The 56359-nt window shown below is 40.6% G+C and carries 64 protein-coding genes and 1 pseudogene (2 of these 65 cut by a window edge); 32 read left to right on the top strand and 33 right to left on the bottom strand.

Annotated elements, in window-relative coordinates:
• Together ACWIUD_RS03420 and ACWIUD_RS03415 are read right to left on the bottom strand one after the other, a co-directional pair.
• Positions 1 to 195, bottom strand: the 5' portion of a protein-coding gene (locus ACWIUD_RS03420) for a flagellar biosynthesis anti-sigma factor FlgM (RefSeq protein ID WP_454146719.1). The gene continues 33 nt to the left of window position 1, outside the view; the window shows 195 of its 228 coding nt (coding positions 1-195); it begins with the start codon at positions 193 to 195; its stop codon lies off the left edge, out of view.
• 53 nt (positions 196 to 248) lie between these two features.
• Positions 249 to 428 carry a hypothetical protein gene (locus ACWIUD_RS03415; protein WP_454136020.1) on the bottom strand — a complete coding sequence of 60 codons (180 nt, stop codon included), beginning with the start codon at positions 426 to 428 and terminating at the stop codon, positions 249 to 251.
• Positions 429 to 502: 74 nt separating this feature from the next.
• On the opposite strand from ACWIUD_RS03415, the gene ACWIUD_RS03410 reads away from it, so the two are divergent.
• From ACWIUD_RS03410 to ACWIUD_RS03380, 7 genes are read left to right on the top strand one after another with little or no spacing between them, the layout of a single operon-like run.
• Positions 503 to 1651 (top strand): peptidoglycan DD-metalloendopeptidase family protein, encoded by a 1149-nt coding sequence (locus tag ACWIUD_RS03410; protein ID WP_454136019.1) that lies wholly within the window; start codon positions 503 to 505, stop codon positions 1649 to 1651.
• Positions 1648 to 2202 carry an NUDIX domain-containing protein gene (locus ACWIUD_RS03405; protein WP_454146717.1) on the top strand — a complete coding sequence of 185 codons (555 nt, stop codon included), beginning with the start codon at positions 1648 to 1650 and terminating at the stop codon, positions 2200 to 2202. Before ACWIUD_RS03410 ends, ACWIUD_RS03405 begins: the two co-directional genes overlap by 4 nt.
• A complete protein-coding gene (locus ACWIUD_RS03400) occupies positions 2199 to 2699 on the top strand; it encodes a TlpA family protein disulfide reductase (protein WP_454146715.1) in 501 nt (166 codons plus the stop codon). The genes ACWIUD_RS03405 and ACWIUD_RS03400 overlap by 4 nt, the downstream gene beginning before the upstream one ends.
• Entirely contained in the window at positions 2699 to 3589 is an 891-nt protein-coding gene (ftsY, locus tag ACWIUD_RS03395) for a signal recognition particle-docking protein FtsY (protein ID WP_454146713.1), read from the top strand. The genes ACWIUD_RS03400 and ftsY overlap by 1 nt, the downstream gene beginning before the upstream one ends.
• A gap of 5 nt (positions 3590 to 3594) precedes the next feature.
• Positions 3595 to 4932: a DNA repair protein RadA gene (gene radA / locus ACWIUD_RS03390; RefSeq protein ID WP_454146711.1), complete on the top strand. Its 1338-nt coding sequence runs from the start codon at positions 3595 to 3597 to the stop codon at positions 4930 to 4932.
• Complete coding sequence (locus ACWIUD_RS03385; protein WP_454146709.1) at positions 4932 to 5846, top strand: hypothetical protein; 915 nt, start codon at positions 4932 to 4934, stop codon at positions 5844 to 5846. The genes radA and ACWIUD_RS03385 overlap by 1 nt, the downstream gene beginning before the upstream one ends.
• Positions 5830 to 6000, top strand: a complete 171-nt coding sequence (locus tag ACWIUD_RS03380; protein ID WP_454146707.1) for a hypothetical protein — start codon at positions 5830 to 5832, stop codon at positions 5998 to 6000. Before ACWIUD_RS03385 ends, ACWIUD_RS03380 begins: the two co-directional genes overlap by 17 nt.
• Before the next feature lie 228 nt (positions 6001 to 6228).
• Here ACWIUD_RS03380 and ACWIUD_RS03375 read toward each other — a convergent pair whose 3' ends face one another.
• The 3 genes from ACWIUD_RS03375 to ACWIUD_RS03365 are packed head-to-tail and all read right to left on the bottom strand — an operon-like array spanning position 6229 to position 10268.
• Positions 6229 to 6492 carry a hypothetical protein gene (locus ACWIUD_RS03375; protein ID WP_454146705.1) on the bottom strand — a complete coding sequence of 88 codons (264 nt, stop codon included), beginning with the start codon at positions 6490 to 6492 and terminating at the stop codon, positions 6229 to 6231.
• Between the two features lie 51 nt (positions 6493 to 6543).
• Entirely contained in the window at positions 6544 to 10122 is a 3579-nt protein-coding gene (locus ACWIUD_RS03370; RefSeq protein ID WP_454146703.1) for a type ISP restriction/modification enzyme, read from the bottom strand.
• The gene (locus ACWIUD_RS03365; RefSeq protein WP_454146701.1) at positions 10110 to 10268 is read right to left on the bottom strand and encodes a hypothetical protein; all 159 of its coding nucleotides are present in this window, start codon (positions 10266 to 10268) and stop codon (positions 10110 to 10112) included. The genes ACWIUD_RS03370 and ACWIUD_RS03365 overlap by 13 nt, the downstream gene beginning before the upstream one ends.
• Here ACWIUD_RS03365 and ACWIUD_RS03360 point away from each other — a divergent pair.
• Positions 10257 to 10589: a hypothetical protein gene (locus tag ACWIUD_RS03360; RefSeq protein ID WP_454146699.1), complete on the top strand. Its 333-nt coding sequence runs from the start codon at positions 10257 to 10259 to the stop codon at positions 10587 to 10589. The genes ACWIUD_RS03365 and ACWIUD_RS03360 overlap by 12 nt on opposite strands.
• 113 nt (positions 10590 to 10702) lie before the next feature.
• Here ACWIUD_RS03360 and ACWIUD_RS03355 read toward each other — a convergent pair whose 3' ends face one another.
• The 3 genes from ACWIUD_RS03355 to ACWIUD_RS03345 are packed head-to-tail and all read right to left on the bottom strand — an operon-like array spanning position 10703 to position 14548.
• Positions 10703 to 11698, bottom strand: a complete 996-nt coding sequence (locus ACWIUD_RS03355; protein WP_454146697.1) for an asparaginase — start codon at positions 11696 to 11698, stop codon at positions 10703 to 10705.
• Positions 11658 to 12251 carry a guanylate kinase gene (gmk, locus tag ACWIUD_RS03350; protein WP_454146695.1) on the bottom strand — a complete coding sequence of 198 codons (594 nt, stop codon included), beginning with the start codon at positions 12249 to 12251 and terminating at the stop codon, positions 11658 to 11660. Before gmk ends, ACWIUD_RS03355 begins: the two co-directional genes overlap by 41 nt.
• Positions 12248 to 14548, bottom strand: a complete 2301-nt coding sequence (locus ACWIUD_RS03345; RefSeq protein ID WP_454146693.1) for a hypothetical protein — start codon at positions 14546 to 14548, stop codon at positions 12248 to 12250. The genes gmk and ACWIUD_RS03345 overlap by 4 nt, the downstream gene beginning before the upstream one ends.
• 83 nt (positions 14549 to 14631) lie before the next feature.
• Here ACWIUD_RS03345 and ACWIUD_RS03340 point away from each other — a divergent pair, with 83 nt between their 5' ends.
• Entirely contained in the window at positions 14632 to 15144 is a 513-nt protein-coding gene (locus ACWIUD_RS03340; RefSeq protein ID WP_454146691.1) for a phospholipase D-like domain-containing protein, read from the top strand.
• An 11-nt stretch (positions 15145 to 15155) separates the two neighbouring features.
• Entirely contained in the window at positions 15156 to 16037 is an 882-nt protein-coding gene (locus ACWIUD_RS03335; protein WP_454146689.1) for a hypothetical protein, read from the top strand.
• 58 nt (positions 16038 to 16095) lie between these two features.
• Here the strand turns inward: ACWIUD_RS03335 and ACWIUD_RS03330 are convergent, their stop codons facing one another.
• Entirely contained in the window at positions 16096 to 16239 is a 144-nt protein-coding gene (locus ACWIUD_RS03330) for a hypothetical protein (RefSeq protein ID WP_454146687.1), read from the bottom strand.
• 41 nt (positions 16240 to 16280) lie between these two features.
• Here ACWIUD_RS03330 and ACWIUD_RS03325 point away from each other — a divergent pair, with 41 nt between their 5' ends.
• Complete coding sequence (locus ACWIUD_RS03325; RefSeq protein ID WP_454146685.1) at positions 16281 to 16424, top strand: hypothetical protein; 144 nt, start codon at positions 16281 to 16283, stop codon at positions 16422 to 16424.
• 136 nt (positions 16425 to 16560) lie between these two features.
• Here ACWIUD_RS03325 and ACWIUD_RS03320 read toward each other — a convergent pair whose 3' ends face one another.
• Positions 16561 to 17388, bottom strand: coding sequence for a prephenate dehydrogenase (locus ACWIUD_RS03320; RefSeq protein ID WP_454146683.1), 828 nt, complete (start codon positions 17386 to 17388; stop codon positions 16561 to 16563).
• A gap of 19 nt (positions 17389 to 17407) precedes the next feature.
• Here ACWIUD_RS03320 and ACWIUD_RS03315 point away from each other — a divergent pair, with 19 nt between their 5' ends.
• The 3 genes from ACWIUD_RS03315 (at position 17408) to ACWIUD_RS03305 (ending at position 22625) form a co-directional block, all read left to right on the top strand.
• Complete coding sequence (locus ACWIUD_RS03315) at positions 17408 to 17680, top strand: hypothetical protein (protein WP_454146681.1); 273 nt, start codon at positions 17408 to 17410, stop codon at positions 17678 to 17680.
• A 119-nt stretch (positions 17681 to 17799) separates the two neighbouring features.
• Positions 17800 to 20130: an outer membrane protein assembly factor BamA gene (gene bamA / locus ACWIUD_RS03310; RefSeq protein WP_454146679.1), complete on the top strand. Its 2331-nt coding sequence runs from the start codon at positions 17800 to 17802 to the stop codon at positions 20128 to 20130.
• A 2-nt stretch (positions 20131 to 20132) separates the two neighbouring features.
• Complete coding sequence (locus ACWIUD_RS03305) at positions 20133 to 22625, top strand: hypothetical protein (protein WP_454146677.1); 2493 nt, start codon at positions 20133 to 20135, stop codon at positions 22623 to 22625.
• A 43-nt stretch (positions 22626 to 22668) separates the two neighbouring features.
• Here the strand turns inward: ACWIUD_RS03305 and ACWIUD_RS03300 are convergent, their stop codons facing one another.
• The 4 genes and pseudogenes from ACWIUD_RS03300 to ACWIUD_RS03285 form a co-directional block, all read right to left on the bottom strand.
• Positions 22669 to 23220, bottom strand: coding sequence for a methylated-DNA--[protein]-cysteine S-methyltransferase (locus tag ACWIUD_RS03300; RefSeq protein ID WP_454146675.1), 552 nt, complete (start codon positions 23218 to 23220; stop codon positions 22669 to 22671).
• A gap of 74 nt (positions 23221 to 23294) precedes the next feature.
• On the bottom strand, positions 23295 to 25061 hold the full coding sequence (locus ACWIUD_RS03295; protein WP_454146673.1) for a BspA family leucine-rich repeat surface protein: 1767 nt from the start codon (positions 25059 to 25061) through the stop codon (positions 23295 to 23297).
• Complete coding sequence (locus tag ACWIUD_RS03290) at positions 25062 to 25286, bottom strand: hypothetical protein (RefSeq protein ID WP_454135997.1); 225 nt, start codon at positions 25284 to 25286, stop codon at positions 25062 to 25064. It abuts the gene before it with no gap.
• 149 nt (positions 25287 to 25435) lie between these two features.
• Positions 25436 to 26130: pseudogene (locus ACWIUD_RS03285) on the bottom strand (IS1595 family transposase).
• Positions 26131 to 26339: 209 nt separating this feature from the next.
• Between ACWIUD_RS03285 and ACWIUD_RS03280 the strand changes: the two are divergent.
• The 5 genes from ACWIUD_RS03280 to ACWIUD_RS03260 all read left to right on the top strand — a co-directional run bounded on the left by ACWIUD_RS03280 (position 26340) and on the right by ACWIUD_RS03260 (position 33387).
• Positions 26340 to 27386: a dehypoxanthine futalosine cyclase gene (locus tag ACWIUD_RS03280; protein WP_454146671.1), complete on the top strand. Its 1047-nt coding sequence runs from the start codon at positions 26340 to 26342 to the stop codon at positions 27384 to 27386.
• A gap of 75 nt (positions 27387 to 27461) precedes the next feature.
• Positions 27462 to 28760 carry a M16 family metallopeptidase gene (locus ACWIUD_RS03275; protein WP_454146669.1) on the top strand — a complete coding sequence of 433 codons (1299 nt, stop codon included), beginning with the start codon at positions 27462 to 27464 and terminating at the stop codon, positions 28758 to 28760.
• Between the two features lie 8 nt (positions 28761 to 28768).
• Positions 28769 to 31087 (top strand): ATP-dependent DNA helicase RecG, encoded by a 2319-nt coding sequence (gene recG, locus ACWIUD_RS03270; RefSeq protein WP_454146667.1) that lies wholly within the window; start codon positions 28769 to 28771, stop codon positions 31085 to 31087.
• On the top strand, positions 31078 to 32619 hold the full coding sequence (locus tag ACWIUD_RS03265) for a glucosyltransferase domain-containing protein (protein WP_454146665.1): 1542 nt from the start codon (positions 31078 to 31080) through the stop codon (positions 32617 to 32619). Before recG ends, ACWIUD_RS03265 begins: the two co-directional genes overlap by 10 nt.
• 171 nt (positions 32620 to 32790) lie before the next feature.
• On the top strand, positions 32791 to 33387 hold the full coding sequence (locus tag ACWIUD_RS03260) for a redoxin domain-containing protein (protein WP_454146663.1): 597 nt from the start codon (positions 32791 to 32793) through the stop codon (positions 33385 to 33387).
• A 108-nt stretch (positions 33388 to 33495) separates the two neighbouring features.
• Here ACWIUD_RS03260 and ACWIUD_RS03255 read toward each other — a convergent pair whose 3' ends face one another.
• The 7 genes from ACWIUD_RS03255 to ACWIUD_RS03225 all read right to left on the bottom strand — a co-directional run bounded on the left by ACWIUD_RS03255 (position 33496) and on the right by ACWIUD_RS03225 (position 39173).
• The gene (locus tag ACWIUD_RS03255; RefSeq protein WP_454134998.1) at positions 33496 to 33684 is read right to left on the bottom strand and encodes a hypothetical protein; all 189 of its coding nucleotides are present in this window, start codon (positions 33682 to 33684) and stop codon (positions 33496 to 33498) included.
• 14 nt (positions 33685 to 33698) lie between these two features.
• Entirely contained in the window at positions 33699 to 35840 is a 2142-nt protein-coding gene (locus ACWIUD_RS03250) for a sulfatase-like hydrolase/transferase (RefSeq protein WP_454146661.1), read from the bottom strand.
• A 124-nt stretch (positions 35841 to 35964) separates the two neighbouring features.
• Positions 35965 to 36528, bottom strand: coding sequence for a hypothetical protein (locus ACWIUD_RS03245; protein WP_454146659.1), 564 nt, complete (start codon positions 36526 to 36528; stop codon positions 35965 to 35967).
• Positions 36529 to 36700: 172 nt separating this feature from the next.
• Positions 36701 to 37279: a sulfatase-like hydrolase/transferase gene (locus tag ACWIUD_RS03240; protein WP_454146851.1), complete on the bottom strand. Its 579-nt coding sequence runs from the start codon at positions 37277 to 37279 to the stop codon at positions 36701 to 36703.
• A 2-nt stretch (positions 37280 to 37281) separates the two neighbouring features.
• A complete protein-coding gene (locus ACWIUD_RS03235; RefSeq protein ID WP_454146849.1) occupies positions 37282 to 37542 on the bottom strand; it encodes a hypothetical protein in 261 nt (86 codons plus the stop codon).
• A gap of 23 nt (positions 37543 to 37565) precedes the next feature.
• The gene (locus ACWIUD_RS03230) at positions 37566 to 38411 is read right to left on the bottom strand and encodes a phosphoethanolamine transferase domain-containing protein (protein WP_454146657.1); all 846 of its coding nucleotides are present in this window, start codon (positions 38409 to 38411) and stop codon (positions 37566 to 37568) included.
• A gap of 60 nt (positions 38412 to 38471) precedes the next feature.
• Positions 38472 to 39173 carry a YebC/PmpR family DNA-binding transcriptional regulator gene (locus ACWIUD_RS03225; protein ID WP_454146655.1) on the bottom strand — a complete coding sequence of 234 codons (702 nt, stop codon included), beginning with the start codon at positions 39171 to 39173 and terminating at the stop codon, positions 38472 to 38474.
• Positions 39174 to 39260: 87 nt separating this feature from the next.
• On the opposite strand from ACWIUD_RS03225, the gene ACWIUD_RS03220 reads away from it, so the two are divergent.
• The 13 genes from ACWIUD_RS03220 to ACWIUD_RS03160 are packed head-to-tail and all read left to right on the top strand — an operon-like array spanning position 39261 to position 48550.
• Positions 39261 to 39866 (top strand): hypothetical protein, encoded by a 606-nt coding sequence (locus ACWIUD_RS03220; RefSeq protein ID WP_454146653.1) that lies wholly within the window; start codon positions 39261 to 39263, stop codon positions 39864 to 39866.
• Positions 39867 to 40034, top strand: a complete 168-nt coding sequence (locus ACWIUD_RS03215) for a hypothetical protein (protein ID WP_454146651.1) — start codon at positions 39867 to 39869, stop codon at positions 40032 to 40034.
• Positions 39965 to 41245, top strand: coding sequence for a glycosyltransferase family 61 protein (locus ACWIUD_RS03210; protein ID WP_454146649.1), 1281 nt, complete (start codon positions 39965 to 39967; stop codon positions 41243 to 41245). The genes ACWIUD_RS03215 and ACWIUD_RS03210 overlap by 70 nt, the downstream gene beginning before the upstream one ends.
• A 52-nt stretch (positions 41246 to 41297) precedes the next feature.
• Positions 41298 to 42311, top strand: coding sequence for a glycosyltransferase family 2 protein (locus ACWIUD_RS03205; protein ID WP_454146647.1), 1014 nt, complete (start codon positions 41298 to 41300; stop codon positions 42309 to 42311).
• Between the two features lie 30 nt (positions 42312 to 42341).
• Positions 42342 to 43250 (top strand): NAD-dependent epimerase/dehydratase family protein, encoded by a 909-nt coding sequence (locus tag ACWIUD_RS03200; RefSeq protein WP_454146645.1) that lies wholly within the window; start codon positions 42342 to 42344, stop codon positions 43248 to 43250.
• Positions 43223 to 43573, top strand: a complete 351-nt coding sequence (locus ACWIUD_RS03195; RefSeq protein ID WP_454146643.1) for a hypothetical protein — start codon at positions 43223 to 43225, stop codon at positions 43571 to 43573. Before ACWIUD_RS03200 ends, ACWIUD_RS03195 begins: the two co-directional genes overlap by 28 nt.
• The gene (locus ACWIUD_RS03190) at positions 43570 to 44676 is read left to right on the top strand and encodes an NAD-dependent epimerase/dehydratase family protein (protein ID WP_454146641.1); all 1107 of its coding nucleotides are present in this window, start codon (positions 43570 to 43572) and stop codon (positions 44674 to 44676) included. The genes ACWIUD_RS03195 and ACWIUD_RS03190 overlap by 4 nt, the downstream gene beginning before the upstream one ends.
• The gene (locus ACWIUD_RS03185) at positions 44676 to 45233 is read left to right on the top strand and encodes a dTDP-4-dehydrorhamnose 3,5-epimerase family protein (protein ID WP_454146847.1); all 558 of its coding nucleotides are present in this window, start codon (positions 44676 to 44678) and stop codon (positions 45231 to 45233) included. The genes ACWIUD_RS03190 and ACWIUD_RS03185 overlap by 1 nt, the downstream gene beginning before the upstream one ends.
• Positions 45230 to 46186: an NAD-dependent epimerase/dehydratase family protein gene (locus tag ACWIUD_RS03180; protein WP_454146639.1), complete on the top strand. Its 957-nt coding sequence runs from the start codon at positions 45230 to 45232 to the stop codon at positions 46184 to 46186. Before ACWIUD_RS03185 ends, ACWIUD_RS03180 begins: the two co-directional genes overlap by 4 nt.
• Positions 46187 to 46220: 34 nt before the next feature.
• A complete protein-coding gene (locus ACWIUD_RS03175; protein ID WP_454146637.1) occupies positions 46221 to 46472 on the top strand; it encodes a hypothetical protein in 252 nt (83 codons plus the stop codon).
• Positions 46469 to 47374, top strand: coding sequence for an NAD-dependent epimerase/dehydratase family protein (locus ACWIUD_RS03170; protein WP_454146635.1), 906 nt, complete (start codon positions 46469 to 46471; stop codon positions 47372 to 47374). The genes ACWIUD_RS03175 and ACWIUD_RS03170 overlap by 4 nt, the downstream gene beginning before the upstream one ends.
• Complete coding sequence (locus tag ACWIUD_RS03165) at positions 47371 to 48363, top strand: NAD-dependent epimerase/dehydratase family protein (RefSeq protein WP_454146633.1); 993 nt, start codon at positions 47371 to 47373, stop codon at positions 48361 to 48363. Before ACWIUD_RS03170 ends, ACWIUD_RS03165 begins: the two co-directional genes overlap by 4 nt.
• A complete protein-coding gene (locus tag ACWIUD_RS03160) occupies positions 48332 to 48550 on the top strand; it encodes a hypothetical protein (protein WP_454146631.1) in 219 nt (72 codons plus the stop codon). Before ACWIUD_RS03165 ends, ACWIUD_RS03160 begins: the two co-directional genes overlap by 32 nt.
• Here the strand turns inward: ACWIUD_RS03160 and ACWIUD_RS03155 are convergent.
• The 12 genes from ACWIUD_RS03155 to glmU all read right to left on the bottom strand — a co-directional run.
• Complete coding sequence (locus tag ACWIUD_RS03155) at positions 48502 to 49695, bottom strand: M48 family metallopeptidase (RefSeq protein ID WP_454146629.1); 1194 nt, start codon at positions 49693 to 49695, stop codon at positions 48502 to 48504. The two genes, ACWIUD_RS03160 and ACWIUD_RS03155, sit on opposite strands and share 49 nt — an antisense overlap.
• An 11-nt stretch (positions 49696 to 49706) precedes the next feature.
• A complete protein-coding gene (lgt, locus tag ACWIUD_RS03150) occupies positions 49707 to 50528 on the bottom strand; it encodes a prolipoprotein diacylglyceryl transferase (protein ID WP_454146627.1) in 822 nt (273 codons plus the stop codon).
• Positions 50525 to 50833, bottom strand: coding sequence for a hypothetical protein (locus tag ACWIUD_RS03145; RefSeq protein WP_454146625.1), 309 nt, complete (start codon positions 50831 to 50833; stop codon positions 50525 to 50527). The genes lgt and ACWIUD_RS03145 overlap by 4 nt, the downstream gene beginning before the upstream one ends.
• Positions 50812 to 51543, bottom strand: coding sequence for an RluA family pseudouridine synthase (locus ACWIUD_RS03140; protein ID WP_454146623.1), 732 nt, complete (start codon positions 51541 to 51543; stop codon positions 50812 to 50814). Before ACWIUD_RS03140 ends, ACWIUD_RS03145 begins: the two co-directional genes overlap by 22 nt.
• 9 nt (positions 51544 to 51552) lie before the next feature.
• The gene (waaA, locus tag ACWIUD_RS03135; RefSeq protein ID WP_454146621.1) at positions 51553 to 52761 is read right to left on the bottom strand and encodes a lipid IV(A) 3-deoxy-D-manno-octulosonic acid transferase; all 1209 of its coding nucleotides are present in this window, start codon (positions 52759 to 52761) and stop codon (positions 51553 to 51555) included.
• A gap of 3 nt (positions 52762 to 52764) precedes the next feature.
• The gene (locus ACWIUD_RS03130; protein ID WP_454146619.1) at positions 52765 to 53685 is read right to left on the bottom strand and encodes a zinc ribbon domain-containing protein; all 921 of its coding nucleotides are present in this window, start codon (positions 53683 to 53685) and stop codon (positions 52765 to 52767) included.
• A 16-nt stretch (positions 53686 to 53701) separates the two neighbouring features.
• Positions 53702 to 54430 (bottom strand): Nif3-like dinuclear metal center hexameric protein, encoded by a 729-nt coding sequence (locus ACWIUD_RS03125; protein ID WP_454146617.1) that lies wholly within the window; start codon positions 54428 to 54430, stop codon positions 53702 to 53704.
• A gap of 276 nt (positions 54431 to 54706) precedes the next feature.
• On the bottom strand, positions 54707 to 55039 hold the full coding sequence (gene mazF / locus ACWIUD_RS03120; protein WP_454146615.1) for an endoribonuclease MazF: 333 nt from the start codon (positions 55037 to 55039) through the stop codon (positions 54707 to 54709).
• The gene (locus tag ACWIUD_RS03115) at positions 55039 to 55275 is read right to left on the bottom strand and encodes an AbrB/MazE/SpoVT family DNA-binding domain-containing protein (protein WP_454146613.1); all 237 of its coding nucleotides are present in this window, start codon (positions 55273 to 55275) and stop codon (positions 55039 to 55041) included. The genes mazF and ACWIUD_RS03115 overlap by 1 nt, the downstream gene beginning before the upstream one ends.
• A 124-nt stretch (positions 55276 to 55399) precedes the next feature.
• Positions 55400 to 55543, bottom strand: coding sequence for a hypothetical protein (locus ACWIUD_RS03110; protein WP_454146611.1), 144 nt, complete (start codon positions 55541 to 55543; stop codon positions 55400 to 55402).
• Positions 55540 to 55752, bottom strand: coding sequence for a sulfur carrier protein ThiS (gene thiS / locus ACWIUD_RS03105; protein WP_454146609.1), 213 nt, complete (start codon positions 55750 to 55752; stop codon positions 55540 to 55542). The genes ACWIUD_RS03110 and thiS overlap by 4 nt, the downstream gene beginning before the upstream one ends.
• Positions 55749 to 56359, bottom strand: the 3' portion of a protein-coding gene (gene glmU, locus ACWIUD_RS03100) for a bifunctional UDP-N-acetylglucosamine diphosphorylase/glucosamine-1-phosphate N-acetyltransferase GlmU (RefSeq protein WP_454146607.1). Its footprint extends 751 nt past the window's final position; only the last 611 of its 1362 coding nucleotides appear in the window; the start codon falls outside the window, past its right edge; its stop codon occupies positions 55749 to 55751. The genes thiS and glmU overlap by 4 nt, the downstream gene beginning before the upstream one ends.

Genomic DNA, 56359 nt, shown 5'->3' with positions numbered 1-56359 from the left:
TTGTGCCATTTTATCGGCGGTTTTGTTGATATCGATTTTATACGCGCCGTTTTCTACATCTTTTTTAATATTTGTGACTTTATCATTTTGTGTGTCGGTGCTTTTCGCAGAATCTGCGACTTTTTCATTTTGATTATTTGGTAGATTCTGCGTTTGCATTGAGTGCGATGCAAAAGGGGTATTCCTAACTATCATTGCTTAACTCCAAAAAAATATTTTAGATTTTATAATCGACAAAATATTCGAAGTTATTTAAACGCTTTTGAAATATCCTTTAAAAACTGCCCCACATCGTCATAACTCGCATTTCTCGCGCCATCAAACAAACTCATATCCGCATTTGTATAATTATGCAAATGCGCGATAAGAAATGTCATCCCGTATAGAAACACCACAAATGCGACACTTGGGAATATCCAATCTTTCATTTTGCAACTCCATCTATATTTTTTAAAATTTTTATGTATAATGCCAAATTTTATTTAAAAATAAAGGGGCATTTATGGCAAAAATACTACTTTTTTTATTCACACTTACATTCGCATTTGGCGCGACTAGCACGAATAAAATTTGGGATAAAGGGCAAACTTTCTTGCAGTTTTTAGAAGCACATAATATTCCGTCATCGACATATTGGAATCTCCACGCAGAAGATAAGGAACTAACCGCAGAGATTTACGCCGGAGTGCGATATTACACGCTAAAAAATAATGAGATTCTGCTCCAAGCACTAATCCCGCTAAATGACGAAATGCAAATCCACCTTTACCGCGATGGTGGCGAGTATAAAGTGGATTTTATCCCTGTGAAATACTTTAAATCAAGCGCACAAATCGCCATCTCCATCCAAAAGTCCCCATATCAAGACTTATACGAACTCACAAATGACACAAATTTATCAAATGAATTTGTAAATATCTACAAAAACTCCATAAATTTTTCAAAAAGCGTTTTGAAAAATGACAAACTCGCCTTAATTTATGACTACAAATACCGCTTGGGACGCTCTTTTGGCAGTCCGGATATAAAAGCAGCGTTAATTGAGACAAATCGCAAACCAAACTTTCTTTTCGCCCACACAAATGGCAAATATTACGATGAAAAGGGCAATGAAAAGCAGGGATTTTTGCTAGGACTTCCCGTGCCGGGCGCAAGAGTCTCATCGCCATTTTCGCTAAATCGCAAACACCCCATTTTAAAAGTGCGCCGTCCGCATTATGGTATCGATTACGCTGCGCCCACAGGGACGGCAGTTCGCGCCGCTGCGGGTGGCAAAGTCGTCTATGCCGGGAATAAAAGCGGATATGGCAAAGTTGTCGAAGTGGCGCACGACAACGGATTGAAGACGCTCTATGCACATCTAAAAACTTTTAGCGTAAAAAAAGGACAGAAAGTAAAAAGCGGGCAAAAAATCGCGCAAGTCGGCAGTAGCGGGTTAAGCACGGGACCGCATTTGCATTTTGGACTTTATAAAAATAATCGCCCAATAAACCCTGCTTTGAGTATCAAAACAACAAAAAGCATTTTAAACAAAGATGAAAAAAAGGCATTTTTAGCAAACGCAAAGACGCTTGAAAACAAACTCAAAGTCGCCATTATGGAGAATTTCAGCGGAGAAGCACCAAGTTATTTTGCCAAAGTAGCGCAATGATTGACAAAAACAGCATAGAACTCCGCAAATGCGAGGATTCGCGCTATATTGAAGTCTGCGAAATGCACTACATTGAAAACGGCGTCCCCAAACGCTGGGAGGTTGTAAAAAGTAGCGATAGCGTTGCAATTCTGCTCTACAACACAGATTCTGCGAATCTTATCATCGTCCGCCAATTCCGCCCCGCCGTGTTTTTACGCAATAATGATGGCTATATGTTTGAGCTTTGCGCGGGGCTTGTGGATAAAAAAGGCAAGAGTTTAGAGCAAATCGCAAAAGAAGAGGTGCTTGAAGAGTGCGGATTTGAGGCGCAGAATCTACAAAAAATCGCAGAATTTTACTCATCTGTCGGCACAAGCGGGAGCAAACAAAGCGTTTTTTATGCCGAAGTTTGCAACGCTGATAAGCGCACAAATGGCGGTGGAATCGATGATGAGTTTATCGAAATTATCGAAATCCCGCGAGATTCCGCGCTAAAATTTTTGCAAACGCCAAATATCACGCCATCTTTGGGATTTGCGTTTTTGTGGTTTATAAGGGAGAAGTTATGAAAAAAATACTTTTAGCGATATTTGCGCTATTTTTTAGCGCGTGCAATATCGCAGAATCTACGCCAAAAAACTACTCTTTGATAAGTTTGGGAGGCAAAAAAGTGACATTTTCTCAAAAGGAAAATTTACTAAGCGCAAACGGCAATCGCCCTTATTTGCTTCTCTTTTTGAGCTCTTGGTGCGATTATTGCTTGGGACAGGCACAACACATCGCAAATATAAATGCAGAATTTGGCGAGGCAATCAATGTCTATGGGATTTTTGTGGATAAAGATGAGAGCGAAGAGACGCTTAAAAAATTCGCAAGTGATTCGGGCGCAAAATTTGAGTGGTTTTACAATGGCGATATTGCCAAGCTTGTGGAAAATTACCACATTTCGACATTTCCATTTATGCTACTTTATGACAAAAATGGCAATCTCAAACAAAGCTACGATGGGCTAACGCCCGAAGAAATGATTGCATTTGATATAAAACGCATTTTGGGAGAAAAGTAATGTTTTCGTTTTTTAAAAAAATTATGGGGCGAGATTCTGCGGATTCTGCGAATTTGGCATTAGAAATTATCACAAAAGATTTGCTTGAAGAGCGTTTGATTGAGTGCGACATTGAGTATGAAATCATTGAGGGCATTTTAGATTCAAGCGGGGCGAAAATCAAACGAGGCGATTTAGAGGCAAAATTGCGCGGATTTTTGGGCGAAGTGAAAGCGTTGCGTGAGATTCATACCAAACCGCTTGTGCATTTAATATTGGGCGTAAATGGCGCGGGGAAAACTACCACAATCGCAAAATTAGGGCAGATTTACAAAGCGCAAGGGCAAAAAGTTATCTTTGGCGCGGGGGATACATTTCGCGCTGCCGCTGTGGAGCAACTTTGCGCGTGGGGCAAACGACTAGAAATTCAGTGCGTTAGCTCCAAATTTGGCGCAGACCCTGCGGCTGTGGCATTTGATAGCATTAGCGCGGCAAAGTCAAGGGGCGCAGATGTCGCATTTATCGATACTGCGGGGCGATTAGAAAATAAAATCAACTTGCAAAATGAGCTTAAAAAAATCGCAAACACCTGCCAAAAAGGCATTGGCGATTTTTACAAAATCCTAATTTTAGATGGCACACAAGGCACAAGCGCAATCAATCAAGCAAAAACATTCAACGAAATTTTGACGCTTGATGGCATAATCATCACAAAGATGGATGGTTCAAGCAAGGGCGGGTGCATTATTAGCATTGCCAAAAGCCTAAAATTGCCCATTTTGTTTGTCGGCACAGGCGAAGGCGCAGATGACTTAATTCCATTTGATAAAGAATGGTATGTGAAAAATATGATGGATTATGTGTTTAGCGCAGAATCGCAGAATTTAGGCGCAGATTCTGCGAAAATCTAAAAAAAATGGCAAAAGTAAAAAGCATATTTGAATGTCAGCATTGTGGCGCACAAAGCACAAAATGGGCTGGCAAATGCGCTAATTGCAATTCGTGGGATAGCTTTGTAGAGATTAAGCCAAAAGATTTAGAAGTGCTAAAAAAGGGCGAATCGCAAGGCATTAGCGAATCAAAACCCATTGCTTTAAGCGAAGTGCAAATTGATAGTATTTCGCGTTTTAGCAGTGGCGAAGATGAGCTAAATATCGTGCTAGGCGGAGGAATCGTGCCGGGCGGACTTTATCTAATCGGCGGTTCTCCGGGCGTTGGCAAATCAACGCTGCTTTTAAAAACTTCGCTAAATCTAGCGCAAAAAAAATCCGTCCTTTATGTCAGTGGCGAGGAATCAGCTAGTCAGATTCGCCTCCGCGCCGAGCGACTTGGCAAAATATCCAAAAATCTTTTTTTGCTAAATGCCATTGATTTGGAGAGCATTGATGAAAATTTGCGCAGTGGTAAATATGAAGTTTGCATAATCGATAGCATTCAAACGATGTATAGCTCTGCGATTAGCTCTGCGCCGGGCAGTGTTTCGCAGGTGAAAGAATGCACTTTTTTATTGCTCCGCCTTGCAAAAGAGTTGCAAATTAGCATTTTTATCATCGGGCATATCACAAAAGAGGGCTCTATTGCGGGACCGCGAATCTTGGAGCATATGGTGGATTGTGTGCTTTATTTTGAGGGCGACCCGAGCCGTGAGATACGAATCTTGCGGAGCTTTAAAAATCGATTTGGGGCGACAAATGAAGTTGGCATTTTTGAGATGAATGAAAATGGCTTAGTTAGCGCGAAAAACGCTTCAAAGCTATTTTTTAGTCAGCGTGAATCTGTTGTAGGGAGCGCGATTAGCGTGGTTTTGGAGGGTAGCCGTCCTATTGTGCTTGAAATTCAGGCGTTAGTTAGCGAGAGTAATTTCCCGCGCAGAAGCGCCACAGGCTTTGAGCTAAATCGCCTAAATATGCTGCTTGCGCTTTTGGAGCGCAAACTAAATGTCCCGCTTGGGCATTATGATGTGTTTGTGAATGTCGTAGGTGGTATGAAAATAAGCGAGACAAGCGTGGATTTGGCGTTAATCGCGGCGATTATTTCGTCCTACAAAAATCGCCCTTTGAGCGCGAAAAGTGCCTTTATAGGCGAGGTTAGCTTGGTAGGCGATATACGCGAAGTTAGCAATATTGATTCGCGACTAAAAGAGCTTGAATCCTATCAATTCACAAGTGCCATTATCCCCAAAAAGCCCAAAAACGCCTACAATCTCAAACTTTTCAGCGCAAATGATGTAACCAAAATTTTAGAGTGGATGTGATGAGAATTGCGCTAATTTTGATAATGCTTGCCTTTTTAGATTCTGCGCTTTACGCAGAATCTAGCGCAGAATCTAGAAAAACTCGCACCATAAAAACCATAAACACAAAATCACTCAAAAACGCAGAATCTACCAAAAAAATCGCACCGAAATCCGCAGATTCTGCGAAATCTGCGAAAGCAAAGCAAACTGCGAAATCCGCAAAACCCACAGATTCTGCGAAATCTGCGAAATCCGCAAAACCCACCAAATCCGCGCAATCCAAGCAATCCGCAATCAAACAAACCACAAAGATAAAAAAATTAGGTTACCGCAACATCACCATTGACAATATCAAAAAACCCAAAAAAGACGCCATAGACTTCTTTGTGGGGGCGAGTTTTGGCATTGAGTTTGTGAATATGGAGCGCATTTTAGAGGGTGGCAACCGCGCAAAAGAGGGCGCAAAGTCACTGCACGGAAGCGCGTCCTTTGGCATAAAGGGCGGGATTTTGAGCGAGGAAAAGTGGATGGGTGGGCGATTTTACGCCGAAATGTCGTATATGAAAATCCCCAAATTTGATGTGCTAAATGTCGGTGTGGATTTGGATTTGCTAATCAAATATTACGAAGCCAAAGAGTGGAAAATCGGCGGATTCATCGGTGCTGGGGGCGGGATGAATATGGCGTGGGTGGCAGATTCTGCGTTAAACAAAAATGGCGAGAAGGCACTGATTTCGGTGGGGTGGGTGAATTTGGGACTTGCGAGATTTGTATATTACCACCGCACGGGCATTCATAGTGCCGAGCTAAATATCAAAATCACCTATGTGACGCCGACAATCTATTCCCTAAAAGACAAGGCAAGTGGCGTAACCACGAGCTACAAGGCAGGGGCGAGCAGTATGGCGTTTAGTTATGTGTATCAGTTTTGATGGGTGGCAATTTGTGTTTTGGGTAATCATTCCGCAGATTCTGCGAATTTTGGCGCAGATTCTGCGTTTTCGTAGAATCTATCGCAAAAATCGCAGAATCTCCCAAAAATCAACCGCAGATTCTGCGATTTGCGCTAATTTTGCAGAATCTTAAAAATTTCCCCCTCCCTTGCGGAGGGATTTGCATTTCTTTCCCCCTCCCTTGCGGAGGGGGCTAGGGGGTGGGTAAAATAATCCGTCATTGCGAGTCCTTGCCAAAGGCAAGGGCGAAGCAATCCAAATCACGCAAATTTAAAAGAAAATAAAATCAATGTCCCAAAGTTGAATCAATAAATTATTTTAGAAATTAACCACAGATTAAGGTAAGCGATTCGCATTTGATTCAAGATTCGCTGAAATAGATTGCTTCGTTGTTTTCGCTACGCTCAAACTGCCTCGCAATGACGATAATTTCACGCAAAATCTGCGATTCACCTCGCAATGACGGCGCGGAGCAGATTCGCATTACAAAAACCATCGCAATGACGATAAAACCGCAGAATCTCACATTCAATTTTGTCATATTGAGACTTTGAAAAAGTCGAAATATCTCAAAATATTTCAAATAAAAAAGATTCTGCGATTCGCAGAATCTTTGGATTGCCACGAAGTCGCCCAAATGCGACTTCCCGCAACGACGATTCGTTGCACCACTGCATCATTCTATCCCAATCTCTGCGATTTTGGATTGTATTTGCAAGGATTTATGCAAAGTTTTGATTACGCGTTCAAAGTGCGCATAATCGATTGATTCGCCTTTGTGGGATTTCAAATACTTATCCAAAACAGCGTAGCCACCGATTTTATACTCCCACACTTCCGCGCTCACATTGTCAAAATACAAACTTACATTGACAAAAAGCCGTTTAGATTCGGCATTGTAGGCGATTTTTTCTATTTTTTCATTTTTGTCGCTCAAATCGCCAAAAAGCGGTTCGCCAACAGACTCACCGCTCAAATCCACGCGCATTAGGTGCAAATCGACTAGCTCACACCCAAGCGCACTTAATGCCAAAAAGTCTTTTTTGGACTTTACAAATGGCACTTTTGGGAAGTCGATTTTCAAAAAATCCACATATTTTTCTCTGTAATCTTTGTGATATAAAATCGCATAAATGTAGCCTAAAATCTGCTCTGGCGTGAATCTCTCACCATATTTTTTATCCACAAATGCGCGAAACTTAGGCGTAAAGTTTTCGATTTTTGAATCGGATTCGATTAGGTAAAGTGGATAAATATAGCTCCCGCTACCTGTCAAATGCAAATCAATGACATTATTTGCTACAAAAATATTGTCAATTTGTTGCAATTTGCAACCCCTATCGCACACTAGCCCAATATTGTTATTTTGTGGATTGCCACGATTTGCCTTTGGCAAATCTCGCAATGACGAATCGGAGGGCAAAAAATGCTTCATTACTTCATAACGCGGTCTGCCCAAAAATCCACTAGATTGTGAAGTGTAATAAGTCCAGCGAAAATCAAATGGGCGATAGTGAACCTTTATGTAATTATTTGGGTTATTGTTTGTTTTTTCTAAATCATTTTTAGCTTTTTGAATCTGCCAAACACTTTTAGAATCATCGCCAAAATCAAATTCTTTTCGTGCGGATTCGCAATCCAAATTCATAAATTTTGTAATGTTGTTTTTGAGTTCTTGCAAGGATTCTTGCGAATCTGATTTTGAAATGCAAAAACTATCTTTACCGCTTGTAATGCCCACATTCGATAGCTTGAAAATATCCTTTACGCTTATGCCCTTTTCATATTCAGCGCGTAAGGATTCATTTTGCGGGATAAAGAGATAAAATGGTGCTTTTGGTGCAAGTTCGCTCCACGCGATAGATTTAAGAGAGTTGCCTTGCAAAAAGGCGTATTTGTCCTTGCGTCTGCCGTATAGGTCGTAATGATAAAGTCGCGCTAATTTATCGTCATATTCAGCCTTTTTCCTATTGTCATTCTGAGCTTTCGTAGAAAGCGAAGAATCTCTATCATTTGATTTTTGAGATACTTCGCTACGCTCAGTATGACAAATAATAGTGGATTGCTTCGTTGTGTTCGCTTCGCTCACACTGCCTCGCAATGACGGGGCGGGTGTGGATTGCTTCGATTCACTGCGTGAATCTCGTAATGACGAATCAAGGCTTTTGGATTCGCCACTTGCAAGGGAGGGGCTTTTTGATTCGCCTTGCAATGACGGATTGTTTTTCGCGCCTGTTTTTACAAACACACTGATACACACGCCTTGCATAATGTCAAAGACATTGTCATCTTTGTTGCCATCGGGGGCGACTTCTTTTTTGCGTGCGTTGCCGTGCAAATCCACAATGTAGATTTTATCAAAGGTGTTTAGCAAATGATAGCGCATACCGCGAAATGTGGGATTGTCTAAAAAGCTATTGTTGCTAATAATGGCGATAATTCCGCTCTCTTGGGCTTGTATCTTACTCTCGGCAAAGCGGATAAATTTCACATAATCATCTAAAAGCCACTTGGGCGTTTTCTCATTTTGCAATTTACGCGCTTCATAAATGCCTCTAAAATCCTTTTGCTTTGCCTTGTCATTTGGGTTTGCAAAATAGGATTTTATGATGCGCTGTGCTTCGCTGTTTAGATTCGCGCTATTTGGCTCTAAACCATAGGCGATTTTGACTTCGTCCTCATATAATCCTTTGTTTGCACTAGCTCCGCTGTATGGAGGGTTTCCTGTAATTATCAAAATGCGCTTTTCTTTGAGAGTTTGCGCTTCTAAAAACTCATTGGCTAGTTCATACATTCCTGCAATAAGGTTTGATTTTTCGTTTTGCTCATCTTTGGCGGATTTGGCGTAGATAGTGTTGGTAAGCAAAATATTAAGCTTTTCATTATCGCTTAGAGGGGCGTTAAACTCTTCTTTGAAAGATTGTGAGATTTTAAGATGCGCGATTGTGTATGGCGCGATTAAAAATTCAAAGCCACTGAAACGATTTAAGAGATTTTTTGGTTTATAATGGAGCGAATTTTGCGGAGTGGATTGCAACGCCTTGCGAAATGCTTGTAGTAAAAATGTCCCTGTGCCTGTGGCAAAATCTAAAAGCGTGATAGTGTCGTTTTCAAGCGCACTGCCTAGCCCTTTTGATTCGCCAAAGTCGCTTTTAAGCGTGTAATCAATCGCATTTATGATAAAGCTCACAACCGCAAATGGCGTATAATACACGCCACGAAGTTCGCGCAAATGCGGGTCGTATTGAGAGAGAAAAGTCTCATAAAAATGCAAATATGGGTCTTTATGCAAATAATCGCCAAGTAAATCTTTATCCGCGATTTTGTTTAGCTCTAGCGTGATTTGGGCTGGGTCAATGTGATTTATAATGCTTAAAATCTCTTTTATAAGCCATTTTAGCGAATCTAACTCATCTAAATTATCCAAAAATCCGCTCATAGCGCGAATCAGCGGAAAGGATTTGGGGATAAACTTTTTGGCATTGTATAAATCGATAGATTCGCCCTGCGAGTCGTTTAGCCGTGCTAAAAAGAGCGCGTAAGTGAGCGTTTGAGCGAAACTATCGCAAAAGGACTCAAAATCCAAATCCTTGTATAAAATATCTCTAAAATTTTGGTAAAGCGTGGAGATTTGGGGATTTTGCGGGTTTTCTATGAGATTGTCTTTGATAAGGCGTGTGCGCTGTGCTAGGGCGTTTGCAAATTCTAGGGCGGTGTTTATGGACTTTGGAGTTGCGCTAAAAAAGAGTGCGAAAAAATCTAAGATTTCGCTTTGCTTTGTTTCTAGGGCGGATTTGTTTTTGAGCGTGGATTGAATCTCATTTAGGGCGCAAATGGTGATTTCTTTGGTGATGATAATTTTGCCTTTGTCATCTTTGGCGATGCGCAAAAAGCGTAGATAGTCTGTGAGAATGAGATTGTCGCTTAGCGTGAGATATTTGGCGATTTGGGCTTTTGGATTTGCGTTTGATTTGTCGATGAGTTCGGCTAAATCCGCATTCACGCGCTTATTTTCAATGTAGCCTAGTGATAAGCCGTTTTGTTGAATGAGAAAATCAGGCGCACCTGCCTTGTTTTCGCTTTTGTCATTGTTTGGCTCGTGGATAATGGCAATTTTGCTAAAATCCTTGTGGCTTTGGGTGAGATTCTCCAAAATCACCTTAAATAAATTCTCCAACGCGCTTCGGTGTGTGTGCTCTTTGTCAGATTCGCTAATGTTTTGAATCGCGTGTAAATAATCGCTTAAAAAATCCATAGAGTGCCTTTAAGATTCGCTTTAAAATTTGCAAAAACTTTGCAAAAAATAAGAGTGCGATTATAGCATTTTTTGTGAATGATTTTTGGGTGAATCTGTAAATAGATGATTGCTTCGCTTTGTTCGCAAACTTTATGGATTGCCACGAAGTCGCCCAAATGCGACTTCTCGCAATGACGGATTTTTATTTTTTGGATTGCTTCGTTGCACTCGCTTCGCTTCGTGCGCCTCGCAATGACAAAAATCCATCGCAGATTCTGCGATTTTCGTGCGAGATTCTGCGATTTCGTAGAATCTATCGTAAAAATCGCAGAATCTCCCAAAAATCCACCGCAGATTCTGCGATTTGCGCTAATTTTGCAGAATCTACCCCCACTTCGTCATTGCGAGACTTGCTTGCAAGTCGTGGCAATCCAAGATTCTGCGATTTCGCAGAATCTAATTGCGAAAATTACCCACCCCCTTAATCCCCCGCGCGCATTTGGGAGGGGGAAATTTTAGATTCTTCGCTCGCTTCGCTCCCTCAGAATGACAATTTTTTTTGGCAGATTCTGCGTTTCATAGACTTTCCAAAAATCCTTCAATGTCTCAAAAAATATTCGGCGATTTTTTTGCTGTCGTTTGTTTGCGTGAGAGATAAAGAGAGCAAAATCCGTGCTTTTTGCGGGGATAAGTCCCGCGCGGAGATGAAATCCAAATCATCCACTTTGACAAATCCGCTTTTCACCCGCGAGGCGATGACTATTTTTAGTCCTTTTTTTACGAGCGATTTTAGCGCGTTTTTATGCGCGGAGCAAATGCTTCCGGCGCCGCTGCAAGCGATTATTATGCCTTTTGCGCCGTTTGCAAAAAGTGCCTTTGCGGAAATTAGCACTCCATCGCCTGCGTAACTGCAAAGCACATCGACTTTTGGCAGAGTTTTGCGCTTTGCGATATTAAATGCGGGCGATTTCGCGCAAGTCCCTAAAATGCGACTAAAAATCGCCTCCCCATCCACAAAGCACCCCATTTCGCCAAACTCAAAGGCATTCACATTCATCGTGTGCGTTTTTTGCACATCCCTCGCGCCAAAAATCCTATCATTCATCGCCACCATCACGCCACTTGCGCGTGGATTTGCCGCCAAAGCAACGGCATTATAGAGATTTCGCCCTCCATCGCTACCACTTGCGCCAAAGGGGCGCATTGCCCCCGTTAGCACGATGGGTTTATCGCCCTTCATCACCAAATGCAAAAAATACGCACTCTCTTCCATCGTATCCGTCCCGTGAGTGATAACCACGCCATCGACATTTTTTAGCGCATTTTCGCAGTGCGCTGCGAGTTTTAGCAACGCCCTATCATCAATCTCGCAACTATCGATATTTGCGACTTGCTTAAATGTGATTTGCGCAAGATTTTTGATTTCTTTTGTGGCGTTTATTAGCGTCTCAATGCCAAAAATACCTGCTTTATATTTCGTGGTGGTAAAAATATCATCTGCTTTACCTGCTATCGTCCCGCCTGTGGCAAGAATCGCAATCTTTGCCAAATCCCTAAATGCTCCACTTTTCACATAAACTTTTGGAGAGTTCATCGCTGTTTTTAAACTGCGTTGCCTTAATAATGCTTAAAAACCCATCCACCGCGCTTTTAAAGTCATCATTGATTATCACAAAGTCAAAGTTTTCTATGCTTTTGATTTCATCGCTCGCAGTTTTCACGCGCCCTTTAATCACCTCCGCAGAATCTAGCGCACGACTTTTTAGTCTCGCCTCTAATTCCGCCAAACTTGGCGTAGTGATGAAAATCGAAGTGGCATTTGGATAATGCGCCTTTATCGCCCTCTGCCCTACCACATCGATATCAAACACAATGATTTTCCCCTCTGCCCTTGCCTTTGCAACCTCGCTTTTTGGCGTCCCATAATAATTATTATGCACCCTCGCCCACTCTACAAACTCGCCCTTTTCTATCCCGCACTCAAACGCCTCAACGCTAATAAAATTATAATGCACCCCGCAAATCTCGCCATCTCGCTTTTGGCGCGTGGTGGATGAAATCGAAAAGTAGAGATTTGGCATTTGCCTAAATGCTTCCTTGCAGAGCGATGACTTTCCCGCACCGCTCGGACCTGAGATGATTATCATTTTTTCGTGGGGAAAGTGATATTGATTGTGATTTGAACGCCACTTAATAAATCGCGGAGTTTATCGATGGGGAAAGTTTTGATAATCTCTGCTAAGTCCAAATTATCGCCGATTGTGATTTGCCTATTTTGCGGGATGGATTGTGCGTTAAAATTCTGCGGATTTTGCGTGTTTTGGGGATTTTGCGATGGATTTTGCGTGAAATTTTGCGGAGCAGAATCTGCGAAATTTTGCGGATTTTGCGTGAAATTTTGCGCCAAAATCGCAGAATCTCCCACATTTGGCATCGCAGAATCTTGCATAAATTCACTCCCTTCGCCAAATGTCGCAATCGCAGAATCTGCCAAAATTTCACTTGTCGCAGAATCTCCCCCAAATTCTCGCACTTCGCCCTCGCCAAGTGCCTCGCTTAACGCCTCTTGCGTGAGTGATTGCAACTCATTATTATTCATCGCAACGCTATTTGCGGAAAAATCATTTGCCGAAAAACTAGCAGGAAAATCAGCGGAAAAGTCAGCAGGGAAATCGCCACCTTGCGGAGCATTCGCCGTCTCATCCAAAATGCCATTTATCGCATCAATCTGCTCCCTATCCAAAACCTTTGGCGACTTATCCTGCAACGCCCGCTCTTGCAATAGCAAAAGTGCCTCATCATCGAGTTTTTCTAACTCGCTTTCACTCAAATCATTGATATCCTTTATCTCGCCACTCTCATCGATTGGCAGTCCTAGCATATTGTATTGCTCTTGCGTGAAATCCGCCTGTAAGTCATCCATCTGAAAATTCGGCGAAATGGACTGCATTTCGGCATTTATGCCTTGTGAAAAAGTGGCGTTGAAATCATCATTTATCTCCATCTCGCCTTGCTTTGGCGCAGAATCTAGCGCAGAATCCGCCTCATTTGTGAGATTTTCATCAAACGCGCTAATGTCTAAATTACTCAAAATCTCATTTGCGTTTTTTGGCGGTGTGATGGTGGTTTGCGCTTCGTTATCAATCGCGCTAATCCCGCCTAGCGCGTCCAATCCATCCAAATTTTCATCCTTTAACTCATCGAAATTAAAGTCGCTAAATTCGTCTTTTGCGCTGTTTTGTGGGGTTTCTTGTGAAATTTCTTGCGGAGTTTCTTGTGGGGTTTCTTGCATTCCGCTTGGCAAATCTATCTCAAAATCATCGTTAGATTCTGCGCCAAAAGATTCTGCGCTAGATTCTGCGCCAAAGGATAAATCAAAATCTTCGTCATTTGCTTTGTTTGCGTCATTTGCGTCATTTTTTGCTTCGTCTTTGAAGTCGAATGCAAAATCATCGTTAGATTCTGCGAATTCTTTTTGTGGCGTAGAATCTGCCTTTTTTGGTGCGGGTTTTGGCGTAGATTCTGCGTTTTTTGGTTTTGGCGCAGAATCTGCTTCAACTTTAAGGGCGGACTTTTCCGCCAAATCCGCAGAATCTTTTGCATTCGCAGAATCTTGCGTCTTTTTGGGTTCTTTTTTAGCGAAAATATCGCCGCCGATTAGTCCTTTTTTGCGTTTGCTTTTTTCCTCGTTCAAAATCTCATCTTGCAGTGCCATCACCGCGCTAAAATCAATGCCGTGCGTATCGTTGCTACTATTATAAAAATTCCCGCCTTTGTCGGCGAGTGCTTTGATATTATTGATTTGCGCTTCTGCTTCCTCTAAAATATCCGCAGAATCTACATTCGCTTTTGGCGCAGAATCCGCGCTAGTTTTTTGCGCCAAATCCGCAGAATCCGCCAAATCCGCAGAATCCGCCAAATCCACCGCAACTTCGCTAGATTCTGCGTTTTCTATCTCAATATCACTCATCGGCGGGACATCCAGCGAAATATCAAGCGGGGGAATTTCGCTATCCTTCACTCCGCTTAAAAATTCATCCTCACTATCGCTAAATTCATTCAAATCAATATCGCTGTTTGGATTCTGCGAAATGTCCTGCGTTGCGGCGTTTGAGAGCGAAATATCGCTACTTTTTTCTTTTTTCATAACTTCATAAATATCAGTCGGCAAAAAAGGTTTGCGGATATAACTATCAAATCCGCTAACAAGCGCAGAATCTTTTGATAAAATAATGCAAAACTTCGTAGTTATCATTTTATTTCTAAAATTGCTTATATCGCCACTGCCAAGCACGCCATCATCGACAAAAATGCAGTTGTAGTCCTCTTTTAGCGGGATTTGACTTATCGCATCGATTACATCGAGTTGTATTGCCGCCTTTTTTGCGGTGATATTGAAAATCTTTCTAACGGCATTGTTAGTATTTACGAGCAAAAACTTCATTTGCGATGTCCTTTGAAAATAAAATTTCGCATTCTATCTAAATTTATATTAGAATTGCGAAAAATTTTTATAAGGTTTTTGAGATGAAAAAGATTGTATTTTTGTTTATTTTTGGGGCGATATTTTGCAGTGCAGAATCTTTGTATTTTATGCCCTATGACGCGAAAAATGCGGTGAATGCGCTAATTAGCGAGATAAAAAACGCAAAAAGCGAAGTGAAAATCGCCATTTATAGTTTCACAAATAAAGAGATTGCAAAGGCGATTAGAGATAGCGCGAAACGGGGCGTTTCCTTCAAAATCATCTTTGATAAAAAGCAGGGCAAGGATAATCGCTCGCAAATTGGATATCTTGGGAAGTTTAAAAATGTCGAAGTTTGCACACTGCAAGGCAAAAATAACGGCAGATATAGCGGAATTATGCACAATAAAATCGCGCTAATTGATAAAAAAAGCATTATTTTTGGTTCGGCAAATTGGAGCAAAAGCGCATTTGAGGTGAATTACGAAATGATGATAATTAGCAAAAATATGGATTTTATCGCAAAGGGCGAGGAATATTTGGATAGATTACTTGGCGAATGTAAGAAATTTTAGGGAGGTTGCGTTTGAAAAATAGGGCATTTTCTAGCGTATTTTTTATTATTATTTTGCTTGGAGTTTGCATTTTTATCGCAAATAAATATTTGGCACATATCGAGACAAACGCCGCAAATCGCTATCTTTCCACTCTTCAAAGCGAACTAAACGCACACAAAATCACTCTAAATTTCACTCCAATAAATTGCGCGGGATTTATAAAGCACACCTGCGAAAGCAAGCAAATCACGCTAGATTCTGCGAATTTTGGCGCAGAATCTAAGCAAATAATTTTACAAAATGCAAAACTTGCAATCAAAAGTTTAGGACTTGATAATATCGTAGCAGAGGCAAAAATCGGCGATATTTCGCAGAATCTAATTTTGCTCCCCAAAAATCTCACCTACAATCTCGCGCTAAAAAAGGTAGATTCTGCGCTAGGATATGTGATGGTGGAGCGGAGATTTGATTTTAGCGTGGGAAATATCGCAGGGCGCGTGAATTTGGCGATTTTGGTAAGGGATAGGCGATTTGCAAATAAGAGCATTTTCTATTTGATAAAAGAGTGGTTTGACGCGGAAACGCCGAGTTTTTATGAATATAGTTTGGAGAATTTGGAGGTGGATTTGCTGGCGAAAAATGCGGTAGATTCTGCGATTTTTAAGAAAAATGAAGTGGCGGTGGGGGCGATTTTTGATAGTCTTAAAAATCCGCACTTTGCCCCACTAATCGACGCTACAAAGGCACTTATAAATAATGAGCGCAAAAATCTCCATTTTAAAATCACTCGCAAAAACGCGGATTTGAAGTTTTTCCATACGCTTTCACAAAAAGCAGGGCATAAGAAATTAAGCGAGATTGGCGAGATTTTGGCGTCTGTGGATGAGAGTTACGAAGTGAAATTGCGGTAGATTCTGCGAAATTTGGCGCAATTTTGCAGAATCTAGTGCGTTTTTTGCCGTCATTGCGCTAGATTCTGCGTTCGCAGAATCTAAAATACCCCTCCCTAAATCCCTCCCGCAAGGGGAGGGACTTATTTTTATTCCCCCTCCCTTGCGGAGGATTTTTGTTTTTCTTTCCCCCTCCCACCTCTTTTTTTTGCGGAGGATTCACACAAAGATTCCCCCTCCCTTGCGGAGGGGGTTAGGGGGTGGGTGAGATTACAAAAACTATCGCAGATTCTGCGATTTTGCCGTCATTGCGGTAGATTCTGCGATTTATGGTGCAATTTTGCAGAATCTAGTGCGTTTTTGCCGTCATTGCGAGACTTGACGCAGTCAAGTCGTGGCAATCCATAAAATTTGCGAACAAAGCGAAGCAATCATCTATTTTTAAATTATGGATTGCCGCGCTCACTTCGCTCACTCGCAATGACGAATCGCGCGGGTAGATTCTGCGAATTTCGCAGAATCTTAATTAAATTTTCGCCAAATCCTACAAAATCTCGCGCAATTTATTTGCTTCGCTCATCCACGCGCTTAATTCATCGAATCTATCGCGCTCAATCATCTCTTTCGCGCTTTTTAGCTCACTCTCAAAGCTCTTTATCGCTTCTAAAATCTTGCTTTTATTTTGCCTAGCAATCGCACTCCACATCACCCCGCTACTCTTTGAAATCCGCACCATACCGCGAAATCCGCCACCGGCAACCGCCACAATATCCTGCGCCTTTTCTTGTTTTAGCACGGAATTTGCAAGGGCATAGCTCAAAATATGCGGTGCGTGGGAGATAAACGCCGTGTGCTTATCGTGACTTTGGGCGTCCATTTTGATGATATTGCACTCTAAATTTATGCAAATCTCACGCGCCAAATTCACCTGCGACTCGCCACTTTTCTCAATATCCACAAAAATCATAATTTGATTTTTATACAAATCTTTAAAGGCGGCTTTGGGACCGAAATTCTCCGTGCCACACATTGGGTGAAGCGAAACGAAATTTTTGCGAAATTTTTTAGGGATAGAGCGCAGAATCTCGCCCTTTACGCCACCAAAATCAATGATTGTTTGGTGCGCTTTAAGCGACTTGATACCCTTAATAATCTCCACAATCGAATCCACAGGCACACACAAAAACACAATGTCGCATTCAAAAACGCCCTGTAAATCAAGGCATTCATCAACTAGCCCAAGTGAAAGTGCCTGACGGCGGTGAATGGGGTTGCTATCATCACCGATAATCATTTGTGCAATGCGTTTTTCTTTGAGGGCGAGTCCGAGTGAGCCGCCCATAAGTCCCAAACCAATAATCCCTATTTTCATTTTTTTTAAGTCCTCCGTTTTGGCAATTTGTCTTTGGGTAGTCATTTCGCAGATTTGGCGAATCGCCACAAGGCACGGACGCAAAGTCCGCTATCCTTGTGTCGATTCGCCAAAAACCACAAAAGCACTACCGCAAAATACTTCGATTGTGATTGCGCTATCGCGAATCAAATTGCAAAATTTTTGTCATTCTGAGCGAGTGCAACGAGCGAAGAATCTCTTTTGTTTTGAGATATTTCGCTTCGCTCAATATGACAAAAAATTCTCCCCCTCCCTTGCGGAGGGGGATTAAGGGGGTGGGTAGATTCACACCGCAAGATTCACGCAAACTTTCACAATCAAATCAAATTTAATATTATACCCACAATTTTTGAGTATAATTCGCATTTTAATCTTAAAATTAGGCATTTTATGAAAAGATTTTTTATATTTTTTGCGCTGTGTGCGCTATTTATCGCAGAATCTAACGCCAAATCCATTAGCGAAATCAAATACAGCGGATTAGTGCGTATGTCGCCCCTAATCGCAAATGAAATCGCCAAAATCAAAACAGGCGACAAACTTAACGCAAAAGCCGTAAATGACGCAATTTTAGCGTTTTACAAGCAAGATTATTTTGATGATGTTAGCGCGGAGTTTGAGCACGGGGTGCTTACATTTCACTTCAAAGAAAAGCCCAGCATAAATAATATCGAAATTAAAGGCTTTGGAAGCGAGAGTGAGACGGAGGATATGAAAAAATCACTTGGCATTAAGCGCGGGGATACTTATGATATTTACAAAGAAAAACTTGCCAAAGCCGAAATCATAAACGCGCTTGAAACAAAGGGGCTTTATGGCTCTGTGGTTGAAGTGAGCGCAACGCGAATCGAAGATTCGATGAATCTGCTTTTTGATGTCAATAAGGGCGAAAAAATCATCATTCGCAAGTCCTATTATCAAGGCGCGACTCTGGATAAGGACGATTTGGAGGGATTTAGTGCAAATAGAGAGCGACATAGTTGGCTTGGGTGGTTGCCGTGGTTTCCTAGTGGCGAAGTGCGCCTAAAAGAGTTAGAATACGACAATTTGCGAATCCAAGATGTCTATATGCAGCGCGGATATTTGGACGCAAGTGTCTCCCCCGGGCTTTTAAATGCGGATTTTACAAATTTCAACGCTTCTTTGCTCTACAAAGTCGTGGAAGGCGAGAGATACAAAGTCAGCGACATTATCATCGCAAAGGCAGATGATTTTGAAAATGTCTTTGATATTGATGAACTTGAAGGGCTATTAAAAATACAAAAAGATGAATATTTCAATATCCAAACAATGCGAAATGACATAGAGATTCTAAAATCTCACATTATGGACAAAGGTTACGCATTCGCGGTAATTAGCCCTGATTTGGATAAAGACACCGAGCATAAGCAAGTCATTGTGAAATACAATATCACGATTGGCAAAGAAGTGCATATAAATGACATTACGATTACGGGAAACACCGTTAGTAGCGATAGAATCGTCCGCAGAGAGCTAATAATTGCGCCCGGGGATACTTATAGCATTACGAGCATCCGCAAAAGTGAAAACGCACTGCGCCGTAGTGGCTTTTTTGACAAAGTCAATATCAGCGAGATTCGTATCGATGAATCTTCGATGAATCTACTTGTCGAAGTCAGCGAGGGGCGCACGGGCGAAGTTATGGCAGGAATCGGCTATGGAAGCTATGATAAATTTATGATAAATGGCTCATTGCGTGAGCGCAATCTCTTTGGCACAGGCATTGGGGTTAGCTTTCAAATAAATTGGAGTAAATACAATCAGCTTTATAATGTTGGGCTTAGCAACCCGCGAATCTTTGATAGCGAGTATAGCGCGAGTATAAATGTATTTCATAGCTATTATGAAAGCTATTACAGCAGGTATGATGGCTTGTATAGTGGCGATACGAACTATGTCGAAAATACCACAGGATTTAATATCGGCGTAGGGCGCAATCTCACAGATGAATTAAGCGCGAATCTAACCTATGGCTTTTCAGTCTCCACCTTTGGCAAAATCTCACACAATGTCGGCTATGATAAATATTATCCGCAAAATGGCATTTGGAAAAGCTATTTAACACCCGGACTTTACTTTGATAACACCGATGACTACTACTTCCCCAAAAATGGCGTGATAGCGCAAATCAGTAGCGATTTTATGGGGCTTGGTGGCAATGCGAGATATGCGAAGCTATATGGCAAAGTGGGGCTTTATTACCACTTGCGAAATTTGATAGATTTTGATGTGATTTTGCGATATAAGGCACAGATTGGCGCGATTTTCGCCTACAAAAAGAGCGAAGAGCTGATGAAAAAAGACCAAGTCACAGGCGTGCCAATTACTGATAGATTTTATTTAGGCGGGATTGGCACGGTGCGTGGGTATAATAGCTCGCAGGTAAGCCCGTTTGAGCCTGATGATAGTTGCTATGGTAGGCGATGTTTGATTGGCGGAAATTATATGTTTTCAAATAGCGTGGAGATTAGCTTTGGGCTGATTGAGGCGATAAATATGCGATTGGCGGGATTTTTTGACTATGGAATGGTGGGGCGAGATAAGTTTAATGAAATTTATGTGATGAGCGCGGGACTCGCAATCGAGTGGATTTCGCCCATCGGACCGCTTGTATTTGTCGTGCCATTTGCGATAAATCCACCGGATAATTTTAAAGATGAAGTATCAAAATTTGAATTTACGATGGGCACGCGATTTTAGTAATGTTTGACTTAACCACCCCAGAAGAAGAGCTTAAAAACAAAGTCGCAGTAGAGTTTTTCGCAGACTTTGATACAACAGAGCGCACAAATAATATTGACTTTATGGTAGCACTCAAAAACCAGCCCATCGATAGAAAAAACTACTACCTTTGGGCGGAAGCAAAAAAGGGCAACAAAAGCGACATTTACGCAAGTATCGTGCAACTTATTTTAACCATTGGCAAGGCAAATGGTGAGATAAAGTCCAAAAAACTCCGTGCGCCTAGCTTTTTTGGTGCGTTTGATGCGCAGAGATTCGCCATTTTGCCTTATTCGCAGATTATGAGCGTTTTTACGCAAAGTGATTTTAATTGGAGCGTAACGCCTAGTAATCACGAATCAAGCGAGTTTAAGCAACTTTACGCAATGATTAAAGAGACGCTAGAAAGTGAAAGTTTAATCTTTGATTTTGACAAGCATAGCGATGAATTGCGCGAATTTATACGCGAAAATTTTACGCTTAACAATGCCAGCACTACAAAGATTCAAATCAACAAAAATAACCTTAAAAATGTCTATTTGGATTGGGTAGAGATTGTAAAGCCTACCATTAGTTGCGCGTGGGAGCAAGAAAAGCCCGATATTATCGATGCGGACTTTTTTATCGCGGATTTGCTAAGTCGCAACAACAATACAGAGGAAATCCGCGAAAATCTGCGAATCCTACTTCAAAGCGATAGATACAAAGTCAAAGGCGAAATGTTAAAATTAGGGCGAATCAAAGATATTTTTGAGGAATTTTATTTTAGCGACAATCAAAAAGCACACAAAAGATTTTGGAATCTCTACGAACGCCCACCAAAAGATGAGATTCAAGACTATATCATTTCACGGCGCGATTTGCTAGTCCCACAAGACATTAGAGAGCGTAAAGGGGCATTTTTCACCCCGCGAATGTGGGTAAAAAAAGCGCAACTTTATTTAGAAAAATCGCTTGGCGAATCGTGGCAAGATGAGTATTACATTTGGGATTGTGCGGCAGGTAGCGGGAATCTGCTAATTGGGTTAAATGACAAATATAGGATTTTTGCCTCCACGCTTGATAAAAGCGATGTCGATGGTATGATAGATAGAATACGCGATAACAAATTAGATTTGCTTGAAAACCACACATTTCAATTTGACTTTTTAAACGATGAATTTTTTGACAAAGTCGATAAAAGTGGCAAGATTGTCGCAAAATCCAAATTACCCGATTCGTTGCAAGAGATTTTGAGAGATGAATCTAAAAGGCAAAAATTGGTGATTTTTATAAATCCGCCGTATGCGGAGGCAGCGTCATCTACCACACCTTCGGGCACGGGAGCAAATAAAATCGGCGTTGCAACTGACAATAAAACTTATGAAAAATACAAAAGCGATTTAAGCAAAGCAAGTAACGAGCTTTTCGCGCAGTTTTTTATGCGAATCTACAAAGAGATTCCAAATTGCATTTTGGGGAGTTTTTCCACGCTAAAATATATAAATTCATCAAATTTTATAGCATTTCGCAAAATTTTTAAGGCAAAGTTTTTAAAAGGATTTGCCATTCCAGCTTGGACTTTTGATAATGTCAAAGGCGATTTTCCTATCGGCTTTATCGCGTGGGATTTGGGCAATAAGCAAACAATCAAAAAATGCAAAATTGATATGTTTAATGAAAACAATAAAAAAATCCACGCGAAGCGATTTTATGCTTTGAGAGAAAATGATAAAACTATCAATGATTGGATTAAGGATTATAGCAAACATAAAGGTAGCCAAATCGGGCTTATGGTAAGCGTCCCGCCTATGTTTCAAACGCAACAGCGATTGGCGTTTTTATCCAAAGCACAAGCAAGGTATTGCATAGAGATTACAAAATATAATTTAATGCCATTTTGCGTATATTTTGCCGTAAGACACGCGATTAAACATTCGTGGATAAATCACGAGGATAGATTCTTGTGCCCAAATAAAAAATGGCGAGGTGATAGCGAATTTCACAATGACTGCCTTGCTTATGCCCTATTTCACGGCAAAAATCGCATTTCAAGCAATGACATAGATTCTGGCGAAAATCACTTTATCCCATTTAGCGAATCACAAGTGGGTGCAAAAGAAAGATTCAAAAGTCATTTTATGTTTGAATTTATCAATGGCAAGGTAAAAAATGGGACTTTTGAGGATTGCTTTATCCCTGAATCGCCACTAATTTTTAGCGCAGAAGCAAAGGCAGTTTTTAGCGCAGGGCGTGAGATTTGGCGATATTACCACGCGCAAATATTTAATGATTCGCAAAAGCCATACAATGCAAATGCAAGTTTGTATGACATAAAAGAGTATTTTCAAGGACGAGGTGAAAATGGCAAAATGAACGCAAAAAGCACCGATTCGCACTACAATGAGCTAATCGCAAATTTACGAATCGCCCTAAATACCCTTGCAACCAAAATCGAACCAAAAATCTATGAATACGAATTTTTGAGAGAATAAGCGCATATTTTGGCTAAAAGGCACACTCATTTCACGCGCGGTGTTATATTTTAGCACAAGCAAACTCCATATCCACGCCATATTTTGTCATATTCACACCTTCAAGTTTTAGTAATTTTATTTTTGTTTCTATCCCGCCAGCATATCCCGTGAGTTTGCCATCTGCGCCTACAACCCTATGGCAGGGGATAATGATAGAAATGGGATTGCGCCCCACCGCGCCACCGACTGCTTGAGCCGACATACGCGCTTTGCCTTGCTCTTTGGCGATGATTTTTGCCACCTCGCCGTAAGTATAGACTTTGCCATAGGGGATTTTGCAAAGTATTTTCCACACCCTTTGCCTAAAATCATTGCCATTTGGAGATAGCGAAAGCTCCGCAATATCTGGCTTTTTACCACTAAAATATCTATCTAACCACTTTTTAGTTTTGGCAAAAATAGCAAGATTATCATTTTTAATCATTTCGCCTTTAATCGTGTCGCAAAAATATTTCTGCCCCTTAAACCAAAGCCCTACGATATTTTCCCTATCATCGCAAGATAGCGTGATATTGCCAAGTGGCGAATCATAATGCGTTTTAAAATACTGCATTTTAGCTCCAAAATTTTTGGCATTATACACAAAACCGCGTAGATTATGCGTTTCGTGCTAGATTCTGCAAATCTCTAATTCACCCACTTTTCTACCACAGGTATTGCAGCTAAAATCGCGCCAAGTGCGGATAAAATGCCGATTATTCCCATTGCGATATTAAATCGCCTACTTTCTTTCTCTTTCATATCATCGCCCAAAATCTGCGCCATTTGCGCGATGATTTCTTTTAATTCATCGTGGGTTTGCGCCACTCTGTAAAATTCTGACATTTTATACCAAATATGTTGCAAAAATACATTTTGCAAAATGGGCAAATTGCGATAATATTGCAAGTCAAAATCGCATATTTCTTTATAGCATTCTCGCAATTTTTTTGAATCATTGCCATTTTCTCGCGCTATTTCTTCTAATTTTTGCATTTCGATTATGTAACTTTGGGCAAGTATAAAAATATTTAGCAAACTTAAAATACTCTCGCTATTGTCGGTTAAATCGCTATTTGTTATCCACATATTTTGCGAATCTAACTTTATATTCAAATCATTGCTTTCATAAATATCTTTGACTTTATCCGCCTTAAAATTTTCATCTTTTTGCAAATCGATAATTTTGCGCTTTTGGATAATGCTAAAAGTGTCTATATCATTCTCGCTGTTTTGGTTATTTGATTCGTATTTTTTTACCATAAAATAACGATTTTTAAAAATCTTATAAAAAGCAAAGTCCCACGATTTTTCATCGCCACTTATTAGATTGTCATTTTCGTCATATTTTGCTAAATAGATTGTAATTTCTTTTTTGATATTTGCTGGTAGCCATTTTGCATAAGATTCCTTAAATGCAATAGATTCAAATGCTTTATTTGGCATATCTTTTTTGTCAATTTGGCTAATGATAAAATTATCAAGCTTTTTGCTATTTTTTGCGTTTGCTTCGCTAGATTCTAATGCGCTACCTTTGGTAATATTTTCTTTGTCGCAAAAGCTAGAAAATCTCCACGATTTCAAAAAATCAATTTTTAGTGATTTGGTATCGGCAAATGCTCTTTTTGCATTGCGAACTTTGCCTAGCTTTGTGCCCCACGCACTTAAATTTTGATTGAAAGATTCGGCACCATTAAATAGTCTTTGCATATAGCACACATTTGCGACATTCCAAGCTTCAAGTGGCTGATTAAAGGATTTTGCACCCGCAAACATATCCTCACATTTCGTAACACTAGACATATTCCACGCATTTAGCCCACCAGCGTTAAATTTCTCTGCCCTGCGAAACATATTCCACACTAATTTAACTTTATCCATTTTCCACGATTTGCCAAAAGGCTCTCCACCATTATTGAAATTCTTTGCTTGACAAAACATTCCAATCATTGCTTCGGCATTTTGTGTATTCCACTTTGCACCGATGGGTTGATTAAACGCCACCGCACCATAAAACATATCTCTAAATTGCCGTGCATTACTGACATTCCACGCGCTAATATCCGCATTAAAATACTCTGCTTTATAAAAGCACCACGCAAAAGAGCGCACATTGCTTGTATCCCAGCCTTCAATCCCGCTAAAATCGCGCCTTTTGCTATTGGCAAATAGACTTTTCATATTTGTGATTTTACTAGTGTCAATCTCGCCTAGATTCACTTCATCATAACGCACAAGCGATTTTAATTGCTTATCATTTGGCTGATATTTGCCATTTATCTTTTGGAGATTTTCACGGGCTAAAAATTCGCTTAAAGGCATTTGGGGCGCAGAATCTACGCTAGATTCGATAGATTCGCTTGAATCTAAATACGCAGAATCTAGCATTTCGTCATTAAAATCTAAATTTCCCATTTAGATATTCACGCCACCAATTTTTGTGATTTTGCCATTGCTATAAGTTACGCTATTTCCGCCGACTTTGTAAAGTCTCCCAGCAGAAAACTGAATGCTGTCGTTGCCGACTTTCCAAATGCGCCCTGCTGAATAGGACACGGATTTATCGCCGATTTTTGTTAGTTTGCCACCGCTATATTGCGCTCTTCCGCCGTAGTATTTTATTAACGCTTCTTCTACCATTTTTAACTCCTTAAAATTCCCATTTTTTTTGGGTTTCTTTTACTTGAATCGCCATCTAAAAACCAAAGATTTTTGCCCTTTGCGCGTGAATCTAAAACGCAAATTTTTTCAAATCATCGCTTTCTTCCCTTAAAATATTTTTTTAAGGCTCAATTTAACTTAAGCGGATTTTCTCTTATCAAAAATAAAAGTTTTTTGTATAAATTTTGATTTTTGATTTTCATATGTATCGAAATTCTGTCTCTTTTAGATGCAAAATGAAATTATTTTTCGAAATGCCCATAAATTTAGCCAATCTATGCTTTGCATAACCCCAGAAATTCTCGATTCCATTGATGTGATTTTTGCCTAACGCAAACTCGTTTTTGCTCACGCGATAATGCGCCTTTGCACCGAAATCTACTAATCCATCATACGCCTTCCAAGTGTCGCTATAAATGGTGCTAGATTCTAACTCCGCAAAGTTAGATAAAATAGGCAAAAGCTCGTTTGCAGAGCAGTTTTTAACGATTTAAGTATAAACGCAACCATTTCGTTTTAATACACCAAATACAGGCGTTTTTCTCCCTGCGCCACGCCCTCTTTTGCCCCTTACTCGCTTTGCTCCGAAATAACTCTCATCAATCTCAATTTCGCCATTTAATTTGGATATTTTTTCTCATTCTTTTAGCATAAGAATCCTAATTTGCTTAAAGATTTTACATAGTGTAACTTCTGAAATGTGAGTGATTTTTGATATTTTTGCAGCTTCAATATCCAAGCAAAAATATAATAAAATTGAACGAAATTTCGCCTCTCTGATTCGGGAACGAACTATATACTTGTTTTTCATCGCTGACATCATAACTTAAAGCTCCTTTGTTTGAGTTTAAGTTAAAGAGAGCCTTTTTTAAAAACATATTCTAGCCCCCCCCAGCTTAAAAATCGCTTAAATTAAGATGATTTGTGTGTGAGATTCTGCGAATCAAAACTCAGATTCTGCGATTCAAGCAAAATTCGCAGAATCTAGCCCAAAATTTTGCTAAAATTTTGCCAAAAACTTAAAGGCAAACTATGAGTAGAATTAACGAATCTGAAATCTTACAATTTATGTGCGAATCGCCCCTAAAAGAGCTAGGGCGAAAAGCGTATGATATTAAAAACGCCCTGCATAGCGACAAAATCACCACTTTTATCATCGATAGAAATATCAATTATACGAATATTTGCTGGGTGGATTGCAAGTTTTGCGCGTTTAAACGGCGCATTAGCGAAGAGGGCGGTTATATTTTGAGCTTTGATGAGATTGATGCCAAAATCGATGAGCTTATCGCTATCGGCGGGACGCAGATACTTTTTCAAGGCGGTGTGCACCCGACTTTGAAACTAGAATGGTATGAAAATTTGGTGCGCCATATCCACGAAAAATACCCAAATATCACCATTCACGGGTTTAGCGCGATTGAGATTGATTATATCGCCAAAGTTTCAAAGGTAAGCGTTGATGAGGTTTTGCAGACTTTGAAAAATGCTGGGCTTAGTTCTATACCGGGCGCAGGTGCGGAGGTTTTAAGCGATAGAGTGAGGGATATTATCGCGCCAAAGAAGCTAGATTCGGCTGAGTGGATAGCCATTCATCGCGCCGCGCATAAGCTTGATATGAAAACTACCGCTACGATGATGTTTGGGAGCGTTGATGATGAGCGCGACATTGTCAATCATTTTAAACTAATCCGTGATTTGCAAGATGAGACGGGCGGATTTCGCGCTTTTATTTTGTGGAGTTTTCAGCCTGACAATACTCCGCTAAAAGCGCAGTTTCCGCAAATGCAAAAGGCAAGTTCAAATCGCTATTTGCGCTATTTGGCTTCGGCGCGAATCTATTTGGATAATTTTAAAAATATCCAAAGCTCTTGGGTTACGCAAGGCGCGGGAGTAGGGCAACTAGCCCTTGCTTTTGGCGCAAATGATTTGGGTAGCACGATGATGGAGGAAAATGTCGTGGCAAGTGCGGGTGCGCGAAATTCGATGAATACGAATGATATGATAAAAGTAATTCGCGATGCGGGGGAGATTCCTGCGATTCGCGATACGGCGTATAATATTTTAAAAATGTGCTAGATTCTGCGATTTTTGTCAAAATTCGCAGAATCTATGGCAAATTTCGCTAGAATCTATCCTAAAATTGGAGAAAATATGAGAATTTTTATCACACTTTTTTTGGCATTAAATCTAACTTTTGGAGCGAATATGGGAGCAAAAGAAAATTTGGATTTTGTAGAAGTGAATGGCGCGAAAATCCCGCTAATCTATGAGCTATCAAACGCCCTGCCACTAGGCAATATCAGCATTATTTTTTATGGTGGCGGAAAGGTTTATGAAAACAAAGTCGCTTTGAGTGCGTTTAGCGCGGATTTACTAAATCGTGGAAGCAAAAAGAGTGGCGAAATCGATTTTGCTGACAAACTCGAATCAAATGCCATTTCGCTAGGCGTGGCAAGTGGTTTGGAGTCGCTTACATTTGAGCTAAGTTTTTTGAGTGAAAAGCGCGAAATTGCGTTTGAATTATTGAGCGAACTTTTGCAAAGCCCAAATTTTACAAGCGATGCCTTTAATCAAAGCCAAATCGCGCTAAAATCTGAGCTTTTGGCAAAGGAAAATAACTTTGATTATATCGCTGGGAAAAACCTAAATGCGCTCATTTTCAAAGGCACACCACTTGAAAATCCCGCACTTGGCGAGATAAGCGACATTGAAAAGATTAAATTAAGTGATGTCGAATCTTTTGTCAAAAACGCACTGACACTTGAAAACGCCGTGATTTTGGTAGGCGGGGACTTTGCGCTTGAATCCATTAAAAAAGATTTGACAAAATTGCTATCCATTTTGCCAAAGGGACAAAAAATCAAACGCACAAAATTCGCCCCAAGCGACAAAGCGCAAACCATTACGGCAAAAAAGCCCACAAAACAGGCTTATATTTACTTTGCATCGCCTTTTAAATTCGACTCTTATGAAAAAGACTTGCATAAAATGACGCTGATGAGCTTTATAATGGGAAGTTCGGGCTTTGGTTCGCGTGTGATGGAAGAGATTCGCGTAAAGCGCGGACTTGCCTATTCTGCGTATTTTTATGCTTCTGTAAATAGCGTAACTGCACAGAGTGCGGGATATTTGCAAACAAAGTTAGAAAACAAAGACACCGCGATTAACGCACTGCGCGAGATTATCGCTAATTTTATCAAAAAGGGCGTTACTCAAAAAGAGCTAGATGACGCAAAAAGCTACATTTTGGGTTCGCGTGTGCTTAGCAATGAGACGCTAAATCAGCGACTAAATAAGAAATTTCGCAATTTTTCGCGCGATTTGCCCCTAAACTACGATGAAATTTTGGTGCAAAAGATAAAAAATCTAACGCTTGGGGAGCTAAACGCCTACATTAAGGCGCATAGCGAGGTTAATAATCTAAGTTTTAGCGTGGTGGTGGATAAATAAGGGCTTAAATGCGTGGCGAATCGGCTTGTGTGGATAAAGAAGCACTTAATAAACTCGCCAAAATCGGCATTCGCAATCTCTATGAGGCGATTTTGTATGTGCCAAAATCCTACACGAATACCTTTTTAATGCGCGATTTGGGCGATTCAAGCGGGGCGATTTTCGTCCAAATCATCGACAAAAAGCGTCTATCAAAAATCCTAAAAATCCGCGCCTACGCGCCACATTTTGATTGCGACATTGACATAAATATTTTTCACCCAAAGCCCTTTCATAACGCGCTTTTTGCGGTGGGCAAGGAAATGTATTTGTTTGGCGTTGTGGAGCAGTTTAATGGCACATATCAAATAAATCAGCCCAAAATCATCACGCAAATCAATCAAATTGTGGCGAATTTTCCCACCACAAAGATGAAAAACGCGAATCTAAATGAGATTTTTCGCGAAGTGATTACGCGCCAATCGTTGGCAAGTTTGGGACTTGAATCTGCCTATATTAAGGCGATTTACACCATTTTTCACCCTAGCAATTCGGGCAATTCGTCTTTGGGTAATCATTTCGCAGATTTGGCGAATCGCCACAAGGCACGGACGCAAAGTCCGCTATCCTTGTGTCGATTCGCCAAAAACTACGAAAGCACTACCGCAAATACTAGAATTATTTTAAAAGAAAACGCAGAATCTGCCCCCACTTCGTCATTGCGAGGGAGCGAAGCGACCGAAGCAATCCAAGATTCTGCGAACGCAGAATCTATTTTAAATTGTCATATTGAGCGAAGCGAAATATCTCAAAATAGAGATTCTTCGCTCGTTTCACTCGCTCAGAATGACAAAATAATCGCAGAATCTAAAAATCTCCCATCCCTTGCGGAGGATTCACACAAAAATATCCCCCTCCCTTGCGGAGGGGGATTAAGGGGGTGGGTAGATTCACAAAATAATCATAATGCGAAATTTTCAAATAATGACTTTACCCACCCCCTAGCCCCCTCCGCAAGGGAGGGGGAAACGGACTTCACACTAGACTCCACAAACTATCTACGCGACTTCAAGCGCAATGGCGGACTTTTTGGCATTTATTTAGAAGCAATCAAATTTGTAGAAATTTTATACTACACGCGCTCATTAGCGGGAAAAAAGCGCGAATTTTTAGCCACAAATCGCCTAAATAACGCACCTTTGCTTGAATCTTTTATCAAAAACCTCCCATTTTCGCTCACACAAGGGCAGAGCAATGCAATCGCCTTTTTACGCGCAAAATTAGACAGCGAAAAAGCCACGCGTTGCGTTGTGATGGGCGATGTGGGCTGTGGCAAAACAATGGTGATTTTATCTTGCGTGGTTTTGACATATCCTAAAAAGTCCGTGCTACTTGCGCCTACCACGATTTTAGCGCAGCAACTCTACGCCGAATCAAAGAAATTTTTGCCCCCACAGATTCGCACCGCGCTTGTGATAAAGGATGGCAAACCTGCCGAATGCGACTTTCTTATCGGCACACATTCGCTTTTATATAAAAATTTGAGTGCGTTTGATTTGTTTATGACGGACGAACAGCACCGATTTGGCACGAATCAGCGACTAAAATTAGAAAAAATGCTTGAAGTTGATGGCAAAAAACCGCACAACATTCAATTCTCCGCAACGCCCATTCCGCGCACTATGGCGATGATTGAGGCGCAATTTATCGATTTTTGCTTTATCAAAGATTTGCCATATCCAAAAAATATTAGGACGCAAATCATCACAAGGCAGGGCTTTGGCGCACTTTTTTCGCATATCAAAGAGCAGATTGCGCTAAATAAGCAAGTCGCCATAATCTACCCGCTTGTGGAGCAAAGCGAGGGGATTGCCTATCAGTCGATTGCGGAGGGATTGCCCTTTTGGCAAAAGCACTTTGAGCGAGTTTTTGCCACGCACGGCAAGGACGCGGACAAAGAGCAGATTTTGGAGGCGTTTCGCAATACAAATGGCGCGATTTTGGTGGCAACTACGCTTTTTGAGGTGGGAATCTCACTGCCAAATCTCACAACTATCGCAATAGTGGGCGCAGAGCGACTTGGATTTGCCACGCTTCACCAGCTTCGCGGACGCGTTAGTCGCAATGGTGAGCAGGGATTTTGCTATCTTTACACAAACAACGCCGATTCAGCGCGGTTGAAAGAATTTAGCGAGACGGAAAATGGCTTTGAAATCGCGGAGTTAGACTTAAAATACCGCAATAGTGGCGATATTTTGCGCGGGATTCGCCAAAGTGGAGAACAATTCCGCTACTTTGACTTCGCAACGGATAAAGAGTTAGTAGAAAAAGCAGTGAAATGCGTGTGAATACTAAAATGGAAAAATATAAATTAGCGTGGTGTGAAATGTGCCAAATCGTGCGGGATTTTGTAAATTCGCAGAATCTCACAAATGCCTTAATTTATGGCATTGTGCTTTACGCAATCGCGCTTTTTGCCCTAATTCGCGGGGATATTTATTATGCCGATGATTTGTATCGCGCGGTTAGCGACTATCGCGGGAATTATTATGATAGATATATAACCGAATTTATTTTGACAAATGCGCTGACATTTGGCAAAGGCACGATGGATTTATCCCCGCTACCGCATATTTTTGGCGTTTGCTTTGTGGTGGCATCATCGATGATTTTGCTTTATCTTATTCGTGGCAAGTTTGATTTGCTCGGCGTTTTGGCGAGTTTGCCACTAGGTTTAAGTCCGCATTTTTTGCAGAATCTCTCTTATAAGTTTGATGCTTTAACGATGGGGATGGCGTTATTTTTTGCGATTGTGCCATTTTTGTTTCAAAATCAAAGGCGCATTTTTTGCGCTGTGAGCGTAGTTTGCCTACTTTTAATGCTTATGACTTATCAAGCGGCAAATGCAACTTATATCATTTTAAGTCTCTATTTCGCGCTATTTTCGCAGAATCTAAATTCAACAAACTCGCAGAATCCGCAGAATCTCACGCATTCGCAGAATCTAAAAGATAGCGCGATATTTTTGGGCGTTTGTGCGCTAAATCTACTCATCGCAACCGCCATTTACAAACTCGCGATTATGCGCCCTGTGAGCGAATACATCGTGGCATACACTTCGGATAAAATGCTCCCGCTAAATCTCGCGTTTATACTCGGCGTGTGGGAGAATTTCGCCACTTATGCCACCACTATTTTTGGCGATTTAAAAAGCACGGCATTTATTTGGCTAATCGCCCTAAACTGCGTGCTTTTCATCATAAATCGCAGAATCTGTGGCATTATTTTTCTCGCACTTGGATTTTTGGCAAGTTACGGACTTTACCTTGTGCTACAAAAACCGCTCTTTGAACCACGCGCATTTTACGGATTTAACGCGCTTGTGGCAATTATCATCATCGCAAATATTTCACATTTTATTTCTGCCCCCCCCCATTTGCAAAAAATCACGCATTATATTTCTTGCATTGTGGCGGTAATCACGGCGTATTTTCTCATCAGCTTCGCAAATATTTATGGCAACGCACTAAAAAAGCAAGATGAGTTTTTGGACTTTCGGGCGAACTTGCTTTTGAGCGATTTAGGTGCAAAAATCCCGCGTGGCGCGAGTATTACCATCGTTACGCCAAATTTCGCCACTTCGCCTGTGACAAAGCGATTTTACGAAAAATACGGGCATTTTAGGATACTTCCGCACCTTGCGGCGCAGGATGATGTTTGGCTGAATATGAAGCTACGCCACCTAAATGCGCCATATAATTTGAGTAATGATGAAGTGTGTAACTTTTTGCGCGAAAGATTTGGAGCGGAGCTAATCGCTAAAAACGCCCACCACACGATAGAAAAGAGCAAAAGTTGCTATATTGTAACGCTAAATTAGATGAAATCCGCAGAATCTGCAAATTTCGCAGAATCTCGTGTAAAAAAGTTACAAAAATCGCATTAAACAATAAAATTTATTATTTGCATAAGTTTTTTTAAGGTTATTTTTATAAAATTCGCATTCACTCTTTTGCAAAAAAGAGCAAATTTTTTTAAACGGAGAAATCAAATGTTAGTTACAAAACAAGCACCAAACTTCACTGCCGAGGCGATTAAGGCTGATGGCACTTTCGAAAATAGCTTTGAGCTATACAGCAATTTAGGTAAAAACGGCGCGATTTTATTTTTCTGGCCCAAAGACTTCACATTCGTCTGCCCCAGCGAAATCATCGCATTTAACAACCGCGTGAAAGAGTTTGAATCGCGAGGATTTAACCTTATTGGCATTTCAATCGACTCAAAAGAAGTGCATTTCGCGTGGCGCAACACACCCGTGAATGAAGGCGGTATCGGCGCGGTGGCGTTCCCGATGGTGAGCGATATCACAAAGTCGATTTCACGCGATTATGATGTGCTATTCAACGGCGCGGTGGCGTTGCGCGGGACTTTTATCATCGATAAAAATAAAATCATTCGCCACGCGACAATCAATGATTTACCACTCGGGCGCAATGTCGATGAGACTTTGAGAGTGGTGGATGCGATTTTGTTTGTCGAAGAGCACGGCGAAGTTTGCCCAGCGGGGTGGAACAAAGGCGATAAAGGTATGAAGCCAGATGCGGCAGGCGTGGCAAGCTACTTGGCAGAAAACGCTACGAAACTTTAATATTGCTTTGCGCTAATTGTGGGATTTCCCGCGATTGGCGAGAATGTGTGATTTACTTCGTCATTGCGAGATTCTGCGATTCGCAATCGTGGCAATCTATTTTGCAATCTAAAAAGTGGATTTGCAAGTGTGGGTCGGTGCTTCGCACAGACGCTTCGTTGTTTTCGCTTCGCTCAAACTGCCTCGCAATGACGAAAACACATTAGATTCTGCGAATTTCGTGCGAGATTCTGCGTTTTTCGTCAAATCGCAGAATCTAATGCAAAAAATCCAAATTTTCGCAGAATCTAAAAACATAATTTTCGCCGAATCTACTCTTTCATATTCACAAACTCATCGATTTCAACCCAATTTTGCGCATCAAAAATATTATCGCGCACCTTAAATGCCTTGCGAATATGCCATTTATCTATGCTGTGCTCTTGCAAACGCCACGAAATAGGCAGTGTGTGAAGTAACTCCCGATTTTGCGGATAATTTTGCAAAATATTTGGCGGCACATTTGGACATCCGCCTTTTAGATTCGCGCAAAAAATGCTCGCCACATCAAAGTTTGCCATCAAACGCTTATCCACCTTCAACTCTCCACGCGCCCCAAAATCCTTGAATAAAAATAGCACATCAGGACGCCAATCATTCTTATCCAAAATTGGCAGATTTATGCCATCATTGCCCCCGTGATCGCTCACAACCAAAATCTGCGTGTTATCATAAATCCCCGCATTTTTGAGATTTTTCACGAAATCGCGCAAATAATGCAAGGCACACGCTTCGGTGTCGTAATGCTGATAAAAATTAAGCATTCGATTAAAATTAGGATAATTCATTTTCACGCCGTGATTAAAGGCACTCCACGCACTCCACTTGCCTCCAAACTCGCATTTGCCGTCCTTAAAGTGCATACCAAACGGCAGGTGCGTAATCATCGAGTGGATAAATTTAAAAGTCGGTTTCGCAGAATCTACGCGCAGATTCTGCGTAAATGCGTAAAAATCGGCGGTGTGGCGGATATTTGCAAGGATTTTTGCTAGATACCAATCCGCCGAAAATATCCAATTGCCATCATTATAAATGCTACCACGAAGCTGTTTTGGCGCGAACTTAAAAAGTCCAAAGGCGAAGAGTTGCCCGATGGTGTTGCGATTATTTATCGATTTGGCGCGATAAATGCGCTCTTTTATGCCAAGATTTTCGCCCAAATAATCCACAAAAATCTCACTCGCAGAATCTATCGCAAAAATACCATTTTTCGCCAAATTGCCAATATCGCTCCCCGTGTAGGCATTTAGCGCGACTTGAAATCCGTTATTTGCAAAGGTTTGAGTTGTGCTCATAAATGCTTTTTCTATTTCATTTGCGAGATTCTGCGCTCGCTTATTCATATTATAAACCGCGTAATGTTCCCCGCCGATGAGCGTTGCCATCGTTTGCATTGTCGCATTACCCGAAGAAATCGCGTTTGGATAGAGCGTCCATCCATCTAACTCGCTTTTTAGGTGCGGAAACTGCTCGAAAATAAAAGGCGTATGCGAACCGCTAAACATATCAAGCACGATTACCACGATATTTTTGTCCGTTTTTGAGTATGAGAAAAGCGGAGATTCTGCGTAGGGTAGATTTGCGTTATTTACGATTTGGGGGGGGGTAGAAGTGTTAGATTCTGCAAAATTTATTTGATTTGCAAAATCCAAAGATTCCCCCTCCCTTGCGGAGGGGGTTAGGGGGTGGGTAGATTTTATTTTAGATTCTGCGAAATTCGCAGAATCTATGCGTTTTTTAGCGATTTGCACCGCATTCACGCCACTTACAACAATCAGCGTAACAAAAATGATTTTCCACACAAAGAGCAAATATTTTAGCGCAAACGCCACAAAAAGCGCGCCCCCGCAAAGCACCAAAACAAACTCCCTTGCGGCACTCACAAGCGCATTTTTATCATCAAAAGGCGTCCTTTGAAACACAAAGTGGTCCATCGCGCCATAATCGCCTGTGAAAATGAAACTATACGCAATGCCGATAAAAAGTGCCACACTTAACGCAAAGGCGGGGATTTTCTGCCACTTTTGCGGGATAAATGAAAGGGCATAAATCGCGCTAAAACTCGCCAATAAAAACGCCCCAAAGAGCGCACCAAGCGTCGCTTTTGTCTGCGTGCTATCAAACTGCGTAATATCGCTATTATAAAGCGCGTAGGGATTAAAAACGCAAATTAGAAGCGCAATGCAAAGGGTGGCAAAAATGGCGATTTGGGGGTAGGGATTCGCAGAAACTAGTGTGGGATTTGGGATTAACCCACCCCCTTTGTCCCCCGCGCGCATTTGGGAGGGGGAAATAGAGAAAGCCCCTCCCCTTGTGGGAGGGGTTTGGGGTGGGGTATTTTTTGTATTAGATTCTGCGAATTCTTTATCATATTGAGTTTTCGTAGAAAACAAAATATCTCTTAAAAATCTCACTTAAAATGCCTTGTAGTTTTTGCGAAAAATTATAGCAGATTCTGCGAATTGAAGTGCTGAAAGCGTGAAAGACTTTGGGGCAGATTCACCTAAAATGAGATTTGCCCCAAAAGATTATTTGTGATTATTTACCAAAGCGATATCGGTAACCCAAATTCACGGAGAATGGCTGATTTACGCCTTTTGCTCCGTGTAAGTTCCACCCGATGATTGGTAGTTTTAAAGTGGCGTCGATTCGACTATTTTTGCCGATGCCAAATGTCAAACCTGTCCTTGCGAAAAGTGGAGCATTGCCTTGCTCGTATTTTCCGCCCCACCAATATGAATACCCCACGCCAAGTCCTGCAAATGCGCCCACCGCACCAGAGCTAACGAAGTTGATGATGATATCCGCATTTCCTGTCAAGTCAAAGTGGCTATACGGGCTTGTAAGTCCGCCAGAATACACCGCCTCCAAAAACGCTCGTGCGCCAAAATATCCATTCACAAATCCCTCTGCGCCAAAGTTTAGAGAGACATTCCACGCGTCAAAATCAAAGCGTTGCTGATAGTCGCCATTGTAAATATTATACTGCGTAGAGTTGTGTCCTGCCTCTGTATTCATCGCATAACCGCCATCAAAACCTATAAACATACCCGCATTAGCGATTGCAGCGCAGGCAACTGCTGAAATTAGAACCTTTTTCATTGTAATTCCTTTCAATTAAAATATAGAGAAAATCTCTGCGTGTGTAAATCGGCGATATGAAATTTTTGTAAATTTAATTTTTATTTAATAAAATCGCAGATTAGATTGCCACGATTTTGCTACGCAAAATCTCGCAATGACGGAGTGGATAGAGCGGGGCAGATTCTGCGATTTAGCGTGTCATATCCAACTTTTTATCATAATCTTTCGTGCTAATTTCAAGCAAATTTAAAATCGTGTGAAATACAAAATCCTGCGAATACGCGCCATCTTTTCGCGCATTTAAAGTCTCAAAGTGCGGATTTTGCGGATTTTGAAACCACAAATATGATGGCACTTGCTTTTGCGTATTTGGCGCAAGTGCGTAGGGTAGTCCGCCGTGCATATATTGCGTGTATTCGCCCAAACTCTCCCCGTGGTCGCTCACATACCACAGCGCAGAATCTGGGATAGATTTCAGCATTTCAATGATTTGCGCCACTACAAAATCCGTGTAGATTAGCGAGTTGTCATAGCCATTTTTTAGGTGCTCTGTGTCGCATTTGCGGACTTCATCGCTTTTGCAAACGGGCAAAAATTTCTCAAAGTCCTTTGGATAGCGCAAATCATACCTTGCCCCGTGACTGCCTAAAAGTTGAATGATAATGAAGGTATTATTTGAATCGCGTGGATTTGTAGAATCTGCGCTAGATTCGGCGTTTTGCGCGTGATTCGTAGAATCTAATGCGGATTTTTCGCTAGATTCTGCGATTTTTATGCGATTCCCCCCCCCCCCATTTGAGTTTTAATGATATTTTGAATCGTAGGCAGCATATCGCCATCTAACTGCCCTTTTTGGTTAAAATAAATCACATTATTTTTTGCGATTCTATCGCATACACCGCCGATACACGCGCCCCCATTATTGCTAATCCAAAAGACTTCATACCCCGCCTTTTGCGCGACATCTAGCAAAGAATCGCTGTAATGCGAGAGATTGCGAATATACTCGCCCTGCCGATACGCCGTCAGCATACAAGGCACAGAAATCGCCGTAATCACGCCACAGGACGCAAAATCGCTAAATATATCAAATTGCTAATCGCCTTTGTGTGCGGATTTGTGTCTCTTTCATATCCGCCGTGTGCGAAGTTTTGCGCCCTTGCCGACTCGCCTATGACAAGCACGAAAAGTTTATTTTTCGCGGTGGTGGTGGCGTCCTCGCCTAATTTCGTGTAGGTGGTGGGCGTTGTCGCGGTTTCGATGATGAAATCCGCCACAGAGCGGATTGGCGCAAAGGGGTTTGCCACCCGCATCAAACTATTATTTCGAAACGCAATAATGATATTTTGCCCCTGCGAAAGATAGAGTGCGGAGATGGTAACGCTTAAAAATGCGATGATTGCGCACTTTTGCAAGATGGCGGATTTTAGATTTAGCGACTTTACGCGGATAAAATACAGCACCACAAGCGGGACGCACACAAAAAGCACCAAATGCAAGGCAAATCCAAGCGTTACAAAGTCGCCAATCTCGCGTTTATCGCTATTTAGCAATGCGGCGATAATATCAGCATTCATCTCCAAATGAAGCAAATCGATGAAATACCCCGCAACGCCGGCGATGATAAAGAGCAATGCGATGAAAATTTTGGCGTAGATTTTCGCGCACAAAATCTCTGCCATAAGCAACAGCAAAAGAAAAATCGCGCTTGTGGTGGTGTATTTTAAAAGCGTAGATTCTGCGCTTTTATCGATAAATTCGCCCAAGCGCAACCAAACTTCATCATTATAAAAGCACACTAACGCAAAAATGCTAAACGCCAAAAGCGCGTGATAGTTGAGCGCAACGCCTTTGAGTTTCAAAAATTTGAGTTTTAAAAAAATAAGTTTTAAAAATCGCACAAAAAACCTTTTTAAAAAATCACGCAAAATTTATGTGAAAGCAAATCACGCCAAATTTATTCAAAGTAAATTCGTCCAAACGCTTTGCACATCGTCATCATCTTCGATTTTGTCGATGAGTTTTTCGATTTCGGTGAGTTGAGATTCATTTAATTCGATAGGCGAAGTGGGGATTTGGCGAATGCCAGAACTTACGATTTCTAAATGCAAGTCTTTTATCCCACTTGCCAAATTGCCAAACTCTTTAAAATCCGCGTAAAGCAAAGCCGATTCGCCCTCTACTTCGAGCTTTTCTAACCCAAAGTCGATGAGATTTAGCTCCACCTCATCAATGTCGCAACCGCCGATTTTCACCTCAAAAACCGCCTTTTTGCTAAACATAAATTCTAGCGAACCATTGGGGATAATCTGCGCGTTAAATTTGTTGCAGTAGCTTTTGAGATTGGCAATCGTGCGCGTGGTGTTATCACTCGCACAATCAATTATCATCATCACGCCAAATTGCGCCTTTGCCTCATAAGATATTTCGTGCAAATCCGCGTCATTGCCGTTAGCGCGTTTGATTGCCGCTTCGATATTGTCCTTTGGCATATTTTGCGCTTTGGCGTTTAAAATCGCGGCGCGGAGTTTGGCGTTTAGCTCAGGGTCTGCCCCGCTTTTTGCTGCAACGGTGATTGCCTTTGCAAGTTTGGGAAAAAGTTTTGACATTTTGTCCCAGCGTTTTTCTTTACTAGCGCGTCTATATTCAAATGCTCGTCCCATTTTTACCTCTTTTGCGTAGAATCTAAAATTTGAAATTATAGCATTTTTGGCGATTTTATGTGAATCTTATTTGCAAAGGACGGAATTATGAAAAGGATTTTGCTTATACTTGGGATTTTTAGCGCGTTTTGTTTTGCGGCAAGCGAGACGAAAACTACGATTGGATATTCTTGGACGAGACTTGATAAGGCGAGCTACCACGCCATAGAGCTTGGCACTTCGGTGGTGGCGATTACCAAAAAAGGCACGGTTCGCCCCTACACAGGGGCGGAAATCTCCGTGCCATTATTTTTTGATGACAAAGGGAGCAATCAAGCGCAAGGCGTGGAGTATGAAAAGGGCAAAGGCTTTGGCACGGGGCTTCAAGTGCCGCTTGTCTTTGGACTAAAAATCGGCGGATTTTACCTTCAAGCGATGGCAGGATATAATCTAAATTGGTTTAGCGAAGCACTCAAAAATGCCCCGCGTGGCGCACAAATAGGCACTATAAAAAAGACAAAAACCAAAACAATTTCGCACGGATACATTTATGGCGGGGGCATTGGATTTGATTTTAATATGAATTTGACAATCGGACTGCGCTACATTCGCGGTGCAATGCAAAATGAAGTCGAAAATCCAACCGATGGAATGTTCCCAAAATACAAAACAAATTATGAAAAAATCTACGCTTTGATTGGGTATAAGTTTTAAATGCTTACAATAAAAATCGATGAAAAAGTCGTTTGCGCGGAGTTTGAAAGTATTTTTGATATGCGTAAAAAATATAATCTTTATAAAATCGCGCTTATTTGTTTGGATACTTGCGTAGATTCTGCGAATTGGGGGGGGGGCAGAATAAGAATGCAGAATCTACGCTAGATTCTGCGAAGCGAACAAAAAACATAGATTCTGCGAATCAAACAAAAATTGCAGATTTTGCGCTAGATTCTGCGCTTAAAACACAAATCGCATATTCTGCGAATCGCACAAAAATCACAGATTCTGCGTTAATCTCCCTAAAATCCGCCATTTTGGCAAAGCGCACCACACTTCACATTCCGACAAATAATCCCCAAATCCACCATTTAGATTCTGCGAAAATTGGCGTTTGGGGTGGCGTTTTTGAAAATGGCAAAATTATTAGCAATAGCATAAATTCTAGCAATATCGCCACGCACACGCAAAAGCAGTTTGATTATATTGAAAATCTAAATATTTTTCATATTCGCTCTTTGCGCCATCTAAAAGACTTTGCCAAAAAGATATTTTTTACACACATAAGCGCAGAATCTAAGCGAAATAGGCAGATTCTGCGGGATGAAAATATCCCAAAAGTCATATTTTTTTGCACGTATTTTAGCAATATGTATCATTTTATTTTTGAGGGTTATGCGAGATTATTGCTGATTTTAGACTTTTTGCAAAATCCAAATGCAGTCATCATCGCTCCGCCCAAATATCGTGGATTTCAAAAATATCATCGCTGGTTTATTGATGAAATTTTGGAGTTTATCCCAAAGGACAAAATTTTATATTTGGATTATCAAAATTACAGCGTGAAAAATATCTATTTTTGCTCCAATCCGCAACTTTCATCACACATAAATACCGCCATCCAAAGTCTGCAAAAGCGATTTTATGAGGCAGATTCTGCGGGATTTGAGCGAGTTTATATCAGTCGCAAAAAGTCGCCACGAAGATTTTTGATTAACGATGATGAGATTGCAGAGATTTTGCAAACGCAGTTTGGATTTAAGCGCGTTTTTATGGAGGATTATAATTTAAAGCAAAAAATAAATTTGATGATGCGCGCAAAAATACTCATCGCAATCGAAGGCACAAGCGCGATAAATGGACTTTTTATGACCGCACCAAATGCGAAATTGATAACTTTGCGAAGTTATGATATGACTGAGCATATTTTGGCAATCGCAGGGGGTTTTAAACACATTTCATTTTTGCCCATCATCTGCGAATACGCCGATAAATCGAATGCAAAAGATGATTTGTGGGTGGAGGGCAATTTATATTTGCCAAAGGAATATTTATTGCAAAAACTAAAAGATTATGAAGTAGATTCTGCGAATTAAGATATTTTTGCTAAAATTCGCACTTTTAAATTTTATAAAAAAGGAAATGCAAATGGAAACGCAAATGAATAATATCAACAAAAATTCACCAGATTCTGCGAAAATCGCAGAATCTAACGCCAAAATCGCAGAATCTATCTGCTGCCCCCCCCTTCTTAGCATTTTAATCCCCACTTATAATCGCCTCTCGCAACTCAAACGCGCAATTGATTCCATCCTCTCGCAAAATTATAATAACGAATTTGAGGGCAAAATCGAAGTCATAGTGCAGGATAATGCTTCACGTGATGGCACATTTGCATATTTGCAAACGCTAAAAAATCCGCTTCTAAAAGTTTATCAAAATCCGCAGAATCTCCACATTTACGGCAATATGGTCGCTCCGCTAAAAAATGCAAATGGCAAGTTTGTGATGTATTTGACCGATGATGATTATTTATTGCCACACTCTTTGCGTAAGATTGTGGCACTTTTAGAAAATACGAAATATGATTATATTCGCCTAAATTTAATCACATTTTTTGAAAAAAGTATTTCTGCATCTATCCATCGAAGTATTCCAAAAATGCTAGATTCTGCGAATGCCACTCTACCACAACTCGCCTCAATGCTAACCTCAGCGCATATCTTAACAGGCAATATTTATCGCAAAGAGCGCGTTAGTTTAGAGATGATAGAGGAAGCGAGGGATGATGAAATACGGCGATGGTTTGCCTATGTGGTGTTAAGCACGGCGATGGTGGAAAATATGGCATTTATCCCGGAGGTTTTGATAATGCATACTTGGGAAAATGAACTCTTTTGGGATGGCGAGGAATGCAATGGCGATTACAACAAATACAGCGTGGTGACGGATGGTTTATATAAAGTATTCGCAGAATCTGCTTTAAGCGATGATTTAAAACGCGCCATTTTTATTTTAGAAGACCCAAATATCAAACTTTACCCCTACACCACAAAATATCTCACAAAAAGCGATATTTTCAAAGCAAATATGCGAAGAAGTATCACAAAAAATGGCGTAAAATTTAAAAAAATGGTAAAAAATATCGTTTTTAGATTATAATTGCGTTTTTATTTTTAAATAAGGATTTGCGTGAGAATTTTACTAAGCGGGGCGAGCGGATTTTTAGGAGGCAATCTGGCAAAAAGTCTATGCGATGATTTTGAGATTATCGCACTTGTTAGAAGCACCTCAAATCTTACGCAAATCAAAGCACTTCCCATTAAAATCTACAATGTTGATGAAATCGCGTTAGAAAATATTTTCCGCACTCATAAAATCGATATTATAATCCACACCGCCACTTGCTACGGGCGGAAAAATGAAGCATTAAGTCATTTGGTGGATACAAATCTTATTTTTAGTTTGCGACTTTTGGAGTGCGCGGTAAAATTTGGCGTGAAAATCTTCATAAACACCGATACTTTGCAAATTGATAATTTAAGCAATTACACCATTAGTAAAAAGACTTTGAGAGATTATTTACCGCAATTTAGCGGCGATTTGCAACTTATAAATTGCAGAATCGAGCATATTTATGGTATCGATAATGATGAAAGCAAATTTGCCACATATCTTTTAAATGCGTTTTATGCGAATGCTCCGCACATTCCGCTCACGCACGGAGCGCAAAAACGCGATTTTATTTACATCGATGATGTGATTAGCGCGTATAAAGTCATTTTAGATTCTGCGATAAAACATCCGCAAAATATTTTGCAAAGTTATGATATTGGAAGCGGGGAGTTTATTAGCGTTAGGGAGTTTGTAGAGGTGCTATTTTGCGAGTTTAAAAAATATAAAAATATTTCTACAAAACTTCACTTTGGAGCGATAAAATATCGTAATTTAGGGGAGATTAGCGAAAATATAACGCCACTCAAAAATTTGGGATTTAAGGCAAAATACAATTATAAATCCGGCATTGCAATGCTTGTAAAAAAGTATTTTGCAAATATTGCTAAAAATCAAAATTGGGGGGGGCAGAAAGGGATAAATTAGATTCTGCGATTTTTGTGCTTTTCGCAGAATCTCGCAAGAAAAACGCAGAATCTATCGCAGAATCTCGTAATTTTTTCGCAGAATCTCGCAAAAACGCAGAATCTAAAAAATATTTTTCCTCAAATAGAGTTCAAAAACAATCGAAGGGGTTGCGGTATTGCTTTGGATTATTTTCGCGTGAAACAAGCGAGATAGGACTGATTCGTCCATCGAGCGCAGTTTTATGCGAAAATAATTCAAATGAATACCCAAGACCAAATTGCCAAAACGCAGAATCCCGCGAAATTCGACACAAGACAACGCACAGCAGGAGAGTTGCGTGAAAAAGGCGATTCTCCTCACCGGCGCCACCGGTTTCATCGGCAAGCAAGTCTTAAAATATCTCTTATCGCAAAATCACCACATTATCGCCCCCACGCGCAATCCAAGCAAACTAAAATCCTTTCAAAATCACCGCAATTTAGAGATTATCAAACATAACATTTACACGCAAGATTTGAATGTGAAATGCGATATTTTGGTGCATTTAGCGTGGAGTGGGATGGATAATGTGCGTGATTTTAATCACATAGAGATAAATTTTATGCGCTCTTTGGCATTTTTGAAAAATGCTCTAAAATGCGGTGTGAGGCAAATTGCAGTCGCTGGAAGTTGCTTTGAATACGGCACACATTGGGGCAAGGTTAGCGAGCATTTTATCCCAAATCCGCAGACGAGTTATGGTATCGCAAAAGTTTTTTTGCAAAAGGCACTTTGCGAACTGCAAAAAACTTATGATTTTCGCTTAAAATGGTTGCGAATTTTTTATCTTTATGGCGAGGGGCAAAATCCACATTCGCTCATTCCGCAACTTCAAAGTGCCATAAACGCGGGGCAGATGAGTTTTGATATGAGTGGCGGGGAGCAAATGCGCGATTATTTGGATATACAAATCGCGGCAAAATACATCGCAAATATCGCGCTAAATGACGCATTTGATGGCGTTTGCAATATTTGTAGCGGAGCGCCAATTAGCATTAGAAATTTATTAGAGAGATATTTACGCGACACAAATCAAAAAATCCGCCTAAACTTTGGATTTTATCCATATCCAAATTACGAACCACTCGCATATTTTGGCGATGATAAGTTATTAAACGAACTATTGCAAAATCCAAATTGGGGGGGGGCAGAAAGGGATAAATTAGATTCTGCGATTTTTGTGCTTTTCGCAGAATCTCGCACGAAAAACGCAGAATCTATCGCAGAATCTGGCAAATTTTTCGCAGAATCTCATAAAAACGCAGAATCTAATCTACAAAATACCCACCCCCTAACCCCCTCCGCAAGGGAGGGGGAATCTTTGAAATTGCCATCCGCAATGGTGGTTTTAACCTCTTTTGCAAAAATATCAAAAATACAATCACACAGCAAGCAGGTGGCGTGATGGAAATTATCGCCACTTCTTTTCACAATCTTTTCATCCTAAAACCATCCATTTTTAGCGATTTGCGAGGCGAGTTTATCAAACCATTTAGCGTTGAAATTTTTAGTGCGAATAATTTGGAATGCGACTTTGTGGAGGCATTTTACTCCACCTCCAAAAAAGGCGTTTTGCGCGGTATGCACTTTCAGCTCCCGCCAAAAGAGCACACAAAACTAGTCTTTGTATCAAGCGGGAAAATCCTTGATGTGGTGGTGGATTTGCGCGCAGAATCTGCGAGTTTTGGGCGAGTTTTTAGCGTGATTTTAGATGGCACAAATGCACTTTATATCCCCAAAGGTTTCGCGCACGGATTTTTGAGTTTGGCAGATGATAGCAAAGTGCATTATATGCAAACTACTTGTTATGACAAAACTTGCGATAGCGGGATTTTATTTGATAGTATAAATTTTGATTGGGAATGCGAGGCAAAAAAATATAATATCGATGATTTTATCATCTCGCCACGCGATAGAAGTTTTGAAAGTGCAGAATCTTTTTACAAAAAGGGCATTTTTTGAAAACGATTTTATTAACAGGCGGAAGCGGATTTGTAGGGACAAATCTCATTTTAGATTTGCATAAAAAGTTTAAAATCATCGCGCTTGTAAGAAAAAATAGCGATATTTCAACCATCCAAAGCAAATGCCAGATTCTGCGATATGGTGGCGATTTTGAGGAGATAAATCATATTTTTAAAACGCATAAAATCGATGGCGTCATCCATCTAGCGACAAAGTGGATTTCATCCCACGCCCCAAGCGATATAAAAGACATAATTGAGACAAATATTTTATTTGGGACGCAACTTTTGGAGGCGATTAAAGCACATAATGTCGCATTTTTTATCAACGCAACGACATTTGGCGCATACTGCAACTCAAACTCTTATCGCCCCGCAACGCTTTATGCAGCGAGCAAAAAGGCATTTGAGGATATTATGAAATATTACGCACTTGTGGTAAAAAAGACTATTTTTTGCAATCTTTTGATTTTTAACACATTTGGTGCGCACGACAAAACCACGCGACTTTTTAATCTACTTGATAATCTCGCGCTAAAAGGCGGGGCGCTTGATATGAGCGATGGGAGGCAGATTGTGGATTATACGCATATTAAAAATGTCGTATTTGGATTTGAGTGCTTAATTGATTTGATTTATAAAAATCCGCGATTTTGTAAAAACAAACTTTTCACTTTGCAAAGTGGCAATCGCCAAACTCTGCGTGAATTGGTGGAAATGTATGAAAGATTGCTAGGCAAAAATCTGCAAATAAATTGGGGCAAAAGGGCAAAGAGGGAATTAGAGATTACAAAACCATTTAGCGGCGGGACTAAATTGCCAAATTGGGATGAGATAATCTCGCTAGAAAACGGACTAAAAGAGTTGATTTCTGCTAATTTCGCAGAATCTGGGGTAGATTCTGCGATTTGCGCTAAAAATCCAAATTGGGGGGGGGGCAGAAAGGGATAAAATAGATTCTGCGATTTTTATCGCAGAATCTAATATGAAATTCGCAGAATCTGACAAATTTTTCGCAGAATCTCAAACAGCGCACGATTCGCAAGACAAACAATCGAAGGGGTTGCGGTATTGCTTTGGATTATTTTCGCGTGAAACAAGCGAGATAGGACTAAATCGTCCATCGAGCGAAGTTTTATGCGAAAATAATTCAAATGATTACCCAAGACCAAATTGCCAAAACGCAGAATCCAGCGAAATTCGACACAAAACAACGCACAGCAGGAGAGTTGCGTGAAAAAGGCGATTTTCCTCACCGGCGCCACCGGATTTATTGGCACAAACATCATCGCCAAACTCAATAAAAAATACGACTTCATCGCCATCGTGCGGGAAAACTCAAACACAGCGCAGATAGAAAAGCAATGTGAGATTTATCGCTATAAAAATATTGATGATTTTATCGCGTTTTGCAAGGGGGCAAAAAGTCGCATTTGTGGGGTTTTGCACCTTGCGACTTTGTATGTGAAAAGTCATAATTCTAGCGAGATAAAAAGCATTATTGACGCAAATGTGACCTTTGGCGCGGAGATTATCGAGGGATTGGCGAGGGTTGATTTTGGTGGATTTTTTGTGAGTGTGGGGACATTTTGGCAGTTCTATAAAAACTATCCAAATAATCCGCTAAATCTCTATGCTGCGAGTAAAAGCGCGTTTGAGCGCATTGTGGATTTTTATGCAAACACGACTGAAATGACCTTTACATCGCTATTTTTAAATGATACTTATGGTCCAAATGACACACGCCAAAAGATTTTCAATCTTTGGATAAATGCTGGCGATGAAGTGCTGGAAATGAGCGGTGGCGCGCAAGAAATCGACTTAATTTTTATTGATGATGTTATAAATGCCTTTGAGATTATTATAAATTTAGCGACTTCAAAAAATCACACACTTTTAAAAAATAAAAAATTCACCTTGCATTGCAAAGAGCGGAAAACTTTGCGAGAGTTATCAGAGATTTTCCAAAAAGTTAGCGGTAAAACGCTAAAAATCGCTTGGGGTGCGAAAGAATATATGAAAAGGGAAAACTTTATCCCATTTGAGTTTGGCGATGAACTGCCATCGTGGGAGGAAAAAACAACCTTTGAAATGGGGATAAAAAAACTTTTAGATTCTGCAAAAAAGGATGAAAAATGAAAATATTACTAACAGGTGGAAGCGGATTTGTAGGGCGAAACTTTATCAAAACTTATAGCGCAAAATATCAAATACACGCCATCGTGCGGGAAAATAGCGACATAAAAGATATAGAAAATCACTGCGAAATTTTCCGCTATGATGGGAAAATTGCAAATCTTAAAAATTACTTAAATAAGATTTTTGCTAACGGGGGGGGGGGGAATTTAGATTCTGCGAATAATGTGGATTTAGATTCTGCGATTTTTGATAAAAAACCTCACAAATTCGCAGAATCTTTGCCGTTTGCGAATAATTTTGGCATTCTCCACCTTGCGACAAAGTATCTCTCATCGCACAAACCAAGCAATATTAGCGACTTAATTAGCGCAAATATCACATTTGGAAGCGAGATTTTGGAGGGCACTCTGCCCTTTTGCCCGAAGTTTTTTATAAATATTTTGACATTTTCGCAGTTTGCAAATAGCGCAAATTACAATCCTGTGGCGTTTTATGATGGCACAAAAGAGGCGTTTTATAATATCACAAAACTTTATAGCGAGACATTTAAAAAGACAAAATTTCTAAATCTTTTGCTTTATAATACTTACGGAAGTGGCGATGTGCGCGGGAAATTTCTCAATCTTTGGGATAAAATCTCGCGCGATAATCAAACGCTAGAAATGAGTGCTGGGGAGCAAAAAATCGACATAAGTCATATTGATGATATTGTGCGTGGATTGGATTTGGCGATTTGTGATTATAAGATGCTGGATTCTGCGAAAATTTACACGCTGGAAAATCGCCCGCGAAAGAGTTTAAGAGAGATTGCAAGTATTTTTGAAAGCGCAACGGGGCGGAGATTAAACATCGCGTGGGGGAGCAAAGCGTATCGCAAAAATGAGATTTTTGACCCGATTTCTAGCGTAGATTCTGCGAAGTTTGTGAAACTGCCACATTTTAGCGCAAAAATCTCGCTTGAAGAGGGTATCAAAAGAGTGTTTTGCTAGATTCTGCGATTTCGCAGAATCTAATTATAGATTGCCACGAAAATCCTACGGATTTTCTCGCAATGACAAATTTTCGCAGAATCTAAAATCTGCGCGAGATTCTGCGATTTGCGTGAAATTCGCAGAATTTCGCAGAATCTACTCTAACGCACGCAGTCGCTCTAATAGCGGTGGGTGGCTCATATAGAAAAATACAAATGCCTTGTGCGAATACGGAAACGCCTTGTTTTCGCTCACTAGCTTTGTCAAAGCATTGTATAAATCCGCCTTATTTGTGAGATTCGCGCCAAATTCATCTGCCTTATACTCCGCCTTGCGCGAAAAAAAGTTGATGATTGGCATAAAATAAAATGAGATTAGATTCGCAATCAAAATCAGCACACAAAGCACCAGTGCGCCATTTTTACCCAAATCAAAGTCGTTAAAAAGCCACTGCGGGAGATTACCAGCGATAAAAAATAGCGCAAACAGCACAAACGCCATAATCGTGATATTTTTTAGCAAATCCTTATGCTTGAAATGCCCTAGCTCGTGTCCCAAAATCGCCAAAAGTTCGTCAGTAGAGACTTTTGAGAGTAGCGTATCAAATAGCACCACGCGCTTTGCTTTGCCAAACCCGCCAAAATAGGCGTTTAGTCGCCCATCTCTTTTGCTTGCGTCCATCACAAAAATGCCATTTGCCTTGAATCCCACGCGCTGCATTATTGCTTCTATGCGGGATTTTAGGGCTTCGTCATTTAGTGGCGTGAATTTGTTGAAAATGGGCGCGATGATTAGCGGATAGATGATATTTGCGCTCACTGCGATAAAAAGCATTAGCACAAAGCCACAAATCCACCAAAGCGCGATATTTTCGATAAGCCATACTAGCGCAAACGCGATGACAAAGCCCAAAATTAGCGTCATCACAAAGCCTTTGATAAAATCCACCGCAAACAGCCCTGCACTCATTTTGCTAAAACCAAAGGCTTTGTCGATGACTAGGCTTTTGTAGGCGTCAAGTGGGAGCGAAAAAATGCTATTTATTGCCAAAAAAATCACCACAAAAATCGCCCCAAACACCGCGCTATCAGCAAGATTTGCCACGCCGATTAGATTTTGCAATAAATTTAGTCCAAAATTCGCCCAAAAGATAAAAATAACGCCACTCCAAATCGCCTCAAAAATACTAAAAATTTGCGTAGTTAGCGCGTAATTTCTAGCGATTTCAAAGTCGCTTTCACTTAAAATCACAACCTTATTTTGCGCCTTTATGTGCGCGATTTGAAGCATTGCGATAATGCAAATCGGCAGCACATAAAAGCAAATAAAAATCACACTTAAAAATATCATATTTTTGTCCTTTATAGTTGTAGTTTTTTAATGTCGCGTTTTCGCACGGCGATGATAAATCCAATCGCCACAAATAGCGTGATGATGGATAGAATCTGCCCTGCGCTTAATCCGTAAAAATAGCCCATTTGCGCATCCGCCTCTCTAAAAAATTCGCAAATAAATCTTGCGATTGAATAAAATAGCATATAAAAGCCGATGAGTTCGCCTTGAAAGCGCAATTTTCGGCGAATCAAAAATAGCGCCACAAACACACAAAATCCCTCCAAAAACGCCTCATAAAGCTGACTAGGATGCACAAGTTTGTCGCCTACCAAAATGCCGATGGGGAGATTTGTCTCTCTGCCGACTAATTCGTGGTTTAAAAAGTTGCCGATTCGCCCCAAAATATAGCCCAAAGGTAACGCAATCGCCGCTGAATCCATAAGCATAAGAAAAGATTTTTTGTTGCGCCACGCACACAAAAATGTGCCGATGATAAAGCCCACAACCGCGCCGTGATAGCTCATACCGCTAATGCCGACAAATTTGCCGTCCTTAAAGGGATTGAAAATCTCCCACGGATGCGCTAGATAGAAGCTCGTATGCGAATCATAAATCAAAATATAGCCCACTCGCGCCCCTAAAATGATGCCGATTTCAGCGTAAATGAAAAAGGATTCAAGTAATTTTGGCGAAATGGGATATTTGTCCTTTTTGATAAAAAACTGCACGGCGATTAGCCCGATGATTAGCGCACTTGCGTAAGCTAAACCATACCAATAGACATTTACGCTACCAATGCTAAATGCGACTCTATCGAAGTTTTGGTAGATGAGATTCCAGCTATTCACTCAATATATTCCTTAATCTTTATGTCAAAAAACTTGTTAAAATCAATATTTTGCAAAAACTCATAAAGCCGTGAATTAGCCACGATTATGTTGATTTTCACACCGCCATTTTCTTTCAAATTTAAGATAAATCCTAGCAAGTATGAATCCACCACCACGCTATTTATAAAATACAGCGTGAGCGCGGAGTCGGCGATTTCTTCTTTGATTTGCGCCTTTATTTCGATATATTCGTCATAGTCGCGCAGTTTGCCATCGATTATGACTTCTTTGCCGCCTCTAACTAGCCTTGTAAAAACTTCCAAAAGTTCCCTCCATCCGCGCAAAATGCGTAATCAAAAATGCGGATTTTGTAAGAATGTAGCATAAGTCGCTTAAAAGATTCGCCACCATAGACACTATCGCCTAAAATTGGGTGCTTTATGCTCTGCAAATGGACGCGAATCTGATGCGTTCGCCCCGTTTTTATGACGACTTTTAGTAGCGTTTTTTTGCCATAAATTTGAAGCGGAGTGATTTCACTAATCGCGCTTTTGCCGTTTTTGAAGCTAATCTCACTTTTTGCGTAGTGATTTTTTGCCGTGTATATGGGCTTATCGATGATTTGTGGCTCTGCGACAATCCCGCTTACAAGTGCCAAATACTCTTTATAAACGGCGCGATTTTTAAACTCTGCTAGGGCTTTGGCGTAAAATTCGCTATCCTTTTTTGCAAGTAAAATCACGCCACTTGTGGGCTTATCCAATCGATGAAGCAAAGCAAAATCACCAAATTTTTTCTCCAAAATCGCGCAATCCACCGCATTTGGCTTATTTATCGCCAAAATATGCTCATCCCTAAAAATCACTTCGCATTTATCAATTTCTAAGATTTTTAGCGGAGTTTTGGTGCTTATCACATCACTAGCGCGAATCTTTTTGCCAGAGCTCTCCACAAGTCCGCTATCTAGCAAACTTTTTGCCTCTCTATTTGATAAATTTTTTTGCATTGCCAAAATCTTATAAGCTTTATCCACTTTATCGCCCTAATCTGCGAAAATTTCGCTAATTTTATTTTGCATATTTTTTAGTGCCAAATCTTTGATTTTGCTTTTTGGTAAATTTTGCAAATCGCCCAAAACCGCGATGAGTTCGTCATTTTTGATAATCTTATAATTTTCGATTAGCTCAAAAAGGGCGAGTTGATTAAAAATGTGTTCGCCACTGATGATTTGTGTGCCAAAAAATGCGCATTCTAGCGGGTTGTGTCCGCCCATTTTCACAAAACTCCCACCCAAAATCACACAATCCGCAATCGCATAAATATTGATAAGTTCGCCAAGCGAATCAAGTAAAATCACGCTAGATTCGTAGTCTAATCCGCTATCGCTGTATTTTGTCGCACTTACATTGTGCGCCTTTATGATTTCCCAAACTTCGCCAAATCGCTCAGGGTGGCGTGGTGCGATGATTAGGCGATGAAATGGCGAATCGATAAAATTTGCCTTAAAAGCGCGTAAGATTAGCTCTTCTTCGCCTTTGTGAGTGCTAGCAGCGACAATGAGCGTTTGGCTTTGCAAATTTCTTTTAAGATTCTGCGAAATTTTGGGGCGTAAGAGTGCTTTGATATTGCCGATAGTTTCGATTTTTTGTGCGTTAGATTCTGCGCCAAGTGCTAAAAATCGCTCAATATCTGCCTTTTGCTGAACGAAAATTTTATCTACGCATTTAAAAAATTGCGTGTAAAAAAACTTATATTTTTTGTATTTTGGGTAGGATTTTGTGCTAATTCGCGCATTTAGCAAAATCGTGTGCGCTCCGAATTTTTTGGCGCAAAAAAATAGCATAAACCACAGCTCCGCTTCCAAAACCACGAGTTTTTTTAGGCTTTTTGGCATTATAAATGGGATAAAAATTTCAAATGGCAAGTAGCGTATTGCCACGCTTTTATGCGCTGAAAATAGCTCATTTGCCTTTGTGTATCCCGTGTTTGTGGTGGTTGTGATTAAGAGATTTTTTTGCAAGATAGATTCGCTTAAAATGGCTTGAAGCGAATTTATTTCACCCAAAGAGCAAGCGTGAATCCACACTTCTGGCGCGAAATTTGCCGATTCAAACGCGCCATTTTTCCACATAAAAAATCGCGCTGGGATTGAGTGGCGATATTTTGGCTTAAATGCGCTAAAAAAGCACAAAATGGGGAGCATAAAAATATATGCCACGCAAAGCAGGGCATAATAGCAGATTGCAAACATACGCTATTTTTTGGCTTTGCTTTTGGTGGCGGATTTTTTAGATTCTGCGGATTTTGTGGATTTTGCGGTTGTTTTTTTCGCACTAGATTCTGCGGATTTTTTGGTTGCTTTTTTTGCGCTAGATTCTGCGCTTTTTGTGCTTTTTGCGCTTGATTTTTTGCTAGATTCTGCGGATTTTTTAGTAGTTTTTTTATCAGAATCTGCATATCTCTCTCTTTCGCTTTGCTCCAAATACAAGATTCGCCCACAATGCGGACAAGTCGTAATCGCATCAGCTTTGAATAAATCCACGAAAATTCTATCGTTGATTCGTATAAAGCACCCGCTACACGCTTGTTTTTTGATAGGCACGACACTACTATCCTTCGCCCATTTGCGGACTTTTTCATAAAATACGATGAGTTTATTTTCGATGGTTTTTGCGATGAGTGCCTTTTCGTTGAAAATCGTTTTTAGCTCATCGTGAATCACGCCCACCCGTTCATTCACGCTAACTTGCGTCTCTTTGATAATCTCTTGCAATTCGTTCATTTTGTCGATGATTGCGCTCTCTTTTTCTTTGAAATTAGCGATTTTTGCCTCCAAATCGGCGATGATTTGATTTGCAAAGGTGATTTTTTCCTTTGAGATGCCATTTTCAGCGTCCAATGCGCGAAACTCTCTCTCGCTTTTTGCAACCGCCATTTTTTTCTCTAATTGCGCGATTTTCTCGCTATTTTCGGCGATTGTTAGCTCACTATTTGAAATCTCCACACGCGATTTTTTAATATCATTGCGAATCTCTTCTAAATCCCACTCCAAGCTATTTAGCTCTTTGACTTTGGATTCGAGTTCGTATTCAATCGCGGCGATTTGTGGCTCTTTTGCAGAAGCCCTTTTGTCAATTTCTGAAATTTTGATAAGATTTAGCAAGTCGTTATTCATCGTGCTGTCCTTAATTTTAACTAAATGGATTTTTTGAATCGCAAATTATAGCGTTATAGTCAATTTTTTTCAAATATTTTTGCAAAATTGCGCCAAAATGCCCTTCGCTGTGGTAATGCCCGACATCGATGATGGAGACTTTTTGGCTTAAAAATCGCATTGCATCGTGATATTTTACATCGCCTGTGATAATGCAGTCATTTTCGCTTAACACTTCATCGCCGATTGCCCCGCACCCTGCGCCACAAACGATGATTAGATTTTCTACAAAGTCGCTTGAACGCGTGATTTTTAGGTTAGAATCAGGCATTTTTGCTTTGATATGCGCCAAAAGTTTGCCAAAATTATCGCAAAATGGCACTTTTATTATGAATCTATCTTGCGAAAAATTTTTAAATTTAAGCACATCACGCACGAAAGATTCATTTAAATGACTTAAATCAAAATTCGTGTGAAATGCAATAAGCGCGATATTTTTGCGAATGAGAATCTCCAAAATATTATTTGGATAAAAATCCGCGCTCAAAGTTTTCAACGGCTTAAAAATCAGCGGGTGGTGGGCGATTAGTAGCGAATCTTGCGGGAGATTTTGCGCGATTTCTATCGTGGCTTCAAGCGATAAAAAAATCTCTTTTATTTTTGCATTTTTTCGCCCAATCAAAATCCCGCTATTATCCCAGCTCTCTTGCGAATCAAAGGGCGAAATGCTATCCAAAAACTCATAAATTTCAAAAAGCGTTTTCATAAAAACTTCCTTAAAAATGTCCTTAAAATTTGCTAGATTCTGCGAATTATACACAAATCGCAGAATCTTACACAAAATTCGCAGAATCTAATATTTTTTCGCAGAATCTTACACGAAACGCACGAAATTCGCAGAATCTAAAATAGATTCGTCATTGCGAAACTTGCGAATGCAAGTCGTGGCAATCTATTTTTTAAATCCACTTTTTAAATTGCCACCTTTTTAAATTCAGCGTTAAATTTAGCGTTAAATTCAGCGCAGATTCTGCGATTAAAATCAATAAATTTGAAGCAACAAAGCGATATTTTTCTTTATTTGCTCGATTATATTTTTATCGCATTTCTTAATAAATTTCGCATTTCGCGCTTTAAAATCCATACTTTTTATTTGGTCGCTCAAAATCGCTCCATCCCTATCTGCCACAGCGCAGGGCACTTCAAAGGGATAACCCTTAATTTTACTAGTAATTGGCACGCAAATGCACAAACCGCTTTTTGCGTTATAAGACTTCGCACTTAGCACAACAGCGGGTCTTTTGCCCATTTGCTCGTGTCCATTTTGTGGGTTAAAATCCAGCCAAATAATATCCGCATATTCAGGTATATACATTACCATTCCTTGCCTAATGAATTATCAATCCACTCGCTATCGATATTTAAATTATATTCATTGATTTCATCGCACATTTGCGCTAAATCCCTTTGCTTTTCTATGATGATTTTATCGTCCTTTATTACCATTTGCAGTTTTGAATCGATATTCAACCCTAATTGCTCTAAAAACGCACTTGGGATGCGCAATCCTAATGAATTGCCCCATTTGTTTAACTTAATCTCACTTATCATTTTTTATCCTTAAATGTTAAAGTTTATACAATTATACTATAAAGATTCTGCGCTTCGCTTTAAAATCGCAGAATCTAATATTTTTTCGCAGAATCTCGCACGAAACGCACGAAATTCGCAGAATCTAAAATAAAATTCTACCCACCCCCTTAATCCCCCTCCGCAAGGGAGGGGGAGAGAGAGAAGCCCCTCCCCTTGCGGGAGGGGTTTGGGGTGGGGTATTTATCGCAAGGTATGGAGAAATTTTAAGATTCTGCGAATCTCTCATCCGCCGCCCATAAATTGCAACATTTCGATTTTGTCGCCGTCTTTTAAAATTATGCGTTTATAGTCCTCTTTTTTCACAAAATTCGCATTTAGCGTTATGGCAAAAATCCTTGATTCTGCGCCCTGCTCCACGCCTAAAATCGCCAAAATCTCATCGATATTTTTGCCATTTTCAAACTCCATAGATTCGCCATTTACAAACACTCTCATTTCTCACCTCCAAAAAAGCGATAGAAAAATCCCGCTTTATTCACCTGCTTTGCCCGTGCCACGACTAAATCGCCATCTTTGGCATCGCTTGTCACCACGCTCCCAGCGGCGATTAGCACATTATTTTCGATATAAATCGGCGCGACTAGCTGCGTCCCACTGCCGACAAAGACATTTTTGCCGATGAAAGATTTATGCTTATTTTTGCCATCATAATTGCAAGTAATCACCCCAGCACCGATGTTTGTGCCACTTTGCACTTCGCTATCGCCCAAATAGCTCAAATGCCCCGCCTTTATATCCATCAAATGCGAGTTTTTCACCTCCACAAAGTTGCCGATGTGCGAGTGTTTGATAAGCGAGTGCGGGCGGATTCGCGCAAATGGTCCGATTGTGCTGTGCGCAATCTCGCTTGATTCAACCACGCTGTGCGCTAAAATCTTGCTATGTATAATCTTACTTTTGCCCTTCAAAACCGCGCCATTTTCAATCTCGCATTCGCCTTCAAACTCCACGCCAAACTCCAAATAGATTGTGTGTGGCAGGTGAAAAATCGCCCCTTGCTTCATCGCTGAATCTCGCAATCGCTCTAACATAAAGCCCTCCG

The sequence above is a fragment of the Helicobacter sp. 23-1044 genome (genome assembly GCF_053654695.1).
This window is presented reverse-complemented; position numbering and strand designations above follow the sequence as displayed.

What these genes read in the sequence shown, in the direction of transcription:
- ACWIUD_RS03415 (WP_454136020.1), bottom strand. Translation starts at nt 428, where the DNA reads ATGAAAGATTGGATATTCCCAAGTGTCGCATTTGTGGTGTTTCTATAC.
- ACWIUD_RS03410 (WP_454136019.1), top strand. Translation starts at nt 503, where the DNA reads ATGGCAAAAATACTACTTTTTTTATTCACACTTACATTCGCATTTGGC.
- ACWIUD_RS03405 (WP_454146717.1), top strand. Translation starts at nt 1,648, where the DNA reads ATGATTGACAAAAACAGCATAGAACTCCGCAAATGCGAGGATTCGCGC.
- ACWIUD_RS03400 (WP_454146715.1), top strand. Translation starts at nt 2,199, where the DNA reads ATGAAAAAAATACTTTTAGCGATATTTGCGCTATTTTTTAGCGCGTGC.
- ftsY (WP_454146713.1), top strand. Translation starts at nt 2,699, where the DNA reads ATGTTTTCGTTTTTTAAAAAAATTATGGGGCGAGATTCTGCGGATTCT.
- radA (WP_454146711.1), top strand. Translation starts at nt 3,595, where the DNA reads ATGGCAAAAGTAAAAAGCATATTTGAATGTCAGCATTGTGGCGCACAA.
- ACWIUD_RS03385 (WP_454146709.1), top strand. Translation starts at nt 4,932, where the DNA reads ATGAGAATTGCGCTAATTTTGATAATGCTTGCCTTTTTAGATTCTGCG.
- ACWIUD_RS03380 (WP_454146707.1), top strand. Translation starts at nt 5,830, where the DNA reads ATGTGTATCAGTTTTGATGGGTGGCAATTTGTGTTTTGGGTAATCATT.
- ACWIUD_RS03370 (WP_454146703.1), bottom strand. Translation starts at nt 10,122, where the DNA reads ATGGATTTTTTAAGCGATTATTTACACGCGATTCAAAACATTAGCGAA.
- ACWIUD_RS03360 (WP_454146699.1), top strand. Translation starts at nt 10,257, where the DNA reads ATGGATTGCCACGAAGTCGCCCAAATGCGACTTCTCGCAATGACGGAT.
- ACWIUD_RS03355 (WP_454146697.1), bottom strand. Translation starts at nt 11,698, where the DNA reads ATGAACTCTCCAAAAGTTTATGTGAAAAGTGGAGCATTTAGGGATTTG.
- gmk (WP_454146695.1), bottom strand. Translation starts at nt 12,251, where the DNA reads ATGATAATCATCTCAGGTCCGAGCGGTGCGGGAAAGTCATCGCTCTGC.
- ACWIUD_RS03345 (WP_454146693.1), bottom strand. Translation starts at nt 14,548, where the DNA reads ATGAAGTTTTTGCTCGTAAATACTAACAATGCCGTTAGAAAGATTTTC.
- ACWIUD_RS03340 (WP_454146691.1), top strand. Translation starts at nt 14,632, where the DNA reads ATGAAAAAGATTGTATTTTTGTTTATTTTTGGGGCGATATTTTGCAGT.
- ACWIUD_RS03320 (WP_454146683.1), bottom strand. Translation starts at nt 17,388, where the DNA reads ATGAAAATAGGGATTATTGGTTTGGGACTTATGGGCGGCTCACTCGGA.
- bamA (WP_454146679.1), top strand. Translation starts at nt 17,800, where the DNA reads ATGAAAAGATTTTTTATATTTTTTGCGCTGTGTGCGCTATTTATCGCA.
- ACWIUD_RS03305 (WP_454146677.1), top strand. Translation starts at nt 20,133, where the DNA reads ATGTTTGACTTAACCACCCCAGAAGAAGAGCTTAAAAACAAAGTCGCA.
- ACWIUD_RS03300 (WP_454146675.1), bottom strand. Translation starts at nt 23,220, where the DNA reads ATGCAGTATTTTAAAACGCATTATGATTCGCCACTTGGCAATATCACG.
- ACWIUD_RS03295 (WP_454146673.1), bottom strand. Translation starts at nt 25,061, where the DNA reads ATGGGAAATTTAGATTTTAATGACGAAATGCTAGATTCTGCGTATTTA.
- ACWIUD_RS03290 (WP_454135997.1), bottom strand. Translation starts at nt 25,286, where the DNA reads ATGGTAGAAGAAGCGTTAATAAAATACTACGGCGGAAGAGCGCAATAT.
- ACWIUD_RS03280 (WP_454146671.1), top strand. Translation starts at nt 26,340, where the DNA reads ATGAGTAGAATTAACGAATCTGAAATCTTACAATTTATGTGCGAATCG.
- ACWIUD_RS03275 (WP_454146669.1), top strand. Translation starts at nt 27,462, where the DNA reads ATGAGAATTTTTATCACACTTTTTTTGGCATTAAATCTAACTTTTGGA.
- recG (WP_454146667.1), top strand. Translation starts at nt 28,769, where the DNA reads ATGCGTGGCGAATCGGCTTGTGTGGATAAAGAAGCACTTAATAAACTC.
- ACWIUD_RS03265 (WP_454146665.1), top strand. Translation starts at nt 31,078, where the DNA reads ATGCGTGTGAATACTAAAATGGAAAAATATAAATTAGCGTGGTGTGAA.
- ACWIUD_RS03260 (WP_454146663.1), top strand. Translation starts at nt 32,791, where the DNA reads ATGTTAGTTACAAAACAAGCACCAAACTTCACTGCCGAGGCGATTAAG.
- ACWIUD_RS03255 (WP_454134998.1), bottom strand. Translation starts at nt 33,684, where the DNA reads ATGTTTTTAGATTCTGCGAAAATTTGGATTTTTTGCATTAGATTCTGC.
- ACWIUD_RS03245 (WP_454146659.1), bottom strand. Translation starts at nt 36,528, where the DNA reads ATGAAAAAGGTTCTAATTTCAGCAGTTGCCTGCGCTGCAATCGCTAAT.
- ACWIUD_RS03235 (WP_454146849.1), bottom strand. Translation starts at nt 37,542, where the DNA reads ATGCTGACGGCGTATCGGCAGGGCGAGTATATTCGCAATCTCTCGCAT.
- ACWIUD_RS03225 (WP_454146655.1), bottom strand. Translation starts at nt 39,173, where the DNA reads ATGGGACGAGCATTTGAATATAGACGCGCTAGTAAAGAAAAACGCTGG.
- ACWIUD_RS03220 (WP_454146653.1), top strand. Translation starts at nt 39,261, where the DNA reads ATGAAAAGGATTTTGCTTATACTTGGGATTTTTAGCGCGTTTTGTTTT.
- ACWIUD_RS03215 (WP_454146651.1), top strand. Translation starts at nt 39,867, where the DNA reads ATGCTTACAATAAAAATCGATGAAAAAGTCGTTTGCGCGGAGTTTGAA.
- ACWIUD_RS03205 (WP_454146647.1), top strand. Translation starts at nt 41,298, where the DNA reads ATGGAAACGCAAATGAATAATATCAACAAAAATTCACCAGATTCTGCG.
- ACWIUD_RS03185 (WP_454146847.1), top strand. Translation starts at nt 44,676, where the DNA reads ATGGAAATTATCGCCACTTCTTTTCACAATCTTTTCATCCTAAAACCA.
- ACWIUD_RS03175 (WP_454146637.1), top strand. Translation starts at nt 46,221, where the DNA reads ATGAAATTCGCAGAATCTGACAAATTTTTCGCAGAATCTCAAACAGCG.
- ACWIUD_RS03165 (WP_454146633.1), top strand. Translation starts at nt 47,371, where the DNA reads ATGAAAATATTACTAACAGGTGGAAGCGGATTTGTAGGGCGAAACTTT.
- ACWIUD_RS03155 (WP_454146629.1), bottom strand. Translation starts at nt 49,695, where the DNA reads ATGATATTTTTAAGTGTGATTTTTATTTGCTTTTATGTGCTGCCGATT.
- waaA (WP_454146621.1), bottom strand. Translation starts at nt 52,761, where the DNA reads ATGTTTGCAATCTGCTATTATGCCCTGCTTTGCGTGGCATATATTTTT.
- ACWIUD_RS03130 (WP_454146619.1), bottom strand. Translation starts at nt 53,685, where the DNA reads ATGAATAACGACTTGCTAAATCTTATCAAAATTTCAGAAATTGACAAA.
- ACWIUD_RS03125 (WP_454146617.1), bottom strand. Translation starts at nt 54,430, where the DNA reads ATGAAAACGCTTTTTGAAATTTATGAGTTTTTGGATAGCATTTCGCCC.
- mazF (WP_454146615.1), bottom strand. Translation starts at nt 55,039, where the DNA reads ATGTATATACCTGAATATGCGGATATTATTTGGCTGGATTTTAACCCA.
- ACWIUD_RS03115 (WP_454146613.1), bottom strand. Translation starts at nt 55,275, where the DNA reads ATGATAAGTGAGATTAAGTTAAACAAATGGGGCAATTCATTAGGATTG.
- ACWIUD_RS03110 (WP_454146611.1), bottom strand. Translation starts at nt 55,543, where the DNA reads ATGAGAGATTCGCAGAATCTTAAAATTTCTCCATACCTTGCGATAAAT.
- thiS (WP_454146609.1), bottom strand. Translation starts at nt 55,752, where the DNA reads ATGAGAGTGTTTGTAAATGGCGAATCTATGGAGTTTGAAAATGGCAAA.